This is a genomic window from Priestia sp. SIMBA_032, from assembly GCF_046535215.1.
Classification (GTDB): Bacteria; Bacillota; Bacilli; order Bacillales; family Bacillaceae_H; genus Priestia; species Priestia aryabhattai.
In genome coordinates, this window is sequence record NZ_JAWRXD010000022.1 from 1 (window position 1) to 55,891 (window position 55,891).

The 55,891-nt window shown below is 39.8% G+C and carries 71 protein-coding genes, 1 rRNA gene and 2 other annotated features (1 of these 74 cut by a window edge); of the genes, 71 read left to right on the forward strand and 1 reads right to left on the reverse strand.

Features of this window, described 5'->3' with window-relative positions:
* The 71 genes from rrf to SB717_RS28985 all read left to right on the forward strand — a co-directional run.
* A 5S ribosomal RNA gene (gene rrf / locus SB717_RS40300) occupies positions 1-76 on the forward strand; the annotation flags it as partial.
* A gap of 235 nt (positions 77-311) precedes the next feature.
* Positions 312-773: a CtsR family transcriptional regulator gene (locus SB717_RS28640; RefSeq protein ID WP_013054895.1), complete on the forward strand. Its 462-nt coding sequence runs from the start codon at positions 312-314 to the stop codon at positions 771-773.
* 41 nt (positions 774-814) lie between these two features.
* Positions 815-1,357, forward strand: a complete 543-nt coding sequence (gene mcsA / locus SB717_RS28645) for a protein-arginine kinase activator protein McsA (RefSeq protein ID WP_074683728.1) — start codon at positions 815-817, stop codon at positions 1,355-1,357.
* A 3-nt stretch (positions 1,358-1,360) separates the two neighbouring features.
* Positions 1,361-2,434, forward strand: coding sequence for a protein-arginine kinase McsB (gene mcsB, locus SB717_RS28650; protein WP_410906032.1), 1,074 nt, complete (start codon positions 1,361-1,363; stop codon positions 2,432-2,434).
* Between the two features lie 20 nt (positions 2,435-2,454).
* Entirely contained in the window at positions 2,455-4,896 is a 2,442-nt protein-coding gene (clpC, locus tag SB717_RS28655; protein ID WP_014462041.1) for an ATP-dependent protease ATP-binding subunit ClpC, read from the forward strand.
* Between the two features lie 123 nt (positions 4,897-5,019).
* The gene (gene radA, locus SB717_RS28660) at positions 5,020-6,396 is read left to right on the forward strand and encodes a DNA repair protein RadA (RefSeq protein ID WP_013054899.1); all 1,377 of its coding nucleotides are present in this window, start codon (positions 5,020-5,022) and stop codon (positions 6,394-6,396) included.
* Positions 6,397-6,399: 3 nt separating this feature from the next.
* On the forward strand, positions 6,400-7,479 hold the full coding sequence (disA, locus tag SB717_RS28665; protein WP_410906034.1) for a DNA integrity scanning diadenylate cyclase DisA: 1,080 nt from the start codon (positions 6,400-6,402) through the stop codon (positions 7,477-7,479).
* A 147-nt stretch (positions 7,480-7,626) separates the two neighbouring features.
* Positions 7,627-8,724 (forward strand): PIN/TRAM domain-containing protein, encoded by a 1,098-nt coding sequence (locus SB717_RS28670; protein WP_014462040.1) that lies wholly within the window; start codon positions 7,627-7,629, stop codon positions 8,722-8,724.
* A gap of 25 nt (positions 8,725-8,749) precedes the next feature.
* Positions 8,750-9,451, forward strand: a complete 702-nt coding sequence (gene ispD, locus SB717_RS28675) for a 2-C-methyl-D-erythritol 4-phosphate cytidylyltransferase (RefSeq protein WP_410906036.1) — start codon at positions 8,750-8,752, stop codon at positions 9,449-9,451.
* Complete coding sequence (gene ispF / locus SB717_RS28680) at positions 9,448-9,927, forward strand: 2-C-methyl-D-erythritol 2,4-cyclodiphosphate synthase (RefSeq protein ID WP_013054903.1); 480 nt, start codon at positions 9,448-9,450, stop codon at positions 9,925-9,927. Before ispD ends, ispF begins: the two co-directional genes overlap by 4 nt.
* Before the next feature lie 105 nt (positions 9,928-10,032).
* Positions 10,033-11,490: a glutamate--tRNA ligase gene (gene gltX, locus SB717_RS28685; RefSeq protein ID WP_410906038.1), complete on the forward strand. Its 1,458-nt coding sequence runs from the start codon at positions 10,033-10,035 to the stop codon at positions 11,488-11,490.
* A gap of 39 nt (positions 11,491-11,529) precedes the next feature.
* Positions 11,530-11,753: a binding site (T-box leader), on the forward strand.
* Between the two features lie 72 nt (positions 11,754-11,825).
* Positions 11,826-12,482 (forward strand): serine O-acetyltransferase, encoded by a 657-nt coding sequence (cysE, locus tag SB717_RS28690; RefSeq protein WP_013054905.1) that lies wholly within the window; start codon positions 11,826-11,828, stop codon positions 12,480-12,482.
* Entirely contained in the window at positions 12,472-13,869 is a 1,398-nt protein-coding gene (gene cysS, locus SB717_RS28695; protein WP_025753194.1) for a cysteine--tRNA ligase, read from the forward strand. Before cysE ends, cysS begins: the two co-directional genes overlap by 11 nt.
* 7 nt (positions 13,870-13,876) lie before the next feature.
* Positions 13,877-14,302 (forward strand): Mini-ribonuclease 3, encoded by a 426-nt coding sequence (locus SB717_RS28700; protein WP_013054907.1) that lies wholly within the window; start codon positions 13,877-13,879, stop codon positions 14,300-14,302.
* Positions 14,292-15,035, forward strand: coding sequence for a 23S rRNA (guanosine(2251)-2'-O)-methyltransferase RlmB (gene rlmB / locus SB717_RS28705; protein WP_014462034.1), 744 nt, complete (start codon positions 14,292-14,294; stop codon positions 15,033-15,035). Before SB717_RS28700 ends, rlmB begins: the two co-directional genes overlap by 11 nt.
* A gap of 2 nt (positions 15,036-15,037) precedes the next feature.
* On the forward strand, positions 15,038-15,547 hold the full coding sequence (locus SB717_RS28710) for an NYN domain-containing protein (RefSeq protein WP_013081364.1): 510 nt from the start codon (positions 15,038-15,040) through the stop codon (positions 15,545-15,547).
* 68 nt (positions 15,548-15,615) lie between these two features.
* On the forward strand, positions 15,616-16,266 hold the full coding sequence (gene sigH / locus SB717_RS28715) for an RNA polymerase sporulation sigma factor SigH (RefSeq protein WP_013054910.1): 651 nt from the start codon (positions 15,616-15,618) through the stop codon (positions 16,264-16,266).
* Between the two features lie 81 nt (positions 16,267-16,347).
* Entirely contained in the window at positions 16,348-16,497 is a 150-nt protein-coding gene (rpmG, locus tag SB717_RS28720; RefSeq protein WP_013081365.1) for a 50S ribosomal protein L33, read from the forward strand.
* Between the two features lie 53 nt (positions 16,498-16,550).
* Entirely contained in the window at positions 16,551-16,730 is a 180-nt protein-coding gene (secE, locus tag SB717_RS28725; RefSeq protein ID WP_013054912.1) for a preprotein translocase subunit SecE, read from the forward strand.
* Positions 16,731-16,925: 195 nt separating this feature from the next.
* The gene (nusG, locus tag SB717_RS28730) at positions 16,926-17,459 is read left to right on the forward strand and encodes a transcription termination/antitermination protein NusG (protein WP_014462032.1); all 534 of its coding nucleotides are present in this window, start codon (positions 16,926-16,928) and stop codon (positions 17,457-17,459) included.
* Positions 17,460-17,624: 165 nt separating this feature from the next.
* Positions 17,625-18,050: a 50S ribosomal protein L11 gene (rplK, locus tag SB717_RS28735; RefSeq protein ID WP_013054914.1), complete on the forward strand. Its 426-nt coding sequence runs from the start codon at positions 17,625-17,627 to the stop codon at positions 18,048-18,050.
* Positions 18,051-18,160: 110 nt separating this feature from the next.
* Positions 18,161-18,856 carry a 50S ribosomal protein L1 gene (gene rplA / locus SB717_RS28740; protein WP_013054915.1) on the forward strand — a complete coding sequence of 232 codons (696 nt, stop codon included), beginning with the start codon at positions 18,161-18,163 and terminating at the stop codon, positions 18,854-18,856.
* A gap of 65 nt (positions 18,857-18,921) precedes the next feature.
* Positions 18,922-19,065 (forward strand) — a sequence feature (ribosomal protein L10 leader region).
* 40 nt (positions 19,066-19,105) lie between these two features.
* Complete coding sequence (gene rplJ, locus SB717_RS28745; protein ID WP_013054916.1) at positions 19,106-19,606, forward strand: 50S ribosomal protein L10; 501 nt, start codon at positions 19,106-19,108, stop codon at positions 19,604-19,606.
* A gap of 44 nt (positions 19,607-19,650) precedes the next feature.
* A complete protein-coding gene (rplL, locus tag SB717_RS28750) occupies positions 19,651-20,013 on the forward strand; it encodes a 50S ribosomal protein L7/L12 (RefSeq protein WP_013054917.1) in 363 nt (120 codons plus the stop codon).
* 112 nt (positions 20,014-20,125) lie between these two features.
* Entirely contained in the window at positions 20,126-20,728 is a 603-nt protein-coding gene (locus SB717_RS28755; RefSeq protein ID WP_098621322.1) for a class I SAM-dependent methyltransferase, read from the forward strand.
* A 245-nt stretch (positions 20,729-20,973) separates the two neighbouring features.
* Positions 20,974-24,537 carry a DNA-directed RNA polymerase subunit beta gene (gene rpoB / locus SB717_RS28760; protein ID WP_028412662.1) on the forward strand — a complete coding sequence of 1,188 codons (3,564 nt, stop codon included), beginning with the start codon at positions 20,974-20,976 and terminating at the stop codon, positions 24,535-24,537.
* Positions 24,538-24,599: 62 nt separating this feature from the next.
* Entirely contained in the window at positions 24,600-28,193 is a 3,594-nt protein-coding gene (gene rpoC / locus SB717_RS28765; protein ID WP_013081369.1) for a DNA-directed RNA polymerase subunit beta', read from the forward strand.
* Positions 28,194-28,324: 131 nt separating this feature from the next.
* Positions 28,325-28,573, forward strand: a complete 249-nt coding sequence (locus tag SB717_RS28770; RefSeq protein ID WP_013054921.1) for a 50S ribosomal protein L7ae-like protein — start codon at positions 28,325-28,327, stop codon at positions 28,571-28,573.
* 99 nt (positions 28,574-28,672) lie between these two features.
* Positions 28,673-29,095, forward strand: a complete 423-nt coding sequence (rpsL, locus tag SB717_RS28775) for a 30S ribosomal protein S12 (protein ID WP_013054922.1) — start codon at positions 28,673-28,675, stop codon at positions 29,093-29,095.
* A gap of 50 nt (positions 29,096-29,145) precedes the next feature.
* A complete protein-coding gene (gene rpsG, locus SB717_RS28780; RefSeq protein WP_013054923.1) occupies positions 29,146-29,616 on the forward strand; it encodes a 30S ribosomal protein S7 in 471 nt (156 codons plus the stop codon).
* A 57-nt stretch (positions 29,617-29,673) separates the two neighbouring features.
* Positions 29,674-31,752: an elongation factor G gene (gene fusA, locus SB717_RS28785; protein ID WP_071277657.1), complete on the forward strand. Its 2,079-nt coding sequence runs from the start codon at positions 29,674-29,676 to the stop codon at positions 31,750-31,752.
* Positions 31,753-31,868: 116 nt separating this feature from the next.
* Entirely contained in the window at positions 31,869-33,059 is a 1,191-nt protein-coding gene (gene tuf, locus SB717_RS28790; RefSeq protein WP_013081371.1) for an elongation factor Tu, read from the forward strand.
* Positions 33,060-33,374: 315 nt separating this feature from the next.
* Entirely contained in the window at positions 33,375-33,683 is a 309-nt protein-coding gene (gene rpsJ / locus SB717_RS28795; protein WP_013054926.1) for a 30S ribosomal protein S10, read from the forward strand.
* Positions 33,684-33,724: 41 nt separating this feature from the next.
* A complete protein-coding gene (gene rplC / locus SB717_RS28800) occupies positions 33,725-34,354 on the forward strand; it encodes a 50S ribosomal protein L3 (protein ID WP_013054927.1) in 630 nt (209 codons plus the stop codon).
* Between the two features lie 28 nt (positions 34,355-34,382).
* Complete coding sequence (rplD, locus tag SB717_RS28805) at positions 34,383-35,006, forward strand: 50S ribosomal protein L4 (RefSeq protein ID WP_013081372.1); 624 nt, start codon at positions 34,383-34,385, stop codon at positions 35,004-35,006.
* Positions 35,006-35,293: a 50S ribosomal protein L23 gene (gene rplW, locus SB717_RS28810; protein ID WP_013054929.1), complete on the forward strand. Its 288-nt coding sequence runs from the start codon at positions 35,006-35,008 to the stop codon at positions 35,291-35,293. Before rplD ends, rplW begins: the two co-directional genes overlap by 1 nt.
* 27 nt (positions 35,294-35,320) lie before the next feature.
* Positions 35,321-36,151 (forward strand): 50S ribosomal protein L2, encoded by an 831-nt coding sequence (gene rplB / locus SB717_RS28815; protein ID WP_013081374.1) that lies wholly within the window; start codon positions 35,321-35,323, stop codon positions 36,149-36,151.
* Positions 36,152-36,208: 57 nt separating this feature from the next.
* Positions 36,209-36,487, forward strand: coding sequence for a 30S ribosomal protein S19 (gene rpsS, locus SB717_RS28820; RefSeq protein ID WP_013054931.1), 279 nt, complete (start codon positions 36,209-36,211; stop codon positions 36,485-36,487).
* Positions 36,488-36,506: 19 nt separating this feature from the next.
* Positions 36,507-36,848 carry a 50S ribosomal protein L22 gene (rplV, locus tag SB717_RS28825; protein ID WP_013054932.1) on the forward strand — a complete coding sequence of 114 codons (342 nt, stop codon included), beginning with the start codon at positions 36,507-36,509 and terminating at the stop codon, positions 36,846-36,848.
* A gap of 3 nt (positions 36,849-36,851) precedes the next feature.
* On the forward strand, positions 36,852-37,508 hold the full coding sequence (rpsC, locus tag SB717_RS28830; RefSeq protein ID WP_013054933.1) for a 30S ribosomal protein S3: 657 nt from the start codon (positions 36,852-36,854) through the stop codon (positions 37,506-37,508).
* 2 nt (positions 37,509-37,510) lie between these two features.
* Entirely contained in the window at positions 37,511-37,945 is a 435-nt protein-coding gene (gene rplP, locus SB717_RS28835) for a 50S ribosomal protein L16 (protein WP_013054934.1), read from the forward strand.
* Positions 37,935-38,135: a 50S ribosomal protein L29 gene (gene rpmC / locus SB717_RS28840; protein ID WP_013054935.1), complete on the forward strand. Its 201-nt coding sequence runs from the start codon at positions 37,935-37,937 to the stop codon at positions 38,133-38,135. Before rplP ends, rpmC begins: the two co-directional genes overlap by 11 nt.
* Before the next feature lie 25 nt (positions 38,136-38,160).
* Positions 38,161-38,424, forward strand: coding sequence for a 30S ribosomal protein S17 (rpsQ, locus tag SB717_RS28845; protein WP_013054936.1), 264 nt, complete (start codon positions 38,161-38,163; stop codon positions 38,422-38,424).
* Between the two features lie 51 nt (positions 38,425-38,475).
* Entirely contained in the window at positions 38,476-38,844 is a 369-nt protein-coding gene (gene rplN / locus SB717_RS28850) for a 50S ribosomal protein L14 (protein WP_013054937.1), read from the forward strand.
* A 49-nt stretch (positions 38,845-38,893) separates the two neighbouring features.
* Entirely contained in the window at positions 38,894-39,205 is a 312-nt protein-coding gene (gene rplX / locus SB717_RS28855) for a 50S ribosomal protein L24 (protein WP_013054938.1), read from the forward strand.
* A gap of 31 nt (positions 39,206-39,236) precedes the next feature.
* A complete protein-coding gene (gene rplE / locus SB717_RS28860) occupies positions 39,237-39,776 on the forward strand; it encodes a 50S ribosomal protein L5 (RefSeq protein ID WP_013054939.1) in 540 nt (179 codons plus the stop codon).
* Positions 39,777-39,809: 33 nt separating this feature from the next.
* The gene (locus SB717_RS28865) at positions 39,810-39,995 is read left to right on the forward strand and encodes a type Z 30S ribosomal protein S14 (RefSeq protein WP_013054940.1); all 186 of its coding nucleotides are present in this window, start codon (positions 39,810-39,812) and stop codon (positions 39,993-39,995) included.
* 30 nt (positions 39,996-40,025) lie between these two features.
* Positions 40,026-40,424 (forward strand): 30S ribosomal protein S8, encoded by a 399-nt coding sequence (gene rpsH, locus SB717_RS28870; RefSeq protein WP_013054941.1) that lies wholly within the window; start codon positions 40,026-40,028, stop codon positions 40,422-40,424.
* A 30-nt stretch (positions 40,425-40,454) separates the two neighbouring features.
* Entirely contained in the window at positions 40,455-40,994 is a 540-nt protein-coding gene (gene rplF / locus SB717_RS28875) for a 50S ribosomal protein L6 (RefSeq protein WP_013054942.1), read from the forward strand.
* A 32-nt stretch (positions 40,995-41,026) separates the two neighbouring features.
* Positions 41,027-41,389, forward strand: coding sequence for a 50S ribosomal protein L18 (gene rplR / locus SB717_RS28880; RefSeq protein WP_013054943.1), 363 nt, complete (start codon positions 41,027-41,029; stop codon positions 41,387-41,389).
* A 20-nt stretch (positions 41,390-41,409) separates the two neighbouring features.
* Positions 41,410-41,910 carry a 30S ribosomal protein S5 gene (gene rpsE / locus SB717_RS28885; RefSeq protein WP_013054944.1) on the forward strand — a complete coding sequence of 167 codons (501 nt, stop codon included), beginning with the start codon at positions 41,410-41,412 and terminating at the stop codon, positions 41,908-41,910.
* Between the two features lie 14 nt (positions 41,911-41,924).
* Positions 41,925-42,107, forward strand: a complete 183-nt coding sequence (gene rpmD, locus SB717_RS28890) for a 50S ribosomal protein L30 (protein ID WP_013054945.1) — start codon at positions 41,925-41,927, stop codon at positions 42,105-42,107.
* A 33-nt stretch (positions 42,108-42,140) separates the two neighbouring features.
* On the forward strand, positions 42,141-42,581 hold the full coding sequence (rplO, locus tag SB717_RS28895; protein ID WP_013054946.1) for a 50S ribosomal protein L15: 441 nt from the start codon (positions 42,141-42,143) through the stop codon (positions 42,579-42,581).
* Positions 42,581-43,873 carry a preprotein translocase subunit SecY gene (secY, locus tag SB717_RS28900; RefSeq protein ID WP_013054947.1) on the forward strand — a complete coding sequence of 431 codons (1,293 nt, stop codon included), beginning with the start codon at positions 42,581-42,583 and terminating at the stop codon, positions 43,871-43,873. The genes rplO and secY overlap by 1 nt, the downstream gene beginning before the upstream one ends.
* Positions 43,874-43,939: 66 nt before the next feature.
* Entirely contained in the window at positions 43,940-44,593 is a 654-nt protein-coding gene (locus SB717_RS28905) for an adenylate kinase (RefSeq protein WP_013054948.1), read from the forward strand.
* Entirely contained in the window at positions 44,590-45,336 is a 747-nt protein-coding gene (gene map / locus SB717_RS28910) for a type I methionyl aminopeptidase (protein ID WP_074683737.1), read from the forward strand. The genes SB717_RS28905 and map overlap by 4 nt, the downstream gene beginning before the upstream one ends.
* Positions 45,337-45,571: 235 nt before the next feature.
* Positions 45,572-45,790 carry a translation initiation factor IF-1 gene (gene infA, locus SB717_RS28915; protein WP_010285101.1) on the forward strand — a complete coding sequence of 73 codons (219 nt, stop codon included), beginning with the start codon at positions 45,572-45,574 and terminating at the stop codon, positions 45,788-45,790.
* 37 nt (positions 45,791-45,827) lie between these two features.
* The gene (gene rpmJ / locus SB717_RS28920; RefSeq protein ID WP_003156543.1) at positions 45,828-45,941 is read left to right on the forward strand and encodes a 50S ribosomal protein L36; all 114 of its coding nucleotides are present in this window, start codon (positions 45,828-45,830) and stop codon (positions 45,939-45,941) included.
* 24 nt (positions 45,942-45,965) lie between these two features.
* The gene (gene rpsM / locus SB717_RS28925; RefSeq protein ID WP_013054950.1) at positions 45,966-46,331 is read left to right on the forward strand and encodes a 30S ribosomal protein S13; all 366 of its coding nucleotides are present in this window, start codon (positions 45,966-45,968) and stop codon (positions 46,329-46,331) included.
* 23 nt (positions 46,332-46,354) lie between these two features.
* Complete coding sequence (rpsK, locus tag SB717_RS28930) at positions 46,355-46,744, forward strand: 30S ribosomal protein S11 (protein WP_013054951.1); 390 nt, start codon at positions 46,355-46,357, stop codon at positions 46,742-46,744.
* Positions 46,745-46,924: 180 nt separating this feature from the next.
* On the forward strand, positions 46,925-47,869 hold the full coding sequence (locus tag SB717_RS28935; protein WP_013054952.1) for a DNA-directed RNA polymerase subunit alpha: 945 nt from the start codon (positions 46,925-46,927) through the stop codon (positions 47,867-47,869).
* Positions 47,870-47,913: 44 nt separating this feature from the next.
* Positions 47,914-48,276, forward strand: a complete 363-nt coding sequence (gene rplQ, locus SB717_RS28940; RefSeq protein ID WP_013054953.1) for a 50S ribosomal protein L17 — start codon at positions 47,914-47,916, stop codon at positions 48,274-48,276.
* A 138-nt stretch (positions 48,277-48,414) separates the two neighbouring features.
* Positions 48,415-49,254, forward strand: a complete 840-nt coding sequence (locus SB717_RS28945; RefSeq protein WP_074684380.1) for an energy-coupling factor ABC transporter ATP-binding protein — start codon at positions 48,415-48,417, stop codon at positions 49,252-49,254.
* A complete protein-coding gene (locus tag SB717_RS28950; protein ID WP_074684379.1) occupies positions 49,230-50,099 on the forward strand; it encodes an energy-coupling factor ABC transporter ATP-binding protein in 870 nt (289 codons plus the stop codon). Before SB717_RS28945 ends, SB717_RS28950 begins: the two co-directional genes overlap by 25 nt.
* Positions 50,096-50,893, forward strand: coding sequence for an energy-coupling factor transporter transmembrane component T family protein (locus SB717_RS28955; protein WP_098621326.1), 798 nt, complete (start codon positions 50,096-50,098; stop codon positions 50,891-50,893). The genes SB717_RS28950 and SB717_RS28955 overlap by 4 nt, the downstream gene beginning before the upstream one ends.
* A gap of 18 nt (positions 50,894-50,911) precedes the next feature.
* A complete protein-coding gene (truA, locus tag SB717_RS28960; protein WP_410906051.1) occupies positions 50,912-51,652 on the forward strand; it encodes a tRNA pseudouridine(38-40) synthase TruA in 741 nt (246 codons plus the stop codon).
* A 156-nt stretch (positions 51,653-51,808) separates the two neighbouring features.
* Positions 51,809-52,246 (forward strand): 50S ribosomal protein L13, encoded by a 438-nt coding sequence (gene rplM, locus SB717_RS28965; protein ID WP_013054958.1) that lies wholly within the window; start codon positions 51,809-51,811, stop codon positions 52,244-52,246.
* A 22-nt stretch (positions 52,247-52,268) separates the two neighbouring features.
* Positions 52,269-52,661: a 30S ribosomal protein S9 gene (rpsI, locus tag SB717_RS28970; RefSeq protein ID WP_013054959.1), complete on the forward strand. Its 393-nt coding sequence runs from the start codon at positions 52,269-52,271 to the stop codon at positions 52,659-52,661.
* A gap of 111 nt (positions 52,662-52,772) precedes the next feature.
* Positions 52,773-53,195 carry a DUF2521 family protein gene (locus SB717_RS28975; protein WP_013054960.1) on the forward strand — a complete coding sequence of 141 codons (423 nt, stop codon included), beginning with the start codon at positions 52,773-52,775 and terminating at the stop codon, positions 53,193-53,195.
* A gap of 70 nt (positions 53,196-53,265) precedes the next feature.
* Positions 53,266-53,973 (forward strand): N-acetylmuramoyl-L-alanine amidase CwlD, encoded by a 708-nt coding sequence (gene cwlD / locus SB717_RS28980; RefSeq protein ID WP_410906053.1) that lies wholly within the window; start codon positions 53,266-53,268, stop codon positions 53,971-53,973.
* A gap of 86 nt (positions 53,974-54,059) precedes the next feature.
* Positions 54,060-55,133: an Mrp/NBP35 family ATP-binding protein gene (locus SB717_RS28985; RefSeq protein ID WP_074684376.1), complete on the forward strand. Its 1,074-nt coding sequence runs from the start codon at positions 54,060-54,062 to the stop codon at positions 55,131-55,133.
* 38 nt (positions 55,134-55,171) lie between these two features.
* Here the strand turns inward: SB717_RS28985 and SB717_RS28990 are convergent, their stop codons facing one another.
* Positions 55,172-55,891, reverse strand: partial view of a LysR family transcriptional regulator gene (locus tag SB717_RS28990; RefSeq protein WP_410906055.1) — the 3' portion only. Its footprint extends 189 nt past the window's final position; 720 of the gene's 909 nt are visible here — the last part of the coding sequence; its start codon lies off the right edge, out of view; its stop codon occupies positions 55,172-55,174.

The window sequence follows — 55,891 nt, forward strand, 5'->3', positions numbered from 1 at the left end:
CGAACACGGAAGTTAAGCTCTTTAGCGCCAATGGTAGTTGGGACTTTGTCCCTGTGAGAGTAGGACGTTGCCAGGCACCTGAAAAAGGACTAGCTATTTTAGCTAGTCCTTTTTTGTTTACAATTTATTTGTTTTATGAAAAAGTATAGTAAGAACAATAAAATTCACAATTTGCAGGTTTTGAAATAAATTTTAGTGGCAACGATAAAAGTAAAGAATAAACTTTAATAGTACATAGTTGAAAATTTTTTCATTTCCTTTTATATTTAAATTAAGGTCAAATATAGTCAAAGTCAGAAGGAGGGGGCAGCGTGCCAAATATCTCTGACATTATCGAACAGTATTTAAAACAAGTACTTGAATTAAGTGAAAGAGAAATTGTTGAAATAAGGCGCAGTGAGATTGCTGATAAATTTCAATGCGTTCCGTCGCAAATTAATTACGTTATCAATACCCGTTTTACAGTTGAAAGAGGTTATCTTGTAGAAAGTAAGCGAGGCGGCGGCGGCTTTATTCGTATTGCAAAAGTAAAAATGCATGATGCAGCGGATTTGTTTCAGCAAGTAATTGAGATGATTCAAAATGAAATTTCACAAGTAAGTGCTGAAAATGTCATTATTAGGTTAGTTGAAGAAAAAGTCATCACAGAACGAGAAGCAAAAATCATGTTGAGCGTTATCAATCGTTCAGTTATTAATATTGAACTTCCTTATCGTGATGAGCTAAGAGCTAATCTTTTAAAAGCAATGCTTAATTCATTACGCTACCGATAAGCTCATGATCTATTTTATTTAGAACAGGGAGTGATGACAGGATGATTTGTCAGCAGTGTGAAACGAGACCTGCAACTCTTCACTTCACAAAAATTATTAATGGTGAAAAGACGGAGATGCATGTATGTGAACAATGCGCTTCAGAAAATGGAGATGCATTTTCTTTTTCAAATCAGCAAGGTTTTTCAATCAATAACTTACTAGCTGGCCTACTTAACCTAGACCCAGCAGTAGCTGAAAATTATAAGCAACAAAGTCAGGAGGTTCTTTCTTGTCCTACTTGTGGCATGACATATCAAAAATTTGCTAAAATCGGCAGGTTTGGATGTGCAGATTGCTACAAAACATTTGAGCGACCTCTTATTCCTTTCTTGAAGAGGCTGCATGGAGGTAATTATCTGCATCATGGAAAAATACCAGCAAGAATTGCAAGTAATCTTCATTTAAAAAAGGAATTACAGGCATTAAGATTGAACTTAAAAGAGTATATCGAAAAAGAGGAGTTTGAGAAAGCAGCTGAACTCCGAGATCACATTCGATTACTAGAAAAGAAGATGAACGAATCGAGAGAGGAGGAAGCGTAATTCATGTCCCAGGATTTGTTCTTTTCCCAGCCTGTTAGCTCTTGGATGCGTCAAGAAGCTTCGAATTCAGATATTGTTCTAAGCAGTCGAATCAGGCTGGCTCGAAATTTAACTCATTATCTTTTTCCAACTCTCTTTTCTAAAGAACAAGCAGTTGAAGTGGTTCGAGTATTCGAGCAAGTTTTTCAAAAAAGCGAAAACACCAATCAGTGGAATTTGCATTTACTAAAGATGAACGAATTACAGCCTCTTCAAAAGCAAGTGTTGGTTGAAAAGCACCTTATCAGTCCTAACTTGGCTGAAGGAGATAACAACGGAGCTTGTTTTTTATCAGAAAAAGAAGATTTGAGTATTATGGTTAATGAAGAAGATCATTTACGCATACAATGTTTATTTCCAGGCCTTCAATTATCTGAAGCTTTAAGCACAGCGAATAAAGTAGATAATTGGATTGAGAAATACGTAGATTATGCGTTTGATGAAAATAGAGGGTATTTAACCAGCTGTCCCACAAATGTGGGTACTGGGCTACGTGCATCTGTGATGATGCATCTGCCGGCTTTAGTGATGACCCGTCAAATTCATCGTATTATTCCCGCTATTAACCAGCTGGGCTTAGTGGTGAGAGGAATTTATGGAGAAGGTAGCGAAGCTTTAGGGAATATCTTTCAAATTTCTAATCAGATAACCTTAGGGAAATCTGAAGAAGATATTGTGGCAGATTTAAATAGTGTCGTACAGCAGTTAATTACACAAGAGCACTCTGCAAGAGACGCGCTGTTTAAAACATCTCATGTAGAGTTAGAAGATCGAGTTTATCGTTCATATGGAGTATTGGCCAATAGCCGTATTATTGAGTCAAAAGAAGCTTCACAATGTTTATCAGATGTTCGATTAGGAATCGATTTAGGGTATATAAAAGGACTGAGTCAAAATATATTGAATGAACTTATCATTATGACGCAGCCAGGCTTTTTACAAAAGTATTCGGGAGGGCCCCTAAAGCCTCAAGAACGTGACATTAAAAGAGCCACCTTAATTCGAGAACGTCTCACTATAAATAAAAACATAAATTAAACGTGGAGGGTGACGATTATATGATGTTTGGTAGATTTACAGAGCGCGCACAAAAAGTATTAGCTTTAGCACAGGAAGAAGCACTACGCCTAGGTCACAACAACATTGGAACGGAGCACATTTTATTAGGTATCGTTCGTGAAGGTGAAGGAATTGCAGCAAAAGCTCTTTCTGCTCTAGGCCTAAGCACTGAAAAAATTCAAAAAGAAGTGGAAGCATTAATTGGCAGAGGCCAAGAATTAACGCAGACCATTCATTATACACCTCGAGCGAAAAAAGTAATTGAACTTTCAATGGATGAAGCCCGAAAGCTTGGTCATTCTTATGTAGGAACAGAACATATCTTACTAGGCTTAATTCGTGAAGGTGAAGGCGTTGCAGCACGCGTTTTAAATAATCTAGGTGTCAGCCTAAATAAGGCTCGTCAGCAAGTACTTCATTTATTAGGTAGCAATGAAGCTGCTTCAAGCCATCAAGGCGGAGGCTCTTCAAATGCCAATACACCTACCCTAGACAGCTTAGCACGCGATTTAACAGTGGTAGCGCGCGAAGGAAGTCTAGATCCTGTTATCGGACGTGGGAAAGAAATTCAGCGTGTTATTGAAGTGTTAAGCCGACGTACAAAAAACAATCCTGTATTAATTGGGGAGCCGGGTGTCGGTAAAACGGCAATCGCTGAAGGTTTGGCTCAGCAAATCGTCAACAATGAAGTTCCAGAAATTTTACGTGACAAACGCGTTATGACTTTGGATATGGGAACAGTCGTTGCTGGTACAAAATACCGCGGAGAATTTGAAGACCGCCTGAAGAAAGTAATGGATGAAATTCGTCAAGCAGGTAATATTATTCTCTTTATCGATGAGTTACACACATTAATTGGCGCAGGTGGCGCAGAAGGTGCGATCGATGCCTCTAATATTTTAAAACCGTCTCTTGCTCGTGGAGAACTTCAGTGTATCGGTGCTACGACTTTAGATGAGTACAGAAAATACATTGAAAAAGATGCAGCGTTAGAGCGTCGCTTCCAGCCGATTCAAGTGGATGAACCAACGTTGGAAGAGTCTATTCAAATCTTAAAAGGGCTTCGTGACCGTTATGAAGCGCATCACCGAGTATCTATTTCTGATGAGGCAATCGAGCAAGCGGTGAAACTATCAGATCGCTACATTTCAGATCGTTTCTTACCGGATAAAGCAATCGATTTAATTGATGAAGCTGGTTCAAAAGTGCGTTTACGTTCATTTACAACGCCGCCAAATTTAAAGGAATTAGAGCAAAAATTAGAATCAGTACGCAATGAAAAAGATGCGTCTGTTCAAAGTCAAGAGTTTGAAAAAGCAGCATCTTTACGCGATACAGAACAACGCCTACGCGAAGAATTAGAAGACACAAAGAAAATTTGGAAAGAGCAGCAAGGTAAAGAAAACTCAGCTGTAACCGTAGAAGATATTGCGATGGTGGTATCTAGCTGGACGGGTGTACCGGTCTCTAAACTGGCACAGGAAGAGACAGAAAGACTGCTGAACATGGAAGAGATTCTTCACTCTCGTGTAATCGGCCAAGAAGAAGCGGTAAAAGCCGTTGCAAAAGCTGTGCGCCGTGCTAGAGCAGGCTTGAAAGATCCAAAACGTCCAATTGGTTCATTCATTTTCTTAGGACCAACAGGGGTTGGTAAAACAGAGCTTGCACGCGCATTAGCGGAGTCAATCTTCGGCGATGAAGATGCAATGATTCGTATCGATATGTCTGAGTACATGGAGAAACATTCTACTTCACGCTTAGTAGGTTCACCTCCAGGATATGTTGGATACGAAGAAGGCGGCCAGTTAACGGAAAAAGTAAGAAGAAAACCTTACTCAGTTGTTCTTTTAGACGAAATTGAAAAAGCACATCCGGATGTATTTAATATTTTATTACAAGTGTTAGAAGATGGACGCTTAACAGATTCAAAAGGCCGTACAGTTGATTTCCGTAATACGATTTTAATTATGACATCAAACGTAGGTGCGGATACATTAAAACGAAGCAAGCACTTAGGGTTCACAGTAGAAGCAGAAGGGCAAGACTACAAAGATATGAAAGGAAAAGTAATGGCGGAAATGAAGCGCGCATTCCGTCCGGAGTTCCTAAACCGTATCGATGAAATTATCGTCTTCCATTCATTAGAGAAACCTCACTTAGCTGAAATCGTTAAATTAATGGCGGATCAGTTAACAAAACGCTTAAAAGAGCAAGAAATTGATCTTGAATTAACAAAAGAAGCAATTGATAAGATTGCAGAGGAAGGTTTTGACCCAGAATACGGTGCTCGTCCACTTCGTAGAGCAATTCAAAAACATATTGAAGACCGTTTATCTGAAGAGCTGCTAAAAGGGGTTGTTCAAAAAGGTCAGAAAGTGACGCTAGATGTAGACAAAGGAGAATTTGTTGTTAAATCCTCCGCTCCAAGCAGCATCAGCTAAATTTACTCAAACCAAGACGAGGCATACGAAAAAACACGTATGCCTCCCTTTTTATTTTAGCTTAGGAAATAGTGTACAATAGAGATAGAAATCGATTGAATGAACGGAGAGATTGATAACATAATGGCGAAACGAAAAACAAAATTTGCATGTCAGCATTGCGGATATGAATCAGCAAAATGGATGGGGAAATGTCCCGGATGCGGAAGCTGGAATTCGATGGTAGAAGAAATGGAAGAAACGAAATCATCACGCCGAGGAGCTTTTTCCGGAGCTACTGCTTCTAAAGTTCAAAAACCTCAGTCAATTACAGCGATTGAATCTACAACAGAACCACGAATTTTCACACCTTCTGCAGAGTTAAATCGTGTATTAGGAGGAGGTATTGTCAGAGGGTCACTCGTTTTAATAGGGGGAGATCCGGGTATCGGAAAGTCTACTTTACTTTTGCAAACCTCCGCGCAGTTAGCAATGAAACAAAATAAAGTACTATATATTTCGGGAGAGGAATCAACGAAACAAACGAAGTTAAGAGCGGACAGGCTAGGTGTAAAAGCTGAAGAACTTTATGTTCACGCAGAAACAAACTTAGAATTAATACTAGAGGCCATCTCAAGCATGCAGCCTGATTTTGTGGTTATTGATTCAATTCAAACCATTTACCATGCTGATGTGACATCAGCGCCAGGAAGCGTCTCACAGGTGCGAGAGTGTACGGCTGAACTAATGCGTGTTGCTAAAACGAATGGAATTGCCATCTTTATTGTGGGTCATGTAACGAAAGAAGGGGCCATTGCAGGTCCAAGACTTCTTGAACATATGGTGGATACGGTTCTTTACTTTGAAGGAGAGCGTCATCATACTTATCGTATATTAAGAGCGGTTAAGAACCGATTTGGATCTACAAATGAAATGGGCATTTTTGAAATGAAAGAAAGCGGGCTAGAAGAAGTATTGAATCCATCTGAAATCTTTCTAGAAGAACGGTCTCAGGGAGCAGCAGGGTCGGTTGTTGTCGCTTCGATGGAGGGGACAAGACCCGTATTAGTAGAGCTGCAGGCGCTAATCAGTCCAACGAGCTTTGGAAACCCTAGAAGAATGGCGACAGGAGTAGATCATAATCGCGTTTCGCTTATCATGGCTGTCTTAGAAAAGCGTGTAGGAATGCTGCTGCAGAATCAAGATGCTTATTTAAAAGTAGCAGGTGGAGTGAAATTAGATGAACCAGCAATCGATTTAGCTGTAGCCGTTAGCATTGCTTCAAGCTTCAGAGATGCTGCTTCTAGCGCTACAGATGTTATTGTAGGAGAGGTAGGATTAACAGGTGAAGTACGCCGAGTGTCTAGAATTGAACAGCGCGTTCAAGAAGCGGTAAAATTAGGGTTCCAACGAATTATTATCCCGGAGAAAAATTTAGGAGGATGGAAAGTCCCAGATGGTATTGATGTGATTGGGGTATCAACAGTAGCGGAGGCTCTGCAATATACATTAGGAGGATAAGCAGTGGAAGGAGAAAAAACAACAGTTAGTCAAAAACAAATATCAGAAATTCTGCAGTTTGTAGCACCAGGAACCCCTATTCGTGACGGTATCGATAACGTCTTGCGGGCAAAGACGGGCGGCTTAATTGTTATGGGCTACAATGAACAAGTCAAAAAGATGGTAGATGGAGGATTTTCGATTAATTGTGCGTTTACACCTGCGCATTTATACGAGTTAGCCAAAATGGATGGAGCGCTTATTTTAAACGACAGCGGAAGCAAGATATTATTTGCTAATGCTCAGCTCATGCCAGATCCCTCTACTCCTTCTTCACAGACAGGAATGCGTCACCGTACAGCCGAGCGCGTAGCTAAGCAGTCAGGTGTATTGGTGATAGCCATTTCACAAAGACGAAATGTGATTACGCTTTACAAAGGGTCTCTGCAGTATGTATTGAAAGACATTAGCGTTATTTTAGCAAAAGCCAATCAAGCGCTTGGAACCCTTGAAAAGTACAAGGCGGTATTAGACGAATCGATTACAAGTCTCAGTGCATTAGAGTTTGAAGAGCAAGTAACTCATACAGATGTGCTGCAGTCGCTTCATCGTATAGAAATGGTTCTGCGTATTAAAAATGAAATTTTGAGCTATATTAGCGAGTTAGGAACAGAAGGAAGACTAATCCGTCTCCAAATGAATGAACTGCTTTCTCACTTAGAGGAAGAAGCAACTTTATTAATCAAAGATTATATGTATGACCTCAGCTTTGACCCTTACCGAGTAATTGAACGCATGCAGCAGCCGTCAAATAATGTTCTTCTCGATGACCAAACGCTCCTTCGCTTAATGGGATATCCTATGTATACAAGCTTTGAAGACAGCGTTATTCCTAGAGGGTATCGAATGCTTCATAAAATTCCAAGACTTCCATCGATTATTATTGAAAATCTCATTGATGAATTAGGGGATTTAAAAACGATAGCAGATGCGTCAGTAGAAGAATTGGATGAGGTAGAAGGCATCGGTGAAATTCGAGCACGGAAAATTAGAGAAGGCCTAAAAAGACTAAAAGAGCAGCATCTTACAAACCGTCAGCTATAGGATATTAATTGACATTAAATGTTTGATTCATTAAGATATTGTGAAAATACAAAAAAAGTGACAGTTTGTTTACAAATTCTGTTTTTTGGTTAAATAACAGGTTTCAATCACTGTAAACTGTTTATAATGATAAAGGGAGGTGAAGGCGTGTTAAAACGTTTTGTACAGTTATTTTTTATTATTACAGGTGGTACATTGGGCGTCTTTTTTATACCTGAACTTATTCAATTATTAAATCTGCAAGATGTAGCATTTCTAGAAAAACCTTACGTCGATGCAATACTGGGAGCTATTTTGTTTTTCCTTGTCACGTTTTGGATTGTTGATTATATAGTTGAATTAATTCGCCGAGTGGAAGAGGCGTTACTGAAGGCGCCTGTAACGGATGTACTTTTTGGTAGCTTAGGATTGATTTTAGGGCTTATTGTAGCCTACTTGGTCGGAGCTTTTTTAGGAAGAATTCAACTTCAAGTAGTAAGTACCATTTTACCAATCTTTCTAAGTATTCTTTTAGGTTACTTAGGGTTTCAAGTCGGCTTTAAAAAACGTGATGAGCTTGTGAACGTGTTTTCGATGCCATCTCGAATTGGGAAGAAAAAAGGGCAAGAAGAAGAAGCAGATAATGAAGAATCACTAAAGTCTCTTAAAATTTTAGATACAAGCGTTATTATTGACGGCCGTATCGCAGATATTTGTCAAACAGGATTTTTAGACGGAACGATTGTTATTCCGCGCTTTGTGCTTGAGGAACTTCAGCATATTGCTGATTCGTCGGATGTTTTAAAACGAAACAGAGGTAGACGAGGTCTAGATATTCTAAACCGTATTCAAAAGGAACTGGCAATGAAGGTAGAAATTTATGAAGGCGATTTCGAAGACATTCAAGAAGTGGACAGTAAGCTGGTCAAATTGGCAAAGTTGACTTCCGGATTGGTCGTTACAAACGATTTTAATTTAAATAAAGTATGTGAACTTCAAAATGTCGGCGTCTTAAATATTAATGACTTAGCAAATGCGGTCAAGCCAATTGTGCTTCCGGGAGAAGAAATGAACGTGCTGGTTATAAAAGACGGTAAAGAGCATAATCAAGGTATTGCCTATCTTGATGACGGTACAATGATCGTGGTAGAAGAAGGAAGAAATTACATTGGAAAGCAAATTGATGTACTGGTGACGAGCGTACTCCAAACCTCAGCAGGCCGTATGATTTTTGCGAAACCCAAGTTATTAGAAAAAGCACTGTGACGTAACAGGTAAAGGGAGTATACCTATGAAGTATGAAATTATCGTTTTAGCTGCAGGGCAGGGGAAGCGAATGAAAGCGGGGCGGAACAAACAATTTTTAACTATTCAAAACGTTCCGCTTATCATTCATACGCTGCAAAAATTCGAACAAGATCCTTGGTGCAGTGGAATTGTGCTAGTCGTAAACGAAAAAGAAGTGGCGATCTTTGAAGAGTTATTAACCGAATATCCAATTCAAAAGGTTCAATCATTGACAGTTGGAGGCGATGAACGTCAACATAGCGTTTATAACGGCCTTAAAAGTTTAAAGCAGGCTCAGATGGTATTAATTCATGATGGCGCTCGTCCATTTGTTCAACAAAACACAATCCATGAGTTAGTAGAAAAAGCTGCTAGTGATAAGGCTGCTGTGCTGGCTGTTCCAGTAAAAGACACAATTAAGCGTGTGGAACAGGGTACTGTCATTGAAACAGTTGAGCGCTCTAGCTTGTGGGCTATTCAAACGCCGCAGGCTTTTCTTTTTGATGTAGTAATGGATGCACACGAAAAAGCAAAAACAAATGAATACTTAGGCACCGATGATGCAAGCTTAGTAGAAAAAGCGGGGCAAAAAGTATCGATTGTAGAGGGAAATTACGATAATATAAAACTAACAACACCAGAAGATTTGTTATATGCAGAAGCTATATTAACAAAGCTAAACACAGCTAAAGGAGTGAAAAAATGAACATTCGAGTAGGACAAGGTTTCGACGTACATGAATTTGCAGAAGGAAGACCTTTAATCATCGGCGGTTTAGAAATTCCGTATGAAAAAGGATTATTAGGCCATTCAGATGCAGATGTGCTGTTACATACAATCGCAGATGCCTTATTAGGAGCGGCGGCTAAAGGAGATATCGGAAAGCATTTTCCAGATACAGACCCTGAATTTAAAGATGCTGATTCAGCAAAGCTTCTTCAACATGTATGGAAACTATTAAAAGATGAAGGCTATGAATTAAGCAATGTAGATTGCACGATTATTGCGCAAAAACCTAAAATGGCTCCTTACATTGAACCAATGAGAGAGCGTATTGCGCAGCTGTTAGAAGCAAGCATTTCTCAAATTAACGTCAAGGCAACAACAACAGAAAAGTTAGGTTTTACGGGACGCGAAGAAGGAATTGCTGCCCAAGCAGCCGTTTTAGTTTATCAAAAATAAAAACAGTTGACTTTGACAGATACCTATTTGGTGATAAAATTAGAACATGTCTAAAACATATAAATACATACTATAAGTAATATTAAATTGGAGGTCATCTTAGTTATGTCAAGCGAAGTAAGAGTTCGTTATGCCCCGAGTCCAACTGGACATCTTCATATAGGGAATGCAAGAACAGCACTATTTAATTATTTATTTGCACGAAATCAAAACGGTAAATTTATTATCCGTATTGAAGATACAGATCAAAAGCGTAATATCGAAGGCGGAGAAGAAAGTCAGCTGCGCTATTTAAAATGGTTAGGTATTGAATGGGATGAGAGTATCGACGTAGGCGGCGAGTACGGTCCTTATCGCCAGTCTGAACGTACGGAAATCTATCAAAAATATACGGAAGAACTTCTTGAAAAAGGATTAGCTTATCACTGTTACTGTACGTCAGAGGAGCTTGAAAAAGAGCGTGAAGAACAGCAGGCGAACAGTCAAATGCCTCGCTACTCAGGTAAATGCCGCAACTTAACAGCTGAACAGCGTGCTGAACTAGAAGCAGAAGGTCGTGAGCCAAGCATTCGCTTCCGTGTTCCTAGCAACACAGAAATTAAGTGGAATGATATAGTTAAAGATGAAGTATCATTTGAGTCTGAAGGCATTGGTGATTTCGTTATTGTGAAAAAAGACGGTACACCAACATATAACTACGCTGTAGCCATTGATGATTATCTAATGAAGATGACACATGTTCTACGTGGAGATGATCATATTTCCAATACACCGAAGCAAATTCTTGTGTATGAAGCTTTAGGCTGGAGGCCTCCTGTATTTGGTCATATGACGTTAATCGTAAATGAAAATCGTCGCAAGCTAAGTAAACGTGATGAGTCAATCATTCAGTTTATTGAGCAATATAAAGAATTAGGCTACTTGCCAGAAGCACTGTTTAATTTTATTACAATGCTTGGCTGGTCACCTGTGGGAGAAGAAGAAATCTTCTCTAAAGAACAGTTTATTGAAATTTTTGATCCAGCTCGTTTATCAAAATCTCCAGCACTATTTGATACAAGCAAATTACGTTGGATGAACAACCAATACATGAAACAATTGGATTTAGACGAGGTAGTAGCTTTATCAGTTCCTCACTTAGTGAAAGCTGGAAAAGTTGAAGAAACGCGCGATGCAGAAACAGAACAATGGGTACGTGACTTAATCGCTCTATACCAAGAACAAATGAGCTTTGGCGCTGAGATTGTTGAATTGACTGAAATGTTCTTTAAGAAAGAAATTGATTACAGTGAAGAAGCAAAAGCAGTACTTGCTGAAGAGCAAGTACCGGAAGTGTTAAAAGCATTTGCTGAAGAGATTTCTTCCTTAGAAGAATTCAGCGCTGATGAAATTAAGGCAGCAACAAAGGCTGTACAAAAAGCAACAGGTCAAAAAGGTAAAAAACTATTTATGCCAATTCGTGTAGCAACAACAGGGGAAACACACGGCCCTGAGCTTCCAAAAGCTATTTCTCTTTTAGGGAAAGAAACAGTTTTAGCTCGTCTAGAAAGCATTTATAGTTAACAAATTTCTATTTTGCCCATATGATAAAATAATCAAATATGGATATCGTTGAGAAGGAAGAGTAGGCAAGTTCATTGCATATCAGAGAGGGTTATCACCGGCTGAAAGTAACCTATGACAAAACTTGTTGAAGTGCGCCTTTGAGTCTTTTGTTGAATGCTACTAAGTAAGTAGGCAAAAGCGGGTACTTTCACGTTATGAGAGAAGAGTTGGGATTGTTTGTTGATCCAAACAGAGTGGAACCGCGTATATACGTCTCTGTGTCATTTGACATAGAGGCGTTTTTTAATACAATCAATGAGTAGATAGAGGAATAGCGGAATTGGGGTGAGATGATGCTAAAGTTGTTAAAGGAAGACATTGAAGCCATATTTGAACAAGATCCTGCAGCAAGAAGTTATATTGAAGTGATATTAACCTATTCGGGGTTGCATGCTATTTGGGCACATAGATTAGCTCACGGGCTTTTTAAAAGAAAGTGGTTTTTTCTGGCGCGTGTAATCTCACAAATTAGCCGATTCTTCACAGGGATTGAAATCCATCCGGGTGCGAAAATTGGCCGCCGCTTTTTTATTGACCACGGAATGGGAATTGTTATTGGGGAAACGTGCGAAATTGGAGATAATGTAACAGTATATCAAGGAGTAACACTCGGAGGAACAGGGAAAGAAAAAGGAAAGCGTCACCCGACGATTGAAGACAATGTCTTAATTGCAACAGGTGCTAAAGTGCTAGGGTCGATTACGATTCATGCGCACTCCAAAATTGGAGCAGGCTCAGTTGTGTTAAATGACGTCCCAGAAAACTCAACGGTTGTTGGTATCCCTGGCCGAGTCGTCATTCAAAATGGCGTCCGGATTCCAAAAGATTTGAATCATCAAGATTTGCCAGATCCAGATGCAGAGCGTTTCAAACAGCTAGAGAAAGAAATTTTACACCTGCAAAATCAATTAAAGGAATTAAAAGAAGGGAAGATTCACCATGGCAATTAAGCTATATAACACGTTAACACGTCAAAAAGAGACGTTTGTACCGCTGGAAGAAAACAAAGTCAAAATGTACGTGTGCGGACCGACCGTGTATAACTATATTCATATTGGAAATGCGCGTCCTGCGATCGTATTTGATACGGTGCGCCGCTATTTAGAATTTAGAGGCTACGACGTGGAGTATGTCTCAAACTTCACAGATGTGGATGATAAATTAATTAAGGCAGCAAAAGAGTTAGGAGAAGATGTTCCAACGATCGCAAACCGCTTTATCGATGCCTACTTTGAAGATACGTCAGCTCTTGGATGCAAGCATGCCGATGTGCATCCACGCGTAACTGAAAATATGGATATCATTATTGAGTTCATTGATGAACTAGTGAAAAAAGGCTATGCGTATGAGTCAGAGGGAGATGTATACTATCGTACGCGTAAGTTTGAAGGGTATGGAAAATTATCACATCAATCCATTGATGAATTGCAATCTGGTGCTCGTATCGAAGTTGGAGAAAAGAAAGAAGACCCATTAGACTTTACTCTTTGGAAAGCAACCAAAGATGGAGAGATTGCATGGGATAGCCCTTGGGGTCAAGGAAGACCGGGCTGGCATATCGAGTGCTCAGCGATGGCACGCAAGTATTTAGGTGATACAATTGATATCCACGCAGGCGGTCAGGATTTAGCTTTCCCTCATCACGAAAATGAAATTGCCCAATCAGAAGCGCTCACTGGGAAATCGTTTGCGAAATACTGGCTTCATAACGGATATATCAATATTGATAATGAAAAGATGTCTAAATCACTAGGGAATTTCGTGTTAGTTCATGACATTATTAAAAAGCATGATCCTTCCCTACTTCGATTCTTTATTTTATCTGTTCACTATCGTCACCCAATTAACTATAACGAAGAAATTTTAGAGAATACGCGCAAAGGGTTTGAGCGTCTGCAAACAGCTTACGGCAACTTAACTCACCGTCTAGAAGCAGCAACAAATCTTCAAGAAGATGCTTCAGAATGGTTCGAAAAGCTAAAAGAGCTTCGCGAAACCTTTGTTGAAGAGATGGATGATGACTTTAATACGGCAAATGCCATTTCTGTTCTGTTCGAGCTAGCAAAGCAAGCTAACTTGTATTTATTAGAACAAACAACGTCTACAGATGTAATTGAAGCCTTTATTAAAGAGTTTAAAGAATTAGGTGCTGCAATAGGTATTACGTTTGGAGAAGCTGAACTTCTAGACGAAGAAATTGATCAATTGATCCAAGATCGTATTCAAGCTCGTAAAGATCGTAATTTCCAATTAGCAGATCAAATTCGAGATGAATTAAAGGCTAAAAATATTATTTTAGAAGATACGGCACAAGGAACAAGATGGAAAAGAGGATAATAGTGTTATGAGCAGCAGTAAATTAGATGTAAAACAGCTAAATAGCTTAGCTCTTGCTTATATGGGTGATGCGGTGTTTGATTTACATGTTCGCCGCCACCTGCTGGTGTTAGGGACAGTGCGCCCTAACCAGCTTCATAATAAAGCTAAAAAATACGTATCAGCAAAAGCACAAGCGCAAATCGTATATTATTTTAAAAATGAAAACTTTTTTACTGAAGAAGAAGAAGGTGTACTGCGCCGAGGACGCAATGCAAAGTCCGGTACAGTCCCTAAAAACACAGATGTGCAAACGTATCGCTACAGTACGGCATTTGAAGCGGTCGTAGGCTATTTGTATCTTTTAGGTGAAGAAGAAAGAATGATGGAACTTATTACTAAAGCTATCTCTTTCGTCGATGAAGGAGAGGGAGGAATGAATCATGGAACATGAATTTATCATTGGACGTAATCCGGTCCTAGAAGCCCTAAAGTCTGGGCGTGACATTAACAAACTATGGATTGCCGAAGGATCGCAAGGCGGTTCTATGGGGCAAATCACGCAGTTAGCAAAACGTAATGGTGTATTGGTGCAGTTTGTGCCGAAAAAGAAAATTGAGCAAATGGTTGACGGTATTCATCAAGGAGTAGCTGCACAAGTTGCTGCTTATCAGTATGCAGAGTTAGATGATTTATTTAACTTAGCGGAAAAACGTAATGAAAGTCCGTTTTTTCTTCTGTTAGATGAACTTGAAGATCCCCATAATTTAGGTTCTATTATGCGAACAGCCGATGCCGTTGGCGCACACGGTATTATTATTCCAAAGCGCCGTTCAGTTGGATTAACGGCCACTGTAGCAAAGGCGTCTACAGGAGCGATTGAACATATTCCTGTAGCAAGGGTAACAAACCTATCAAGGACGATTGATGAATTAAAAGATCGAGGCGTATGGATTGTTGGAACGGATGCGAAAGAAAGTGACGATTACCGCAACTTAGATGGAGGTATGCCGCTTACGTTAGTGATTGGAAGCGAAGGAAAAGGCATGAGTCGTTTGATTCGTGAAAAATGCGACTTCCTTGTACAGCTTCCAATGGTTGGGCATGTTACATCGTTAAATGCATCTGTAGCAGCTAGTCTTCTCATGTATGAGGTTTACCGAAAACGCCATCCTCTAGGTGAATAAGAATGGATATTCTACTGGTGGATGGTTATAACATGATAGGTGCGTGGCCCGACCTAAGAAAGCTTAGAGATAATGATTTAGCGGGTGCTCGAGACCTGTTAATTGAAAAGATGGCAGAGTATCAAGCATATATGGGGTATCGTGTCATTATTGTCTTCGATGCTCATATGGTCGAAGGAATTGAAAAGAAGGCAAAAAATCATAAGGTTGACGTTGTATTTACAAGAGAAAATGAAACAGCGGATGAGTACATTGAAAAGCTGGCTCAAGAGCTAAACAATGTAAAGACACAGATTCATGTTGCTACATCTGATTTTACGGAGCAGTGGGCAATCTTTGGACAAGGTGCGCTTAGAATTTCTGCTCGAGAATTGTACAACGAAATTGAGCAAATTGAGAAACATATTAATCTTGATGTGAAGTCTATTCAAAATCAAAAGCCAGCGGCACGCATTCAACTTTCCAATCAAGTAGCCGAAATTTTCGAAAAATGGCGTCGGGGACAGCGGTGAGGTTATTGACGGTACGGAATTAGCTACTGTATAATATTTCTATCTACTGTGCGGTCGGGGGGATCGATATGGGCGATAATTATGGGAGAAAACTGCATGCTCATTTCGAACAACAAGAGGATGAAACAGTTGTCGATCTTGTGCATAAAGGCGATATTGACGCATTAGAGTATTTGATTCATAAATACAAAAACTTTGTGCGAGCAAAGGCGCGGTCGTATTTTTTAATTGGGGCAGACCGTGAAGATATTGTACAAGAAGGTATGATAGGGTTATACAAGGCAATTAGAGATTTTAGAGAAGATAAGCTAACTTCGTTTAAAGCTTTTGCTGAACTTTGCATTACCAGGCAAATTATTACCGCTATTAAAACCGCAACAAGGCAAAAACATATTCCATTAAACTCTTATGTATCATTGGACAAGCCAATATATGATGAAGAGTCCGACCGAACCTTAATGGACGTTATTTCGGGGACAAAAGTAGCAAATCCAGAAGAGTTGCTCATTAATCGAGAGAAGTTTGATGATATTGAATTAAAGATGGCTGAACTGTTAAGTGATCTTGAGCGAAAAGTTCTCGTTCTTTATTTAGATGGTCAATCTTATCAAGAGATTTCAGAAGAGTTAAACCGCCACGTCAAATCCATCGATAATGCACTTCAGCGTGTGAAGAGGAAATTAGAGCGCTACCTCGAAATTCGTGAAATCACAATGTAGCCTTCTATCCTCATATTGACATGCTAAGAAAGTCTGTGATACTTTTTTATAGACATTATCACTCTATAGGTGGTTGACATTATGCGTAAAAAAGTTGTACTTGCGTGTGTGCAATGCGCTAGTCGTAACTATACGACTATGAAAAACACACAGCAAAACGAAGAGCGTTTAGAAATGAAGAAGTTTTGCAAAACGTGTAACGCACATACGATTCATCGTGAAACAAAGTAGATCAATAATCTGCACAGACTAATACCCCTTTTAATTTATTGGAGGTTACAAACATGAACCGTGTAGGAAATTTCTTGCGTGATGTTGGGCGTGAGATGAAGAAGGTAAGTTGGCCTAAAAAAAATGAGCTAACTCGTTATACAATTACTGTTATTTCTACAGTTGTATTTATGACACTCTTTTTTGTAGTAGTTGATTACGGAATTTCGTCACTTATTCGTTTAATCCCTTGAATAAATTGACTTAAATCATGGTATAATAAAGCTAAATTATGTTTTTTTCAGAAAAGCCCGGAGACGGGTTTTTTAATTTGCTTTAAGAATGATTGTGCTAGGAGTCAACTATTTTCCTAGTGCGTTGTCTGTGCAATAGATTAGGACATCTTATTTTATAGTGAGCTGGGAGGGAAGGACGTATAGTCCTCAGAAATGGAGAAAAATTGGTATGTAGTCCATACTTATTCTGGATATGAAAATAAAGTAAAAACAAATTTAGAAAAGCGCGTAGAAACAATGGGTATGCAAGATAAAATTTTCCGCGTTGTTGTTCCTGAAGAAGAAGAAAGAGAAATTAAGAATAACAAAGAAAAGATTACAAAGAAAAAAGTATTTCCAGGGTACGTGTTAGTTGAAATCATTATGACGGATGATTCGTGGTATGTAGTTCGTAATACACCTGGCGTTACGGGCTTTGTAGGTTCAGCAGGTTCTGGATCAAAGCCAACTGCTCTTCTACCAGAAGAAGTAGAAATGATCTTAAAACAAATGGGCATGGACGAGCAGCATGCTGACTTTGACTTTGAACTAAAAGAAACAGTATTGGTTCAAGAAGGTCCGTTTGCAAACTTCGAAGGTACCATTGAAGAAATCGATACAGATAAACGTAAAGTTAAGGTTCATGTCGATATGTTCGGAAGACAAACGCCAGTAGAGCTAGACTTTACACAAATTGAAAAAATATAATCTGTAAGACCTTGCAATTCATGAAGTTTAATGTTAATATTTCATAAGTCAGTATGTCTCAAAACTAGAGACTAAAACAACTATTTCTTTATTTTATATATAAAGAACATTGAGTGGGAGGGCATCGCCCTATTACCACATCACGGACTTAAGGAGGTGTGTCTCGTGGCTAAAAAAGTAATTAAACTTGTTAAGTTACAAATTCCTGCAGGTAAAGCAAATCCAGCGCCACCAGTTGGTCCTGCATTAGGTCAAGCCGGTGTTAACATCATGGGTTTCTGTAAGGAGTTTAACGCTCGCACAGCTGATCAAGCTGGTCTTATCATTCCTGTTGAAATCACGGTATTTGAAGACCGTTCATTTACATTTATTACGAAAACTCCACCTGCTGCTGTACTACTTAAGAAAGCGGCTGGTATTGAGTCTGGTTCTGGTGAACCAAACCGTAATAAAGTTGCAACAGTCAAGCGTGACAAAGTGCGTGAGATTGCTGAAACTAAAATGCCTGACTTAAACGCTGCTAGCGTTGAATCTGCAATGCGCATGGTAGAAGGTACAGCGCGCAGTATGGGAATCGTAGTTGAAGACTAATTCCATTTGATTGGGTGTTAGAAGGTTGCGAGAAATGGAAGTTTTCCTATGCTCGCAACCTTTATTAGTGGGAGGTTATTCCGTTAAAACCACATAAGGAGGAAACAAAAATGGCTAAAAAAGGTAAAAAGTACGTTGAAGCTGCTAAGCTTGTAGATCGTACACAAACTTATTCAGTACAAGAAGCGATTGAATTAGTAAAGAAAACAAACACAACTAAATTTGATGCAACTGTAGAAGTAGCATTCCGTTTAGGAGTTGACCCTAAGAAAGCTGACCAACAAATTCGTGGTGCAGTAGTACTACCAAACGGTACAGGTAAAACTCAACGTGTATTAGTATTCGCTAAAGGCGAAAAAGCTAAAGAAGCTGAAGCTGCAGGCGCTGACTACGTTGGCGATGCTGACTACATCAACAAAATTCAACAAGGTTGGTTCGAGTTCGATGTAATCGTAGCTACTCCAGATATGATGGGTGAAGTTGGTAAACTTGGTCGTGTATTAGGACCTAAAGGTTTAATGCCAAACCCTAAAACTGGTACAGTAACATTTGACGTTCAAAAAGCAGTTAACGAAATCAAAGCTGGTAAAGTAGAATACCGTGTTGATAAAGCTGGTAACATCCACGTACCAATCGGTAAAGTATCTTTCGAAGAGAGCAAGTTAGTTGAAAACTTCACTACAATCTTCGAAACTATGGTAAAAGCTAAGCCGGCAGCAGCAAAAGGCACATACATGAAGAACGTAGCCGTTACTTCAACAATGGGCCCTGGTATCAAAGTTGATACTGCTTCATTCTCTGCTTAATAAATTTGGAAATAAATCGGTGTTGACTTTTTGAAAGTCCCTGATTATAATAGATAATGTTGTTAAAAAGAATAACATTTGTACCGTAGACAGTAGGTGCTGCAAAGCTTAATTTCCTACCGAGGTGTGTGAGATAAATTAGTGAAACGTTATGGTTCGCTTACTACACCTCCATGTCTTTATTGTCATGGAGGTTTTTTATTGCACCTTGTCTGAGTGTACGGAAGGAAATCTACAGGAGGTGTAAAGATGAGCAACGTAATTGAACAAAAGAAACAAGTCGTAGACGAAATTGCTGAAAAACTTCAAGCGAGTAACTCAATAGTTGTCGTTGACTACCGTGGTTTGAATGTTGCTGAAGTTACTGAACTTCGTAAGCAATTACGTGAAGCAGGCATTGAGTTCAAAGTCTACAAAAACACTTTAACTCGCCGTGCTGTAGAAAAACTTGAACTAACAGATCTTAATGATGCGTTAGTAGGTCCAAATGCAATCGCATTTGGTGGAGAAGATGTTGTTGCTCCAGCTAAAATTCTAAACAACTTCGCTAAAGAACACGAAGCGTTAGAAATCAAAGCTGGTGTAATTGAAGGTAATGTTGCATCTGTTGAAGAAATTAAAGCACTTGCAGAACTACCATCTCGCGAAGGCTTACTTTCTATGTTGCTTAGCGTGCTTCAAGCTCCAATTCGCAACCTTGCTCTTGCTACAAAAGCTGTGGCAGATCAAAAAGAAGAACAAGGTGCATAATCTAGTCTGTTATATATAACACAATCACAAGGAGGAAATTAACAATGACTCAAGAACAAATCATTGAAGCAGTTAAAAATATGACTGTTTTAGAACTTAACGATTTAGTAAAAGCAATCGAAGAAGAATTTGGCGTAACTGCTGCTGCTCCTGTAGCTGTAGCTGGCGGTGCTGCTGGTGAAGCTGCTGCTGAGAAAACTGAATTTGACCTAGTACTTGAAAGTGCTGGCGGACAAAAAATCAAAGTTATCAAAGTAGTACGTGAAATCACTGGTCTTGGCTTAAAAGAAGCTAAAGAAATCGTTGATAACGCTCCAAAAGCTCTTAAAGAAGGTATTTCTAAAGAAGAAGCTGAAGAAGCAAAAGCTAAACTTGAAGAAGTTGGCGCTTCTGTAGAAGTTAAGTAATTATTGCTTAACAACTGATATAAAAAAGCTCGCTTGTACAAGCGAGCTTTTTTGCTTCTGTCATCCTTTTCATTTATAGTAAAGAAGAACATATTGATTAGGAGGTTCTATTTTGACAGAACATTATTTTTCTAATACACCATCGTCTGCAAGTAATGAAGAGCGCTTTTCATTTGAATTGAGAGGAACCTCTTTTTCATTTACGAGTGACCGCGGTGTTTTTTCAAAAAAAGAGATCGATTTTGGATCGCGCCTGTTAATTGAAACGTTTCAAATGCCCGAGAGTTCCGGCCCGCTTCTGGATGTTGGATGCGGATATGGCCCAATTGGGTTGGCCCTTGCAAAAGAGGATAGCCAAAGAAACGTTCATATGGTCGATGTTAATGAACGTGCATTAGCACTAGCTCAAAAAAATGCTGGAATTAATTCAGTATCAAACGTTTCAATTTATCAAAGCTCTTGCTATGAAAATGTGAAGGAGACGAATTTTGCAGCTATTCTTAGTAATCCGCCGATCCGTGCGGGTAAAAAAGTTGTTCATGAAATTCTAGAAAATTCATTAGATCACCTCGCTGACCAAGGAGAACTTTGGATTGTGATTCAGAAAAAGCAAGGAGCGCCATCTGCCCTTGCGAAATTAGAATCTCTATTTAATGAAGTAGAAGTAGTAGAAAAGAAAAAAGGGTATTATATCATATGTGCTAAAAAATGTTGACTAATATTTTTTAGTATGTTAGCATTATAAAATGCCAATATATAAATATTCCATATAAGCTCGGGTTATACATAAAATAAAAGGTATAATTTTGAATTATATGGGAAAAACTAATAAAATCAATAGTACGTTTTTATGAAATTGTGGTTTTCTATTTAAAGAGACCATTTTTCTTTTGTTCAATAATAAACATATGGTTTATTATATATTTTGAATAATAACGCTTGATTTGAGGGGTGAATCAGTTGACAGGTCAACTAGTTCAGTATGGACGCCACCGCCAACGCAGAAGTTATGCTCGTATTAGTGAAGTTTTAGAGTTACCGAACTTAATCGAGATTCAAACGGCTTCATACCAATGGTTTTTAGATGAAGGTTTACGAGAAATGTTCCAAGATATTTCTCCAATTGATGATTTTACAGGTAACTTATCACTAGAATTTATTGATTACAGCTTAGGTGAGCCAAAGTATTCAGTAGGAGAGTCTAAAGAACGTGATGTAACTTATGCAGCACCTCTTCGTGTTAAGGTGCGGTTAATTAATAAAGAAACAGGTGAAGTAAAAGACCAAGATGTGTTCATGGGAGATTTCCCATTGATGACCGAAACAGGTACCTTTGTAATTAATGGTGCTGAGCGTGTTATCGTATCACAGTTGGTTCGTTCACCAAGTGTTTACTATAGTGGAAAGCTTGATAAAAACGGTAAAAAAGGATATACAGCAACTGTTATCCCTAACCGTGGTGCATGGCTAGAATATGAAACTGATGCAAAAGATGTAGTATACGTGCGTATTGATCGTACTCGTAAACTGCCAGTAACAGTGCTGTTACGCGCGCTAGGTTTCGGTTCTGACCAAGAGATTATCGATTTAATCGGTGATAATGAATACATCCGTAATACGCTTGAAAAAGATAATACGGAAACAACGGAAAAAGCGCTATTAGAAATCTATGAGCGTTTACGTCCGGGTGAACCACCGACAGTTGAGAATGCGAAGTCTCTATTAGTATCTCGCTTCTTTGATCCAAAACGATATGACTTAGCGAACGTAGGTCGCTATAAAATTAATAAAAAGCTTCATATCAAACATCGCTTATTTAATCAAAAGCTAGCTGAAACATTAGTTGATCCTGAAACAGGTGAAATTATTGCAGAAAAAGGCGCAATGATTGATCGCCGTCTGCTAGATCGCTTGATTCCGATGCTTGAGGGTGGAGTAAACTTTAAAACTTATAGTCCGGTTGGTGGAGTAGTAGAAGACGATGTTACATTACAATCTATTAAGATTTACGCGCCAAATGATCCAGAAGGTGAAAAAGTCATCACTGTATCAGGTAACGCATATGTAACAGAAGAAGTTAAAAATATCACACCTGCTGATATTTTAGCATCAATCAGTTACTTCTTTAACTTGCTTCATCAAGTAGGAGACACAGATGATATCGACCACTTAGGTAACCGTCGTCTGCGTTCTGTAGGTGAATTGTTACAAAACCAATTCCGTATCGGTTTATCTCGTATGGAACGTGTTGTTCGTGAAAGAATGTCAATTCAAGACACGAATACAATCACACCTCAACAATTAATTAATATTCGTCCAGTTATTGCGGCGATTAAAGAGTTCTTTGGAAGTTCTCAATTATCACAGTTCATGGATCAAACGAATCCATTAGGCGAATTGACGCACAAACGTCGTCTTTCAGCTCTAGGACCTGGTGGTTTAACGCGTGAGCGCGCTGGTTTCGAAGTGCGTGACGTTCACTACTCCCACTATGGCCGTATGTGTCCGATTGAAACGCCAGAGGGTCCAAATATCGGGTTAATCAACTCACTTTCTTCTTATGCAAAAGTAAACAAATTCGGTTTCATCGAAACACCTTACCGTCGTATCGATCCTGAAACAGGTAAAGTGACAGAGCGAATTGACTACTTAACAGCTGATGAAGAAGATAACTATGTTGTAGCCCAAGCGAACGCTCGTCTAGGTGATGATGGTTCATTCTTAGATGAAAATGTCGTTGCACGTTTCCGTGGAGAAAACACGGTTATCCGTCGCGATCGTTTAGACTATATGGATGTATCACCAAAACAAGTTGTATCTGCCGCTACAGCATGTATCCCATTCTTAGAGAACGATGACTCTAACCGTGCATTAATGGGTGCGAACATGCAACGTCAAGCAGTACCTTTATTAAATCCTGAAGCACCAATCGTAGGTACAGGTATGGAATATGTATCTGGTAAAGACTCTGGTGCAGCCGTGATTTGTAAATACCCTGGCGTTGTAGAGCGCGTAGAAGCAAAACAAATTTTTGTTCGCCGTTATGAAGAAGTAGACGGACAAAAAGTTAAAGGTAACTTAGATCAATACAAATTATTAAAATTTGTTCGTTCTAACCAAGGTACTTGTTACAACCAGCGTCCAATTGTTTCAGTTGGCGACGAAGTAGTAAAAGGTGAAATCTTAGCCGATGGTCCTTCAATGGAAAAAGGTGAGCTTGCTTTAGGACGAAACGTAATGGTTGGTTTCATGACATGGGATGGTTACAACTATGAGGATGCCATCATCATGAGTGAACGCCTTGTGAAAGACGATGTATATACGTCTGTTCATATTGAAGAATATGAATCTGAGTCTCGTGATACGAAACTTGGACCTGAAGAAATTACGCGTGACATTCCAAACGTAGGTGAAGATGCGCTTCGCAACTTAGATGAGCGTGGAATCATCCGCATTGGTGCAGAAGTAAAAGATGGAGATCTTTTAGTTGGTAAAGTAACGCCAAAAGGTGTAACAGAACTAACAGCTGAAGAACGTCTTCTACACGCTATTTTCGGTGAAAAAGCGCGTGAAGTTCGTGATACTTCTCTTCGTGTACCACACGGCGGCGGTGGAATTATTCTTGATGTTAAAGTCTTCAACCGTGAAGATGGCGACGAATTACCACCAGGTGTAAACCAATTAGTCCGTGTATATATTGTTCAGAAGCGTAAAATTTCTGAAGGTGACAAAATGGCCGGTCGTCACGGTAACAAAGGTGTAATTTCACGTATTTTACCGGAAGAAGATATGCCTTACCTACCAGACGGTACGCCAATTGACATCATGTTAAACCCATTAGGGGTACCATCTCGTATGAACATCGGTCAGGTGCTAGAGCTTCATTTAGGTATGGCTGCTCGTAAGCTTGGCATTCACGTTGCGTCTCCAGTATTTGATGGTGCGCGTGAGGAAGATGTTTGGGCAACAATCGAAGAAGCTGGCATGTCTCGTGATGCTAAAACAGTTCTATATGATGGTCGAACAGGTGAACCATTCGATAACCGTGTATCAGTAGGAATCATGTACATGATCAAACTTGCTCACATGGTAGACGATAAACTTCACGCTCGTTCTACTGGACCATACTCACTTGTTACACAACAACCACTTGGTGGTAAAGCGCAGTTCGGTGGACAGCGTTTTGGTGAGATGGAGGTATGGGCACTTGAAGCATACGGTGCTGCTTACACATTACAAGAGATCTTAACAGTGAAATCAGACGACGTAGTAGGTCGTGTGAAAACATACGAAGCAATTGTTAAAGGTGAAAACATTCCAGAACCTGGCATACCTGAATCGTTCAAAGTATTAATTAAAGAACTACAAAGTTTAGGTATGGATGTGAAGATGCTTTCTGCTGACGAGCAAGAAATTGATATCATGGACTCAGAAGAGGACCATGAGCAACCAACAGAATCAATTATTGCAGATAACGAAGAAAGCCTTTCTGAAGGACAAAAAGATCCTGTCACAAAAGAGTAAGGAATTACTTTCATATAAACGTTAAGGGAAAAAACCTGTAGATTAAAAGGGAGGTAGGCTCCTTGCTAGATGTAAATAACTTTGAGTATATGAAAATCGGTCTAGCTTCGCCAGATAAAATTCGTTCTTGGTCGTACGGTGAGGTAAAAAAACCTGAAACGATCAACTATCGTACGTTAAAACCTGAAAAAGACGGCTTATTCTGTGAGCGTATTTTTGGTCCACAAAAGGACTGGGAATGTCACTGCGGAAAATATAAGCGCGTTCGTTATAAAGGTGTTGTATGTGATCGTTGTGGCGTAGAAGTTACGCGCGCAAAAGTTCGTCGTGAACGCATGGGTCACATCGAACTAGCTGCACCTGTTTCACATATTTGGTACTTCAAAGGTATTCCTAGCCGCATGGGACTTGTCTTAGACATGTCCCCTCGTGCGCTAGAGGAAATCATTTATTTTGCTTCTTATGTAGTAACGGATGCTGGTGATACACCACTTGAAAAGAAACAGCTCTTATCAGAGAAAGAATACCGTGCGTATCGTGAGAAGTACGGACAAACTTTCCATGCAGCAATGGGTGCTGAAGCTGTTAAAAAATTATTGCATGACATCGATCTTGATAAAGAAGTAGATGCTTTAAAAGAAGAATTGAAAACTGCTCAAGGTCAACGTCGTACACGTGCTATTAAACGTTTAGAAGTACTAGAGGCTTTCCGTCATTCTGGTAACGAACCTTCTTGGATGATTTTAGACGTTCTACCGGTTATTCCGCCAGAACTTCGTCCAATGGTTCAATTAGATGGTGGACGCTTTGCTACGTCTGATCTAAATGATTTATATCGCCGTGTAATTAACCGTAACAACCGCTTAAAGCGTTTATTAGACCTTGGAGCTCCTAGCATTATCGTTCAAAACGAAAAGCGTATGCTTCAAGAAGCTGTAGATGCATTAATCGATAATGGTCGTCGCGGCCGTCCGGTAACAGGACCAGGTAACCGTCCATTAAAATCTCTTTCTCACATGTTAAAAGGTAAGCAAGGTCGCTTCCGTCAAAACTTATTAGGTAAACGTGTTGACTACTCTGGCCGTTCGGTAATTGTTGTAGGTCCGAACTTAAAGATGTATCAATGTGGTCTTCCAAAAGAAATGGCGTTAGAACTTTTTAAACCTTTCGTAATGAAAGAGCTTGTTGAACGCGGTTTAGCTCATAACATCAAGAGTGCAAAACGTAAAATTGAACGTGTGCAACCTGAAGTATGGGACGTATTAGAATCGGTTATTAAAGAGCATCCAGTTCTTTTAAACCGTGCACCAACGCTACACAGACTAGGTATTCAAGCATTTGAACCTACGCTTGTAGAAGGTCGCGCTATTCGTCTTCATCCGCTTGTATGTACAGCATATAACGCTGACTTTGACGGTGACCAAATGGCGGTTCACGTTCCATTATCTGCGGAAGCACAAGCAGAAGCACGTATCTTAATGCTTGCTGCTCAAAATATCTTGAACCCTAAAGATGGTAAACCAGTTGTTACACCTTCACAGGATATGGTATTAGGTAACTACTACTTAACGCTTGAGCGTGAAGAGGCAGTTGGAGAAGGTATGGTGTTCAAGGATACAAATGAAGCACTATTAGCGTACCAAAACGGTTATGTGCATCTTCATACACGTGTAGGTGTGTACGCAGGTTCTTTAAACAACGAAACGTTTACAGAAGCACAAAATCAACAGTTGCTTGTTACAACGGTTGGTAAATTAGTTTTCAACGAAATTTTACCAAAATCGTTCCCATACATTAACGAACCAACAAGAGAAAACTTAGAAGTGAAAACTCCTGAGAAGTACTTTGTTGAAAAAGGTGCAGATGTGAAGGAATTCATCAAGAATCAACCGGCTATCGCACCGTTTAAGAAAAAAATCTTAGGTAATATTATCGCTGAAGTATTTAAACGTTTCAAAATTACTGAGACTTCTAAAATGCTTGACCGTATGAAAGACCTAGGTTTCAAATATTCTACTAAAGCTGGTATTACAGTTGGTGTAGCTGATATCGTGGTTTTAGGAGAAAAAGAAGTTATCTTAACAGAAGCGCAAGCTAAAGTAGATAACGTACTAAAACAATTCCGTCGCGGTTTAATTACTGAAGATGAGCGTTATGAGCGTGTTATTTCTGTATGGAGCAGCGCGAAAGACGTTATCCAAGGTAAATTAATGGCGTCATTAGACAAACGCAACCCAATCTTCATGATGAGTGATTCTGGTGCCCGTGGTAACGCATCTAACTTCACTCAGCTTGCAGGTATGCGTGGACTAATGGCCAACCCGTCTGGTCGTATCATTGAGTTACCAATCAAATCTAGTTTCCGTGAAGGTTTAACAGTATTAGAGTACTTTATCTCTACCCATGGTGCACGTAAAGGTCTTGCCGATACGGCTCTTAAAACAGCTGACTCAGGTTACCTTACTCGTCGTCTGGTTGACGTGGCACAAGACGTTATCGTACGTGATGACGACTGTGGTACAGACCGCGGTATTCTGGCTGTTGCAATCAAAGAAGGAACAGAAGAAATTGAGAAACTTGATGAGCGTCTAATTGGACGTTATGCAAGAAAAACACTACTTCACCCAGGAACAAACGAAGTGTTAGTGAAAGAAAACGAACTAATTACAGAAGACCTAGCTGAAACAATTGTGGATGCTGGTGTTGAAGAAGTATGGATTCGTTCTGCATTCACATGTAACACTCGCCACGGTGTGTGTAAAAAATGTTACGGTCGTAACCTTGCAACTGGTTCAGAAGTTGAAGTGGGTGAGGCAGTTGGTATCATCGCTGCTCAATCTATCGGTGAGCCAGGTACACAGTTAACGATGCGTACATTCCATACAGGTGGGGTTGCTGGAGACGATATCACGCAAGGTTTACCGCGTATCCAAGAGATCTTCGAAGCGCGTAACCCTAAAGGTCAAGCCGTTATTTCTGAAATTGAAGGTACAATTGCCGGCATTTCTGAAGGACGCGATCGTCAGCACGAAATTACTGTTCAAGGAGAGATTGAAACTCGTTCTTACACAGCTCCGTACAGTGCACGCCTAAAAGTTATTGAAGGACAGCGCATTGCACGTGGTCAAGAATTAACGGAAGGTTCAATTGATCCTAAAGAATTACTAAAAGTAAAAGACATCACGGCTGTACAAGAGTACTTGCTTCGTGAGGTGCAAAAAGTATACCGTATGCAAGGGGTAGAAATTGGAGATAAGCACGTAGAGGTAATGGTTCGCCAAATGCTTCGTAAAGTGCGCGTAATGGATTCTGGAGATACAGATGTATTACCAGGTTCATTACTTGATATTCACCAATTCACTGATGCTAATGAAAAAGTATTACTTGAAGGCAATCGTCCAGCGACAGGCCGTCCTGTATTACTTGGTATTACAAAAGCATCTCTTGAAACTGATTCCTTCTTATCTGCTGCATCATTCCAAGAAACAACTCGTGTTCTTACAGATGCTGCAATCAAAGGAAAACGTGATGAGTTGCTTGGACTTAAAGAGAATGTTATCATTGGTAAGCTAGTTCCGGCTGGTACAGGTATGACGAGATATCGTAATGCTGAACCAATCAAAAACCAAGCTGAAGAAACGGTAACAATCGACTAATTATAAAATCATTACTCTAGAATGGATGTTTTTTTAAAAAACTACAAAACGTTAGTTGACATCCATTCTAGGGAATGATACTATATCAAAGGTGCTCCTATAAACTACCTGTTACTTTGGAGGATATGATAATGTCTTATGAAAAAGTATTACAGGCTGATCATATTATTGTAGGAACAAAGCAGACGGTGAAAGCATTAAAAAAAGGTACAGTAAAGGAAGTCATCATTGCTGAAGACGCTGATTTTTATGTCACATCCATTGTGGCAAAAACGGCACAGCAAGAAAACGTTCCGTATACGTATGTCCCTTCTATGCGAAAGCTTGGTCAAGCTTGTAGGATAGAAGTTAACGCTGCAACTGTTGCAATTATTAGTTAACACGTTTTTGAACTTTTAGTTTCAAAGACTTTGTTTTTTGCTAAAAAATGAACCACCTGGATGTGTGGTCTTACAAAAGGCGAAAGGAGGAAAAATTAAATGCCTACTATTAACCAATTAATCCGTAATGGTCGTGTGAGTAAAGGTAAAAAATCTGACTCACCTGCTTTAAACAGAGGTTACAACAGCTTCAAGAAAGCTCAAACTAACCAATCTTCTCCACAAAAACGTGGTGTATGTACACGTGTGGGTACTATGACACCGAAGAAACCGAACTCGGCTCTTCGTAAATATGCTCGTGTACGTTTAACAAACGGTATCGAGGTAACAGCTTATATCCCAGGTATTGGTCACAACTTACAAGAACACAGCGTGGTACTTATCCGCGGTGGACGTGTAAAAGATTTACCAGGGGTACGTTACCATATCGTACGTGGTGCACTTGATACTGCTGGTGTGGATGGCCGTATGCAAGGTCGTTCTAAATATGGTACTAAGCGACCAAAAGCAGCTAAAAAATAATAGCTTAACAATTAATAGATAAACTTTTAAAAGTGAAAGGAGGAAGTAGAATGCCACGTAAGGGACCTGTTGCAAAAAGAGACGTATTACCAGATCCGATTTACAATTCTAAGCTTGTATCTCGCTTAATCAACAAAATGATGCTTGATGGAAAGCGCGGTAAGTCACAAGCTATTCTTTATAGAGCATTCGATTTAGTACAAGAGCGCAGTGGTAAAGAAGCTATGGAAGTATTCGACCAAGCTCTTAAAAACATCATGCCTGTACTAGAAGTTAGAGCACGCCGTGTAGGGGGTTCTAACTACCAAGTTCCTGTAGAAGTACGTCCAGAGCGTCGTACTACTTTAGGTCTTCGTTGGTTAGTAAACTATGCTCGTCTTCGTGGAGAAAAAACGATGGAAGAGCGTTTAGCTAACGAAATCCTTGATGCAGCTAACAACACTGGTGCTGCAGTTAAGAAACGTGAAGATACTCACAAAATGGCAGAAGCTAACAAAGCATTTGCTCATTACCGTTGGTAATCTTTTAACGAAACTTTTTAAAAAACAAATTATAATATGGAAGGAGAAATACCTAAGATGGCAAGAGAGTTCTCCTTAGAAAACACTCGTAATATTGGGATCATGGCTCACATTGATGCTGGTAAAACAACAACAACTGAGCGTGTTCTTTATTATACTGGCCGTATCCATAAAATTGGTGAAACTCATGAAGGAGCTTCACAAATGGACTGGATGGAGCAAGAGCAAGAACGTGGTATCACTATCACGTCTGCTGCGACAACTGCTTCTTGGAAAGGTCACCGCGTTAACATCATCGATACTCCTGGACACGTAGACTTCACTGTTGAAGTTGAGCGTTCATTACGTGTACTTGATGGCGCTGTGGCAGTTCTTGATGCTCAATCTGGTGTTGAGCCTCAAACAGAAACAGTATGGCGTCAAGCGACTACGTACGGTGTTCCCCGTGTCGTATTCGTTAACAAAATGGACAAAATTGGTGCTGACTTCTTGTACTCTGTAAAAACGATCCACGATCGTTTAGGTGCAAATGCTCACCCAATTCAGTTGCCAATCGGTGCTGAAGATGACTTCGAAGCAATCATTGACCTTGTGGAAATGAAAGCATACTTCTACGAAGATGACTTAGGTACTCGTTCAGAATCTCGTGAAATTCCTGAGGAATACAAAGAGCAAGCTGAAGAATACCGTGCAAGCCTAGTAGAAGCTGTTGCAGAACTTGACGAAGAATTAATGATGAAGTACTTAGACGAAGGCGAGCTTACAGTTGAAGAACTAAAAGCTGGTATCCGTAAAGGTACTTGTGACGTTGAATTCTACCCAGTTATCTGTGGTTCAGCATTCAAAAACAAAGGTGTACAATTAATGCTAGATGCGGTAATTGACTACCTACCATCTCCAGTTGATGTACCATCAATCCAAGGTATCGTACCTGACACAGAAGAAGAAGTTACGCGTGAGTCTAGCGACAACGCTCCTTTCTCAGCATTAGCGTTCAAAGTTATGACGGACCCTTATGTTGGTAAATTAACATTCTTCCGTGTGTACTCTGGTGTACTAAGCTCTGGTTCATACATCAAAAACTCTACAAAAGGTAAGCGTGAGCGTGTAGGTCGTATCCTACAAATGCATGCTAACTCTCGTGAAGAGATTTCTGAAGTATACGCTGGAGATATCGCGGCAGCTGTAGGATTAAAAGATACTTCTACTGGTGATACTCTATGTGACGAAAAGAGTCTTGTAATTCTTGAGTCTATGGAATTCCCAGAGCCAGTTATCTCTTTATCTGTTGAGCCAAAATCAAAAGCTGACCAAGATAAAATGACTACAGCTCTTCAAAAGTTACAAGAAGAAGATCCAACTTTCCGTGCGGAAACTAATACAGAGACTGGTCAAATCATCATCTCTGGTATGGGTGAGCTTCACCTTGATATCATCGTTGACCGTATGCGTCGCGAATTCAAAGTAGAAGCAAACGTTGGTGCTCCTCAAGTAGCTTACCGTGAAACTTTCCGCGCTGGTGCGAAAGTTGAAGGTAAATTCGCTCGTCAATCTGGTGGTCGTGGACAATTCGGTCACGTTTGGATTGAGTTCGAACCTAACGAAGAAGGAAAAGGCTTTGAATTTGAGAACAAAATCGTTGGTGGTGTAGTTCCACGTGAATACATCCCTGCAGTTCAAGCTGGTCTTGAAGATGCATTACAAAACGGTGTTCTTGCTGGTTATCCATTAATCGATATCAAAGCTGCTTTAGTTGATGGATCTTACCATGACGTTGACTCAAGTGAGATGGCGTTTAAAATTGCCGCTTCTATGGCTCTTAAAAACGCAGTATCAAAATGTAACCCAGCTATCCTTGAACCAATGATGAAGGTAGAAGTTGTTATCCCTGACGAATACTTAGGAGATATCATGGGTGACGTTACGTCTCGTCGTGGACGTGTAGAAGGTATGGAAGCACGCGGTAACGCTCAAGTTGTACGTGCATTCGTTCCACTTTCTGAAATGTTTGGTTATGCAACTGCATTACGTTCAAACACTCAAGGTCGCGGAACATATTCTATGCACTTCGATCACTACGAAGAAGTTCCTAAATCAATTTCAGAAGAAATTATTAAAAAAAATAAAGGTGAATAATTGATTTTCACTCTTTATTGAAGTATAACTACTTATGTACGCTGTGAAAGTGGAGTTTATTCCCTTTCACGGCCTCATAAAACATAAACTACATGAATTTTAAGGAGGATTTTCGAATGGCTAAGGAAAAATTCGACCGTTCAAAAACACATGCCAATATCGGTACAATTGGTCACGTTGACCATGGTAAAACAACTTTAACAGCTGCTATCACTACTGTTCTTGCTAAGAAAAGTGGTAAAGGTGCAGCAATGGCTTACGACATGATCGACGCTGCTCCAGAAGAGCGCGAGCGTGGAATCACAATCTCAACTGCACACGTTGAGTATGAAACTGACACTCGTCACTATGCACACGTTGACTGCCCAGGACATGCTGACTATGTTAAAAACATGATCACTGGTGCTGCTCAAATGGATGGCGGTATCTTAGTAGTATCTGCTGCTGATGGTCCAATGCCACAAACTCGTGAGCACATCCTTCTTTCTCGTCAAGTAGGTGTACCTTACCTAGTTGTATTCTTAAACAAATGTGACATGGTAGACGACGAAGAGCTACTTGAATTAGTAGAAATGGAAGTACGTGACCTTCTTTCTGAATACGACTTCCCTGGTGACGATGTACCAGTAATCAAAGGTTCTGCTCTTAAAGCTCTTGAAGGCGAAGCTGATTGGGAAGCTAAAATCATCGAGCTTATGGACGCTGTTGATGAGTACATCCCAACTCCAGAACGTGACACTGAAAAACCATTCATGATGCCAGTTGAGGACGTATTCTCAATCACTGGTCGTGGTACAGTTGCTACAGGTCGTGTAGAGCGTGGACAAGTTAAAGTTGGTGACGTTATCGACATCATTGGTTTAACTGAAGAGCCAAAATCTACTACTGTAACAGGTGTAGAAATGTTCCGTAAGCTTCTTGACTATGCTGAAGCTGGCGACAACATCGGTGCTTTACTTCGTGGTGTAGCACGTGAAGAAATCCAACGTGGACAAGTATTAGCTAAACCAGGCTCAATCACTCCACACACTAAATTTACTGCTGAAGTATACGTTCTTTCTAAAGACGAAGGTGGACGTCACACTCCATTCTTCACAAACTACCGTCCACAGTTCTACTTCCGTACAACTGATGTAACTGGTATTTGTAACTTACCTGAAGGCGTAGAAATGGTAATGCCTGGCGACAACATCGAAATGACTGTTGAACTTATCGCTCCAATCGCGATTGAAGAAGGTACTAAATTCTCAATCCGTGAAGGTGGACGTACAGTAGGCGCTGGCGTTGTAGCTAAAATCAGCGAGTAATTTCTCGTTTCAGTAAAGGGAGTAGGGTAACCTACTCCTTTTTTATTTGGTGATAAAAGGTAAAGATAGTTTTTACTATTACACTTGCAAAATGATCTCCTTTTATATATAATGAAAAAAGTGTGCGACACATAAAAAAGTTTTTTAACTTTATTGTTGCAATATGAACCCATTTTTAGTATAATAAAAATGTTGGTCTTTGACTGCGATGATGCGGAAGGTTGCCGACACACCCGGCCGCTTTGCCATGGCGAGTGTGGGGAAATTTCCGCGGAGAATGTCTATTGTAAAATAGGCGAAAAAGGAGGGAAAATAATGGCAAAAGAAAAAATTCGCATTCGTTTAAAAGCATATGATCACAGAATTCTTGATCAATCTGCTGAGAAAATCGTAGAAACTGCAAAACGTTCTGGTGCGGCTGTATCTGGTCCGATTCCATTACCGACTGAAAAATCAATTTATACAATTCTACGTGCAGTACACAAATATAAAGATTCTCGTGAGCAGTTCGAAATGCGCACGCATAAACGCTTAATTGATATCGTGAATCCAACACCACAAACTGTTGATTCATTAATGCGTTTAGACTTACCATCTGGTGTAGATATCGAAATTAAACTTTAATTTAAAATAAAGAATGAAAAGATACTTAGGAGGTGTGACTAATGGCCAAAGGAATCTTAGGAAGAAAGATCGGTATGACTCAAGTATTTGCTGAAAATGGTGACTTGATCCCAGTAACAGTAATTGAAGCTTCTGCTAACGTAGTTCTTCAAGTTAAAAACGCTGAGACAGACGGTTACGAAGCAATCCAATTAGGTTTCGAAGATATCCGTGAAAAACTATCTAACAAACCTGCAAAAGGACATGCTACTAAAGCTAATACTGCTCCTAAGCGCTTCATCCGTGAGTTACGCGGTGTGGACGCTTCAGCATATGAAGTTGGTCAAGAAGTCAAGGTTGATATTTTCGCAGAAGGCGATGTAATTGATGTAACAGGAATCTCAAAAGGTAAAGGTTTCCAAGGTGCTATTAAACGCCACGGACAATCTCGCGGACCTATGTCTCATGGTTCTCGCTACCACCGTCGCCCAGGTTCAATGGGTCCTGTAGCTCCAAACCGCGTATTCAAAGGTAAATTATTACCAGGACGCATGGGTGGAGAGCGCATCACTGTGCAAAACTTATCAATCGTTAAAGTTGACGCAGAACGCAATCTTTTATTAGTAAAAGGTAACGTGCCAGGAGCTAGAAAATCTCTAGTTACTGTTAAATCTGCAGTTAAATCTAAATAATAATTCTTCGAGAAAGGAGGAATAACCAATGCCAAAAGTAGCATTGTTTAACCAAAACGGTGAAAACGTTGGAGAGATCGAACTTCAAGATGCCGTTTTCGGTATCGAACCAAACAACAAAGTACTTTTCGACGCGATCGTAATGCAACGCGCATCTCAACGTCAAGGTACTTCTAAAGTTAAAAATCGTTCTGAAGTAAGAGGCGGTGGCCGTAAGCCATGGCGTCAAAAAGGTACTGGTCGTGCTCGTCAAGGATCTATCCGTTCTCCACAATGGCGTGGTGGTGGCGTAGTATTTGGTCCAGTTCCAAGAAGCTATAGCTACAAATTACCTAAAAAAGTTCGTCGTTTAGCAATTAAGTCTGCATTATCAACTAAAGCTCAAGATAACAGCATCGTTGTTCTTGAAGCTCTTTCTTTTGACGCTCCAAAAACAAAAGAAATGGTAGCAGTTCTTAAAAACCTAACAGTAGAACGCAAAGCATTAGTAGTAACTGCTGATCTTAACGAAAATGTTGCACTTTCAGCACGTAATATTCCTGGTGTAACAGTTGTTGCAGCTAATGGTTTAAGCGTATTAGACGTTATGAACCATGATAAGCTTGTAATCACTAAAGACGCAGTTGAAAAAGTAGAGGAGGTGCTTGCATAATGAAAGATCCTCGTGATATTATTAAGCGCCCCGTAATTACAGAACGTTCAACAGACTTAATGGCTGAGAAAAAATATACGTTTGATGTTGATGTAAGAGCTAATAAAACTGAGGTTAAAGATGCTATCGAAAAAATCTTTGACGTAAAAGTTGAAAAAGTAAACATCATGAACTACAAAGGTAAATTCAAGCGTGTAGGTCGCTACAGTGGTCTTACTAACCGTCGTCGTAAAGCGGTAGTAACACTAACTCAAGAGAGCAACGAAATCGAATTCTTCGAAGCTTAAGATTACTAGAGAAGGAGGGAAATTGAGATGGCGATTAAAAAGTATAAACCAACCTCAAATGGTCGTCGTGGTATGTCAGTTTCTGATTTCGCTGAAATTACTACTGACAAACCAGAAAAATCGTTACTTGCACCTGTCAAGAGAAAAGGTGGTCGTAACAACCAAGGTAAATTGACTGTTCGTCACCAAGGTGGTGGGCACAAGCGTCAATACCGTATCATCGATTTTAAACGCGATAAAGATGGAATACCTGGACGCGTTGCTACAATCGAATATGATCCAAACCGTTCAGCTAACATCGCATTAATTCATTATGCTGATGGTGAAAAACGTTACATCCTTGCTCCTAAAAACCTAAAAGTAGGTTTAGAAGTTATGTCAGGTCCTGAAGCTGACATTAAAGTAGGTAACGCGCTTCCTTTAGCTAACATCCCTGTTGGTACAGTAGTACACAACATCGAATTGAAACCTGGTAAAGGTGGACAATTAGTTCGTTCTGCAGGTACATCTGCTCAAGTACTTGGTAAAGAAGGTAAATACGTATTAGTACGTTTAACTTCTGGTGAAGTACGCATGATCCTTGCAACTTGTCGTGCAACTGTAGGTCAAGTTGGTAACGAACAACACGAGTTAATCAACATCGGTAAAGCCGGTCGTTCTCGTTGGTTAGGTATCCGTCCAACTGTACGTGGTTCTGTAATGAACCCTAACGATCACCCACACGGTGGTGGTGAAGGACGTTCTCCAATCGGACGTAAGTCTCCAATGAGTCCATGGGGTAAACCAACACTTGGTTACAAAACTCGTAAGAAGAAAAACAAATCCGATAAATTTATCGTTCGTCGTCGTAAAAAATAACGGGATTGAGCTACGGTTCAAACGAACCGTAGGACAATCACGAAGGGAGGTTCATTTATGGGTCGCAGCTTAAAGAAAGGACCTTTTGTAGATGACCATTTAATCAACAAAATTGAGAAGTTAAACGAAACTGACAGCAAGCAAGTAGTAAAAACTTGGTCTCGTCGTTCAACTATCTTCCCTCAGTTCATTGGTCATACAATTGCTGTATATGACGGTCGTAAACATGTACCAGTTTATGTTACTGAAGACATGGTAGGTCACAAACTTGGTGAATTCGCACCATCTCGTACTTACAAAGGTCACGCAAGTGATGATAAGAAAACAAGACGCTAATATGAGAGGAGGCTTTTAAATGCAAGCTAAAGCTGTCGCGAGAACAGTACGTATTGCTCCTCGTAAAGTTCGTTTAGTTGTAGATTTAATTCGAGGTAAGCAAGTGGGTGAAGCGCTAGCAGTGCTACTTCACACGCCAAAGGCTGCTTCTCCAGTCGTTGAGAAAGTATTAAAATCTGCTATTGCCAATGCAGAACACAATTATGAAATGGACGCTAACAATTTAGTTATTACTGACGCTTTTGTTAACGAAGGTCCAACTTTAAAACGTTTCCGTCCACGCGCTATGGGACGTGCAAGCCAAATCAACAAGCGCACAAGCCACATCACAATCGTGGTATCAGAAAAGAAGGAGGGATAATTCATGGGTCAAAAGGTAAATCCGGTCGGTCTTCGCGTCGGTGTCATCCGTGATTGGGAATCAAGATGGTTCGCTGGCAAAGACTACGCTGACTTATTACATGAAGACTTAAAAGTACGTGAATATATCGCTAAACGTTTAAACGATGCAGCTGTTTCTAAAGTTGAAATCGAACGCGCTGCTAACCGCTTAAACGTAACGATCCACACTGCAAAACCTGGTATGGTAATTGGTAAAGGTGGTACTGAAGTAGAATCACTTCGTAAAGCTCTTAACCAATTAACAGGCAAGCGTGTACACATTAACATCCTTGAAATTAAACGAGCTGATTTAGATGCTAAACTAGTAGCTGAAAACATCGCTCGCCAACTTGAGAACCGTGTATCATTCCGTCGTGCTCAAAAGCAAGCTATCCAACGTAGTATGCGTGCTGGCGCACAAGGTATCAAAACAATGGTATCTGGTCGTTTAGGCGGAGCTGATATTGCTCGTTCTGAATATTACAGTGAAGGTACAGTTCCACTTCATACACTTCGCGCTGATATTGACTATGCTCACGCTGAAGCAGATACTACTTATGGTAAACTTGGTGTGAAAGTATGGATCTATCGTGGAGAGGTTCTTCCTACTAAAAAGAAAACTGAGGAAGGAGGAAAATAATTATGTTATTACCAAAACGCGTTAAATATCGTCGCGAACATCGCGGAAAAATGCGTGGACGCGCTAAAGGTGGTACGGAAGTACATTTCGGTGAATTCGGTTTACAAGCTACTGAAGCTTCTTGGATTACAAACCGTCAAATTGAAGCTGCTCGTATCGCAATGACTCGTTACATGAAACGTGGCGGTAAAGTATGGATTAAAATTTTCCCTTCTAAACCTTATACTGCTAAGCCTCTAGAAGTCCGAATGGGTTCTGGTAAAGGTGCTCCTGAAGGTTGGGTAGCAGTTGTTAAACCTGGAAAAGTAATGTTTGAAATTTCAGGTGTATCTGAAGAGGTTGCACGTGAGGCTTTACGTTTAGCTGCACACAAGCTACCTGTAAAATGTAAGTTTGTAAAACGTGAAGAAATTGGTGGTGATTCTAATGAAAGCTAATGAAATTCGTGACCTTACCACTGCTGAAATTGAACAAAAAGTTAAGGCTTTAAAAGAAGAGTTGTTTAACCTTCGTTTCCAATTAGCGACTGGACAATTAGAGAATACTACTCGTATTCGCGAAGTGCGCAAATCGATCGCTCGTATGAAAACTGTAGTTCGTGAAAGAGAGATTGCTGCTAATAAATAATTAAGTCTGAGAGGAGGCTTTCAGAATGAGTGAACGCAACCAACGTAAAGTTTACACTGGCCGCGTAGTTTCTGACAAAATGGATAAGACTGTTACTGTTCTTGTTGAAACTTACAAAAAGCATTCGCTTTATGGCAAGCGTGTAAAATACTCAAAGAAATTCAAAGCTCACGATGAAAACAATACAGCTCAACTAGGCGATATCGTGAAGATCATGGAAACTCGTCCGTTATCAGCTACTAAACGTTTCCGTCTAGTAGAAGTTGTAGAAAAAGCTGTTATCATCTAATAGTTAAGATAGATCGGATAAGAATGATTCATCCGAAGGGAGGTTTCGTACATGATTCAACAAGAATCTCGTTTAAAAGTTGCAGACAACTCTGGTGCACGTGAGGTACTTACTATTAAAGTACTTGGTGGTTCAGGTCGCAAGACAGCAAACATTGGTGATGTTATCGTTTGTACGGTGAAACAAGCAACACCAGGAGGCGTTGTTAAAAAAGGTGACGTTGTTAAAGCTGTTGTTGTACGTACAAAAAGTGGTGTTCGCCGTACTGACGGTTCTTACATCCGTTTCGACGAAAATGCTTGCGTAATCATCCGTGACGACAAAGGACCACGTGGTACTCGTATCTTCGGACCAGTTGCTCGTGAATTACGTGATAACAACTTCATGAAGATCGTATCATTAGCTCCAGAAGTTATCTAATTGATATATAGAACAAATACAAAATGCCTTTTAAGGAGGTGCGAATAGGATGCATGTTAAAAAGGGCGACAAAGTAGTGGTTATCTCTGGTAAAGACAAAGGTAAGCAAGGTGAAGTACTTGCAGCTTTCCCAAAGAAAGACCGTGTACTTGTTGAAGGCGTGAACGTTGTTAAAAAACACTCTAAACCTTCTCAAGTAAATCCACAAGGTGGAATCGTTAGCCAAGAGGCACCTATCCACGTATCAAACGTAATGCCGTTGGATCCTAAATCTGGTGAGCCAACTCGTGTTGGGTACCAAGTTATCGATGGCAAAAAGGTACGTGTAGCAAAAAAATCTGGTGAAACTTTAGATAAATAATTAATGAAATGTGAAGGGAGGTTTAGTTCACATGAACCGTCTTAAAGAGAAATTTACAAAAGAGATTACTCCTGCTCTAGTTAGCAAGTTTAATTATGAATCTGTAATGCAAGTGCCAAAAATCGACAAGATCGTAATCAACATGGGTATCGGTGATGCTGTTTCTAACTCAAAAGCTTTAGATAACGCTGTTGAAGAACTAGCTGAAATCACTGGTCAAAAACCTGTTGTAACTCGTGCGAAAAAATCTATCGCTGGTTTCCGTCTTCGTGAAGGTATGCCAATCGGTGCGAAAGTTACTTTACGCGGCGAGCGTATGTACGAATTCTTCGATAAACTAGTATCAGTATCACTTCCACGTGTGCGTGATTTCCGTGGTGTATCTAAAAAAGCATTTGATGGTCGTGGAAACTACACGTTAGGTGTTAAAGAACAATTGATCTTCCCAGAGATCGATTATGATAAAGTAACTAAAGTTCGTGGTATGGATATCGTTATTGTTACAACAGCAAACACTGATGAAGAAGCTCGTGAGCTTTTAACTCAGTTCGGTATGCCATTCCAGAAGTAATAACTGCCAACGTTAAGCAGAGGAGGCGAAAATGTGGCTAAAAAATCAATGATTGCGAAGCAAAAACGCCAGCAAAAATTCCAAGTACAAGAGTATACACGTTGCGAACGTTGTGGACGTCCACACTCAGTACTACGTAAATTCAAGCTTTGCCGTATTTGTTTCCGTGAGCTTGCTTATAAAGGTCAAATTCCTGGTGTTAAAAAAGCTAGTTGGTAAAACCCAAGTTTGGGAAGGAGGTAAATTAATATGGTAATGACTGATCCTATTGCAGATTTACTAACTCGTATCCGCAATGCGAACATGGTTCGTCATGAGAAAATTGAAGTTCCTGCTTCTAACATTAAGAAGCAAATTGCAGAAATCCTTAAGCGTGAGGGTTTCGTACGTGATGTAGAATACATCGAAGACAACAAACAAGGTATTATCCGTATCTTCTTAAAATACGGTTCAAATAACGAACGTGTAATTACAGGCTTAAAACGTATCAGTAAACCTGGTCTACGTGTTTATGCAAAAACTAACGAAGTACCACGTGTACTTAACGGTTTAGGTATCGCAATCGTTTCTACTTCTCAAGGTGTTTTAACTGACAAAGAAGCTCGTCAAAAGCAAACTGGTGGAGAAGTATTAGCGTACGTTTGGTAATAAGTTTTAAATGTGAATGGAGGTGTAACTATGTCACGTGTTGGTAAAAAGCCTTTAGAACTTCCAGCAGGTGTTACAGTTACGAACGAGAGCAACACTGTAACTGTAAAAGGACCAAAGGGTGAATTAACTCGTACATTCCACCCTGAAATCGAAATTAAAGTTGAAGACAACGTACTAGTTGTTAATCGTCCTAGCGACAATAAAGAGCACCGCGCTCTTCACGGAACTACTCGTAGCCTTTTAGGTAACATGGTTGAAGGTGTTACTAAAGGATTCGAACGTGGTTTAGAATTAGTCGGTGTAGGTTACCGTGCACAAAAATCTGGTAGCAAATTAGTATTGAGCGTTGGATACTCTCACCCAGTTGAGATTACTCCTGAAACAGGAATCGAAATCGAAGTTCCTTCTCAAACTAAGATCGTTATTAAAGGTATTGATAAAGAACGCGTAGGTGCATTAGCTGCAAATATTCGTGACGTTCGTCCACCAGAGCCTTACAAAGGTAAAGGTATTCGTTACGAAGGCGAATATGTACGTCGTAAAGAAGGTAAAACTGCTAAGAAGTAATGCCGGTTAGGTAAAAGAAAGGAGTGCCCGAAATGATCACGAAGCTTGATAAAAACAAAGTTCGTAAAAAAAGACATGCTCGTGTTCGTGCGAAGTTATCTGGAACTGCAACTCGTCCGCGTTTAAACGTGTTCCGTTCTAATCAACATATTTACGCACAAGTTATCGACGATTTAAATTCAGTAACAATCGCAAGTGCTTCAACGTTAGATAAAGACCTGACTTTAGAAAGCACTGGTAACACTGAAGCTGCTATCAAAGTTGGCGAATTAGTCGCTAAACGCGCAGTAGAAAAAGGTGTAAACGAAGTAGTATTCGACCGTGGCGGTTATTTATATCATGGCCGTGTTAAAGCATTAGCTGACGCTGCTCGTGAAGCTGGATTACAATTCTAATTGTAAAAGGAGGGAAAATCATGCGTCGTATTGATCCAAATAAATTAGAGCTTGAAGAACGTGTTGTTACCGTTAACCGCGTAGCTAAAGTTGTGAAAGGTGGACGTCGTTTCCGCTTCGCTGCATTAGTTGTAGTTGGTGACAAAAACGGTCACGTTGGATTTGGTACTGGTAAAGCACAAGAGGTACCAGATGCAATCCGTAAAGCAATTGAAGATGCGAAGAAAAACTTAATTACTGTACCTATGGTTGGTACAACTATTCCACACGAAATCCTTGGACAATTTGGTGCAGGTCAAATTTTCTTAAAACCTGCTTCTGAAGGTACAGGAGTTATCGCTGGTGGCCCAGTTCGTGCGGTACTAGAATTGGGTGGAGTAAGTGATATTCTATCTAAATCTTTAGGTTCAAACACTCCAATCAACATGGTACGTGCAACTCTTAACGGTTTAGCTAACCTAAAACGTGCTGAAGATGTTGCAAAACTACGTGGCAAGACTGTAGAAGAACTGTTAGGATAAGGGAGGGATATAGAATGGCAAACAAACTAGCAATTACCCTTACTCGTAGCGTAATTGGTCGTCCAGAAGATCAACGTGTAACTGTTCGTACACTTGGCCTACGTAAGTTAAATCAAACTGTCGTTCAAGACGATAATCCTGCAATTCGCGGAATGATTAACAAAGTAGCTCACCTTGTTACAGTAAAAGAGCAATAAGTATAAATTGTCACTCTAAGGAGGTGCTCCGGAATGAAACTTCATGAATTGAAACCAGCTGAAGGTTCACGTAAAGTACGTAACCGTGTAGGTCGTGGTACTGGTTCAGGTAACGGAAAGACTTCAGGTAAAGGTCACAAAGGGCAAAACGCTCGCTCTGGCGGTGGCGTAAGACCTGGCTTCGAAGGTGGTCAAACTCCTTTATTCCGTCGTCTTCCAAAACGTGGGTTCACTAATATCAATCGCAAAGAATACGCGATCGTTAATTTAGAAGCTCTTAACCGTTTTGAAGATGGAACTGAAGTAACACCAGAATTATTAATCGAAACTGGTTTAGTAAGCAAAGCAAAAGCTGGCGTTAAAGTACTAGGAAACGGTACATTAAACTCTAAGCTAACTGTTAAAGCTGCTAAATTCTCTTCAACTGCTAAAGAAGCTATCGAAGCTGCTGGCGGTACAGTTGAGGTGATCTAATGTTTCAAACAATCTCCAATTTAATGCGCGTGCGTGAAATAAGACAAAAAATCTTTTTCACTTTGTTAATGTTAATTGTCTTCCGAATTGGTACATTTATTCCTGTACCAAGTGTTAATACGGATGTACTAAAATTGCAAGATGGGTTAAATGTATTCGGAGTTCTGAATACATTTGGCGGCGGCGCGTTAAAAAACTTCTCCATTCTTGCTATGGGCATTATGCCTTATATTACAGCATCCATCATCGTCCAATTATTGCAGATGGATGTTGTACCTAAGTTTACAGAATGGTCAAAGCAGGGAGATGTTGGGCGCCGTAAATTAGCTCAAGTAACTCGTTATGGAACAATTGTGCTTGGATTTATCCAGGCTTTAGGTATGTCTATAGGATTCAACAATATTTCGGGCGGACAATTGATCGCTAATCCAGGAATTTCTACGTATCTTCTAATTGCTACAGTGTTAACGGCAGGTACTGCCTTCTTAATGTGGTTAGGAGAACAGATTACTGCAAAAGGCGTAGGTAATGGTATTTCTATCATTATCTTTGCTGGGATTGCGGCTGGTATTCCGACAACATTAAATCAAATTTATGCACAGCAATTTGAAGACGTTGGGGATCAATTATTCATTCGTATCGTAACGGTAGTTTTAATTGCGATTGCAGTTTTAGCTATTATTGTTGGGGTTATTTACTTCCAACAAGCGCTACGAAAAATTCCTATTCAATATGCAAAGGGTTCAGCTGGTCGTAATCCTGTTGGAGGTCAATCCACTCATTTACCGTTAAAAGTAAATGCTGCTGGGGTTATTCCTGTTATCTTTGCAGTTTCATTTATTATCACACCACCAACAATTGCATCATTTTTCGGTCCAAATGATGTAACAACGTGGATTCAGAATACATTTGACTATACTAAGCCAATTGGTATGATAGTGTATGTAGCGTTAATCATTGCTTTTTGTTACTTCTATACATTTGTTCAAGTTAACCCTGAACAAGTAGCAGAGAACTTGAAAAAGCAAGGTGGCTACATCCCAGGCATTCGTCCTGGTAAAAGCACACAAGCTTATTTAACGAAAGTGTTATATCGTCTGACATTAATCGGTTCGATATTCCTTGCGTTAATTGCTGTGTTGCCGGTTCTGTTCATCAAAATTGCAAACCTACCATCATCTGCTCAGATCGGCGGTACTAGTTTGTTAATTGTTGTCGGTGTAGCTCTTGAGACAATGAAACAGCTTGAGAGTCAATTAGTGAAACGCCATTATAAGGGATTTATTAAGTAAAGCTGTTTAGTGGGGGGCAGGTTGCTTTCCCATTAAACGGATAAGATACTGAGGGGGAAGCAAGAAATGAATTTAGTGTTAATGGGCCTTCCTGGTGCTGGGAAAGGTACTCAAGCAGAAAAAATCGTTGAGCATTACGATATCCCTCATATCTCAACAGGAGATATGTTCCGAGCTGCAATTAAAGAAGGAACGCAACTAGGTTTAAAAGCTAAATCATTTATGGACCAAGGTAACCTTGTTCCTGATGAAGTAACAATTGGAATTGTGCGCGAGCGTTTAAACAAACAAGATTGTGAAAACGGCTTTTTACTTGATGGCTTCCCAAGAACAGTAGCCCAAGCAGAAGCTCTTGAAACAATTACAAAAGAACTAAACAAGCAAATTGATTATGTGATTAATATTGATGTAGATCAAAGCATTTTAATGGAGCGTCTTACTGGACGCCGCATTTGTAAAGATTGCGGAGCTACTTACCACTTAGTATTCAATCCTCCTGCGAAAGAAGGAGTTTGTGACAAATGTGGCGGAGAGCTTTATCAACGTGCAGATGACAATGCTGAGACGGTTTCAACTAGACTTTCAGTTAATGTTAAACAATCTCAACCTCTACTTGATTTCTATCAAGAAAAAGGTTATCTACGCAATATTAATGGTAATCAAGATATTAACATTGTGTTTGAGGATGTTCGTCAATTACTTGCTGGGGTTAAGCAATGATCATTTGCAAGACACCAGAGGAAATTGAGGTCATGCGTGAAGCTGGACGAATCGTGGCTTTAACTCATCAAGAGTTGAAAAAACATATCGTTCCAGGTATTACGACTATAGAATTGGATGCAATTGCTGAAAATTTTATTCGTCAACATGATGCAATTCCGTCTTTTAAAGGGTATAATGGTTTTCGCGGCAGTGTATGTGCTTCTGTGAATGAAGAATTAGTTCATGGTATTCCGGGAGAACGCAAGCTTAATGAAGGAGATATCATCAGTTTAGACATCGGAGCTAAATTCGGTGGCTATCATGGTGACTCAGCTTGGACATATGGAGTAGGAAAGATTTCATTAGAAAATCAAGAGCTGCTTAATGTGACCGAGCAATCTCTCTACAAAGGATTAGCAGAAGCGAAGCCGGGTGAGCGTTTGTCGAATATTTCACATGCTATTCAACAGTACGCAGAATCACGTAACTTTTCGATTGTAAGAGAATATGTTGGCCATGGCGTCGGCAAAGACTTACATGAAGATCCGCAAGTACCTCATTATGGTCCACCGAATAAAGGACCGCGTCTACGTCCAGGCATGGTATTGGCAGTTGAGCCAATGGTGAATGCTGGTATGCGATATGTAAAAACATTAACTGATAACTGGACAGTTGTGACAGTGGATGGTAAAATGTGTGCGCACTTCGAACATACTATTGCAATTACTGAGACGGGATATGAAATTCTGACAGCATTGTAATGTTAAAGGATGTTATCTCTATCCATTCCTCGCTAGATGCACTGGACAGTAAACAGTAATTATCTAAATTCACGATGATCGTTTTTCGTCTGAATTGCTGTTAAAATGGTAAAGATGTATATTAGCGTCAATCATCTTGAATTTAATGATTACGATCTCCGGATGTTCAGAACAGGTTCTTTTTAAGTCGTTTAATGATAGCTTGTTACTGTTTCAAAGAAAGGAGAGCACTTTAATGGCAAAAGACGATGTAATTGAAGTTGAAGGTACAGTTGCTGAGACTTTACCTAACGCTATGTTCAAGGTAGAATTAGAAAATGGTCATACAGTACTTGCTCACGTATCAGGGAAAATTCGCATGCATTTCATTCGAATCTTACCTGGTGATAAAGTAACTGTAGAATTGTCACCATACGATTTAACTCGCGGTAGAATTACGTACCGTTTCAAATAAAACCTATGCACTCCGTACTATCAAGGAGGTATGAAACATGAAAGTCAGACCATCAGTTAAACCAATCTGCGAAAAATGTAAAGTTATCCGTAGAAAAGGTAAAGTAATGGTAATTTGTGAAAACCCTAAGCATAAACAAAAACAAGGTTAATCAATAAGGAGGTGCACTATTCATATGGCACGTATTGCTGGTGTTGATATTCCTCGTGACAAGCGTGTAGTAATTTCATTAACATACATTTTCGGTATTGGTCGTCCAACTGCTGAAAAAGTTCTAGCTGAAGCTGGAGTTTCTGAAGATACTCGCGTTCGTGACTTAACAGAAGAAGAATTAGGTAAAATTCGTGATATTTTAGATAGCTATAAAGTAGAAGGCGATCTTCGTCGTGAAGTTTCTTTAAACATCAAACGTTTAATTGAGATTGGTTCATACCGTGGTATCCGCCACCGTCGTAGTTTACCAGTTCGTGGTCAAAACAGTAAAAACAATGCTCGTACACGTAAAGGCCCACGCCGTACTGTAGCGAACAAGAAGAAATAATTAGTAAGGGAGGTCATTAACAGATGGCACGTAAAACTAATACACGTAAACGTCGCGTGAAAAAGAATATTGAAGCTGGTGTAGCTCATATTCGCTCAACGTTTAACAATACTATTGTAACAATTACAGATGTTCACGGTAATGCGATTGCTTGGTCTAGTGCAGGCGCACTTGGCTTCAGAGGTTCTCGTAAATCTACTCCATTTGCTGCGCAAATGGCTGCTGAAACTGCTGCAAAAGTTTCTATGGATAACGGAATGAAAACTCTTGAAGTTACAGTTAAAGGCCCTGGTGCTGGTCGTGAAGCAGCTATCCGTGCTCTTCAAGCTGCAGGTTTAGAAGTAACAGCTATTAAAGATGTTACTCCTGTACCTCACAACGGATGCCGCCCACCAAAACGTCGTCGTGTATAATTAATATGTATAGATTCTATTTCGTTGTCTATAATGATGATGGTGTAGAATTTATTCATGCAACGAAATGTTTTCCATTTGTTGTGCACATTCGGGAACTGTCTAATAGGGAATTTCGGTTAGGCATTTGAGAAATCAGCCGTCTAGCCGAGGTTTCGACGTTTTGAAGGAGGGTTTATATTGATAGAGATTGAAAAGCCAAAAATCGAAACGGTAGAAATCAGCGATGATAGAAAGTACGGTAAATTCGTCGTCGAACCACTTGAGCGTGGATATGGTACTACTTTGGGTAACTCCTTACGTCGTATCCTATTATCCTCACTCCCTGGTGCAGCTGTAACATCTATTCAAATTGAAGGTGTATTACATGAATTTTCAACAGTTCCTGGAGTTGTTGAAGATGTAACAAACATCATTTTAAACGTTAAAAAGTTAGCGTTAAAGATTTACTCTGATGAAGAGAAAACACTTGAGATCGATGTTAAAGGTCCTGGTACAGTAACGGCTGCTGACATTCAAGCAGACAGCGATATCGAAGTTCTAAATCCAGATCTTCATATTGCAACACTTGAGTCAGATGCTCATTTCCGTATGAGACTTACTGCTCGCACAGGTCGAGGTTATAATCCTGCCGATGCTAACAAGCGTGAAGACCAACCAATTGGTGTACTTCCAATTGACTCAATCTATACGCCTGTTACTCGCGTATCGTATTATGTAGAAAATACTCGTGTTGGTCAAATGACAAATTACGATAAGTTAACGTTGGATGTTTGGACTGACGGTAGCATCGAGCCAGAAAAAGCTGTTGCTTTAGGTGCAAAGATTCTAACGGAACACTTAAATATCTTCGTTAACTTAACAGATGAAGCTCAAAAAGCAGAGATCATGGTAGAAAAAGAAGAAGACCAGAAAGAAAAAGTTCTAGAGATGACGATCGAGGAACTGGATTTATCTGTTCGTTCTTACAACTGCTTAAAACGAGCAGGCATCAATACTGTACAAGAGCTTGCTAATAAAACAGAAGAAGATATGATGAAAGTTCGTAACTTAGGCCGTAAATCTTTAGAAGAAGTTAAAGCTAAACTTGAAGAATTAGGTTTGGGTCTACGTAAGGACGACTGATTATATCTACCTGTTTAACTACTTAACAAAGGAGGGGACCTCACATGTCTTACCGTAAATTAGGTCGTACAAGCGCACAACGCAAGGCGCTTCTTCGTGATTTAACAACTGATTTAATCATCAGTGAACGCATTGAGACAACTGAAGCTCGTGCAAAAGAATTACGTTCAACTGTTGAAAAAATGATTACTTTAGGTAAACGTGGAGATCTACACGCTCGTCGTCAAGCTGCATCTTACATCCGTAATGAAGTAGCTAACGAGGAAGCTGGTCAAAGCGCTTTACAAAAACTATTCAGCGATATCGCTACTCGCTACGAAGATCGCCAAGGCGGTTACACTCGTATCTTAAAAGTTGGACCTCGCCGTGGTGACGGTGCTCCAATGGTTATCATTGAATTAGTTTAATATTTTTAATACAGATAGAAAAGGGCGAGACAGTGTGTAACTAGTCGTTGCCCTTTTTTTATACCTTAAACCGGGTAAATAGCGTAAAAAACCAATGTAGGCAATGCTGCAATAGAAAAAGCTGAGAGGAAGATAGCGTTGAAAGAAATGTCTTTAGAGGTAAAAGATTTATGCTTTCGATACGATCCTGAAGCAGACCTAACATTAGATCACCTTTCTCTCTCTGCTTATAAAGGTGAATGGTTAGCGATAGCTGGACATAATGGATCTGGTAAATCGACGCTGGCACGAATTCTAAACGGCCTTTTGCTACCTGAAAAAGGAACGGTTCGAGTGGGCGATACTCTTTTATCTGAAGAAACAATATGGGATGTGCGTAAGCAGATTGGAATGGTGTTTCAAAACCCAGATAATCAATTTGTTGGCTCAACCGTTCAAGATGATATTGCGTTTGGGCTTGAAAACAACGGGATTCCATTTGAGATTATGGAAAAACGTATACCTGAAGCAATCGAAATGGTCAATATGGGTGCTTTTTTGGATCAAGAGCCTCATCAGCTATCAGGTGGACAAAAACAGCGTGTGGCCATTGCGGGTATAATTGCCGTACAGCCATCTGTCATCATTCTAGATGAAGCAACATCTATGTTAGATCCTATTGGACGAACTGAAGTACTTGAAACTGTTAGAAAATTAAAAGAAGAAAAACAACTGACGGTTATTTCAATTACCCACGATTTAGATGAAGTAGCAATGGCTGACAGAGTCGTTGTGATGAACAAAGGGAAGATCTATGCAACAGGTACTCCACGCGAAGTATTTGCATTAGGTTCCAAGTTAACGGATATTGGACTAGACTTGCCGTTTTCCGTTAAGCTAAGCCATCGTTTTGCTTCCGTAGGAATTCCTTTATCAAAAATTCATTTAACAGATGAGGACTTGGTGGACGAACTATGGACATTATATTCAAAGAAGTAGAGCATCGTTATCAAGTTAATACACCATTTGAACGAATTGCTCTACATGACTTAAATTTAAGCATTCAATCAGGTACATTTTTGGCTGTTATTGGCCATACTGGTTCTGGGAAATCAACAATCATACAACATCTGAATGCTTTATTGAAGCCAACTGCTGGTGAAATTCAAATCGGTGAGCGCACAATTAAAGCCAATCGAAAAGAAAAGAATTTAAAAGCTATTCGTCAGCAAGTAGGCGTGGTGTTTCAATTTCCAGAACATCAGCTTTTTGAAGAAACGGTGGAAAAAGATATAGCTTTTGGACCAATGAATTATGGCGTTTTGGAAGAAGAAGCAAAGCAAAAAGCAAGAGAGCTTATCAAGTTAGTGGGGTTGCCAGAAGACCTTCTCACCAGATCTCCTTTTGATTTGAGTGGTGGACAAATGCGTCGTGTAGCGATAGCAGGTATTCTAGCAATGAATCCTAATGTGCTAATTTTAGATGAGCCAACTGCTGGATTGGATCCTAGAGGCCGTCAAGAAATTATGAATATGATTTATCGTCTTCATAAAGAAAAAGGCTTGACGACGATTCTCGTGACTCACAGCATGGAAGATGCAGCTATGTACGCTGATGAGCTAATTGTGATGAATAAGGGAACAATTGCAATGAAAGGGTCACCTAGAGAAGTGTTTGGTCAGCATACGCAGCTAAAAGAGTATGGATTGGATGTTCCAGAATCGCTTCGCTTTATGCTGAAGCTGCAAGAGAAATTTCAGCTTGAAGCATCGGATACGGTTATTACCTTTTCTGAAGTGGTAGAGAAAGTGCAGCACCTTATGCAGCAAGGTGAACGATTATGATGAACTCAATCATTATTGGTAAGTATGTGCCGGGTCATTCTGTTGTCCATCGAATGGATCCTCGGGCCAAGCTGCTTCTCGTATTTGCGTATGTATTAATTGTGTTTTTAGCAAATAACCCTATCGGCTATGCTTTTTTAGGTGTGTATACCCTTGTGATAGTGGCCATGAGTAAAGTGCCCGTTTCATTTATTTTAAGAGGGTTAAAGCCCGTTCTATTTATTATCATCATCACGTTTCTTTTGCACATTTTTATGACAAAGGAAGGTCCTCTTTTGTTTGAATGGGGATGGTTTTCTGTCTATAAAGGCGGCCTTATTCAAGGTATTTTAATTTCCTTGCGCTTCTTGTTCTTAATTTTAATTACGACGATGCTAACACTAACGACTACGCCCATTGAAGTAACAGATGGAATGGAAAGCTTGCTGAATCCATTTAAAAAGCTCAAGCTTCCTGTCCATGAATTAGCTTTAATGATGTCCATTTCTCTTCGCTTTATTCCTACACTGATGGAAGAGACTGATAAGATTATTAAAGCGCAGACAGCTCGAGGAGTGGACTTTAGCAGCGGCCCCGTTACGGATCGGTTGAAAGCTGTCGTTCCTTTGCTTGTTCCTTTATTTATAGGTTCATTTAAGCGTGCTGAGGAGCTAGCTATTGCCATGGAGGCAAGAGGTTATAAAGGCGGAGAAGGGCGTACAAAGTATCGTCAATTGAAATGGGGAAGCATAGATACGATTATGCTTTTACTTCTGCTGGCAGTAGCTGTTGTTTTAGTAATGATTAGAACGTAAAGATTGTTTGGTGAAAAGATGAAACGTTTAAAATGTATAGTTGCATACGACGGTACACACTTTTCGGGTTATCAAGTTCAGCCCAATAAGCGAACTGTTCAACTGGAGATTGAAGCCGTTTTAGAGAAAATGCACAACAAAAAAGTTCCGATTTACGCCTCTGGACGAACGGACACAAATGTTCATGCACAGGGGCAAGTCATTCATTTTGACACAAACCTAAATATTCCATGTGATAAGTGGAAAAAAGCATTGAATTCAATGCTACCAGATGATATTGTAATGAAGAATGTATGTGAAGTTGATGCACATTTTCACGCCCGGTATGACGTTACTTCAAAAGAGTATCGCTATCATATTTTGCGCGGCGAAGATCGAAATCCTTTCACTCGTTCTTATGCATACCATTACCCTTATCCATTAGACTACTCAAAAATGAAAAAAGCCATCACATATTTACTCGGTACACACGACTTTACAAGCTTTTGTTCTGCGAGGACAGAAGTGGAAGATAAGATTCGTACGATTTACAAGATTGATATGTATGAAGAGAATAGTCAGCTTGTGTTTAGATTCGTTGGAAGTGGCTTTCTGTATAATATGGTTCGTATTCTTGTTGGCACGCTTTTAGAAGTAGGACAAGGCCGTATTGGACCAGATGCTATAAAAGATATTCTAGAAAGCAAATCACGTCCTCGTGCAGGGAAAACTGCGCCTTCGCAAGGACTATATTTATGGCGCGTTTTCTATGACAACTAAACCTGGTGTAACATTTTCTTGACATTAGTAGCTTAAAGATATAATATATCATATGGTATGTATTTTAACCCCACGGTTAGCCCCGGAAATTAATCGTGTTGAAATAGAAGGTTGAAATAATTTTATAATTGATGATGAAAATTAGGAGGGAAACTCATGCGTACAACTTTCATGGCGAAAGCAAACGAAGTAGAGCGTAAATGGTATGTTGTCGATGCTGAAGGTAAAACTTTAGGTCGTTTAGCAAGTGAAGTAGCATCAATCTTACGCGGTAAACATAAACCAACTTTTACACCACATGTTGATACTGGTGATCACGTGATCCTTATCAATGCGTCAAAAATCGAACTAACAGGTAAAAAATTAACTGATAAAATTTATTACCGTCACAGCATGCACCCAGGTGGTTTGAAACAACGTACAGCATTAGAAATGCGTACTAACTACTCTGAGAAAATGCTTGAATTAGGAATCAAAGGCATGCTTCCAAAAGGTAGCCTAGGCCGTCAAATGTTCAAAAAATTACATGTGTATGCTGGTGAAACACATCCACATGAAGCACAAAAACCAGAAGTTTACGAACTTCGCGGATAATTAATAAGAGGAGGTTATTATCTTGGCACAGGTACAATATTACGGAACTGGTCGTCGTAAAAGCTCTGTTGCTCGTGTACGTTTAGTACCAGGTAACGGTCGCGTAACAATCAACGGTCGTGAAATCGAAGAATACATTCCATTTGCTGCACTACGTGAAGTAGTAAAACAACCACTTGCTTTAACTGAAACTGTAGGTAACTATGACGTATTTGTAAACGTTAATGGTGGAGGTTATGCAGGTCAAGCTGGCGCTATTCGTCACGGAATCTCTCGTGCTTTATTAGAAGCAGACCCTGAATACCGTGGAACATTAAAACGTGCTGGTCTATTAACTCGTGACGCTCGTGCGAAAGAACGTAAAAAATACGGTCTTAAAGGCGCTCGTCGTGCACCACAATTCTCAAAACGTTAATTTTATATTACGTTTCAAGCCTTGGTCTTTGGACCAAGGCTTTTTTTATTTGTTGTTTGCGTATGAGACGAAGGCTTGTGCAAACAATATGTAAAAAAGGGAGGCGTTATCGTGAACGAGGTTACATATTTAAAAGAAAAACGTTATGAAAAAGAAATGAAATATGAACGCAAAGTCCTAAGGGAACTATCGTTTGATTTGCTTCAAGAGAGGCTGCGCCGTTATTTTCATCCCATGTTTCAGTGGAATATGCTAGGAGACGAACATGTGGAGGAGTACTGTCTTGATATTGCCATCGAATCTTTTTTATTAGGTGCCCGGGTAAGTAAACGTGGTAAAGGCTACGAAGACTTTCAGAAGCACAGTAAGCAAGAAGAGTCTCTTTTAATTGATACATTGTACGGAGCCGTCAGCATGTCTGTAACAGATCTGTATCAAGATGGTCTGTATTATTTGTGTCAAGGATATGTGCAAGACTGGTGGAAAGAAGGTTATCGTACCGCAGAAAAAAGACGTCGGTTACGTTTGCATTAAAAAGTACTCATAATTCCCGTTCTTGTCCCATATAGAAATAAATAGGTGAGGCAAGAAGGGAAGGGATAAAATGTCTAAAGTAAAAATAATGAGCACAATTATAGCGTTTCTCGTTCTTTTTGTCATTGTACAATATCAGATAGATCATAGAACATCATCCGGTTCGCTTTCACTTCCTCTTAGCGGGAAAGTTATTGTACTAGATCCTGGACACGGCGGTGTTGATGGAGGAGCGGTAGGAGACAATGAAGTGCTTGAAAAAGAAATAACTCTTAAAATTTCGTTAATGCTTCGGGACTATCTGCAAGAGCAAGGGGCACTTGTTATTATGACGAGAGAAAAAGACGAAGACCTAGCGGCCAAAGATACAAGAGGATACAGTCGGAGAAAAGTAGAAGACTTAAAAAATCGCTTAACGATGATTAATAAATCCAATGCCGATTTGTACTTAAGTATTCACCTGAATGCTATTCCATCCTCTGCGTGGAGAGGGGCTCAAACTTTCTATTACGGATCCCTAAAAGAAAACGAGCAAGTGGCCAAACTCATTCAACAAGAGCTAAGAAATAACCTAGACAATACGACCCGTGAAGCAAAAGCTATTCAAACTCTTTACCTTCTTAAGCATTCTAAGCCACCCGGTGCTTTGGTTGAAGTAGGATTCTTATCAAATCCTACAGAACGTAAAATGCTTCAATCGAAACGCTATCAAAAAAAGTTAGCTGAATCCATTTATGAAGGAGTCAGCCGGTATTTTACTGGAGAAAAGCCTAAATAAAAAGCATAGCATCCTTCTATTCAGAAAAATCTAATATGTATGATATACTTGATAGTATAAATAGATTTTAACATGGTGGTGGGAGTATGCTAACGGAAAAGCAAGTAAAAGAAGTAGTAGGGGAAATTACAGATCCATTTTTAAATAAAAAACTATCAGAAACAGATGCGATTAAAGAAATAACAATCAAAGCTGAAAAACAGCATATAAGCCTGAAGATTGCTGTTGCAAAAACAGGTACTAGTGAACAGCTGAGCCTTCAAGGCACAATTGTAGAAGAATTAAAAAAAGCAGGTGTACAGTCGGTTGGACTGCGATTTGTTGAGTTTACGCCTGAGGAACTTCAGCAGTACCGCGCTGAGCAGCCGAATACTGGCAACTTACTAACTAGTCCGAATGCACCTGAATTTATTGCTATTGCCAGCGGTAAAGGAGGCGTTGGTAAATCAACAGTCTCTGTTAACTTGGCCGTTTCTCTAGCTCGTTTAGGAAAGAAAGTTGGTTTAATTGATGCTGACATTTATGGATTCAGCGTCCCAGATATGATGGGAATCACACAGCGTCCTGTAGTAGAAGGTGAAAAGATTATTCCAGTTGACCGTTTCGGAGTAAAAGTTATTTCCATGGGCTTCTTTGTAGAAGATAATTCACCTGTTATCTGGCGAGGACCTATGCTTGGAAAAATGTTGACGAGCTTTTTTACAGAAGTTGAATGGGGAGAATTAGATTATCTTTTACTAGACTTACCTCCTGGAACAGGTGATGTCGCATTAGACGTTCACTCCATGCTTCCGGCTTGTAAAGAAGTGATTATTACAACACCACATCCTACAGCGGCATTTGTTGCAGCTAGAGCGGGTGCTATGGCTTTGAAAACCAATCATGAGGTAATTGGAGTTGTAGAAAATATGGCCTACTTTGAAAGCCAGCTAACAGGTGAAAAAGAGTATGTATTTGGTAAAGGCGGGGGTCCAAAACTTGCTGAGGAACTTCAGACAGAGCTGTTAGGACAGCTTCCGTTAAGTCAGCCTGACTGGAATGAAGAAGATTTTGCACCTTCCATTTACGATGAATCGCATCGTTTAGGTAAAATATATGGAGAGATTGCAAGCAAGATTGCATTTATTTGCGAAAATGAAAAAGCAGCAACAGGAAAATAACAAAAAGCACGCGCTGTTCGAGCGCGTGCTTTTTGTTATTATACAGAGAGTTCAATCTGCGCCTTTTTTAAATCAAATGCAAGGTTTTGTTTTAAGAGAGCTAAAAATGTTTTTCCAGCTGTACTCACGGTGTGAGACTGGTGCTTTAAAATGCCGATTGCAGGCCCCTCATGCAAGTCATGAATCGTTTTAACCACCACTTGATCTGGCGGAAGAGTTGCGCTTATTTGTGGAACAACGGCTATTCCTAAGTTTTCTTTTACAAAATGCTGAAGTGTGCTAATAGTGCCTAACTGGACTTTAGCAGGCAGCTGCCCTGTTCGTTCAAAGATTAGCTGCTCAATTTTCTTTTGAACGGAAGATTGCCCAGCTGTAATCAGCGTTTCGTTTATTAAATCTTTGGCAAAGATTGTTTTTCTTTTTGTTAGAGCATGATTGAATGGTAATAGCAGCACAAGTTTTTCCGTTAGCAATGCCTCAAATTCTATATCTCTGAACGATTCTGAGACAGTGCCAATCGCGAAATCAATTTCTTGATTGCGTATATGTTGATGAAGGTGCTTTTCGTCTGCAACGAGTAAGCTAATTTCTGTGTTGGGATATCTTTTTTTAAATAATGAGAGAATGGAAGGCAGTCGACTGCTTGCTGTAGGCTCTGCAGCACCTATACGGATAGTGCCGGCTTGGCCTGTTGAATAATCCTTTAAGGTGTTATTTAAATATTCATATTCTCTTAGTAAAATATTTGCCCGCTCATA

What these genes read in the sequence shown, in the direction of transcription:
- mcsA (WP_074683728.1), top strand. Translation starts at nt 815, where the DNA reads ATGATTTGTCAGCAGTGTGAAACGAGACCTGCAACTCTTCACTTCACA.
- mcsB (WP_410906032.1), top strand. Translation starts at nt 1,361, where the DNA reads ATGTCCCAGGATTTGTTCTTTTCCCAGCCTGTTAGCTCTTGGATGCGT.
- clpC (WP_014462041.1), top strand. Translation starts at nt 2,455, where the DNA reads ATGATGTTTGGTAGATTTACAGAGCGCGCACAAAAAGTATTAGCTTTA.
- radA (WP_013054899.1), top strand. Translation starts at nt 5,020, where the DNA reads ATGGCGAAACGAAAAACAAAATTTGCATGTCAGCATTGCGGATATGAA.
- ispD (WP_410906036.1), top strand. Translation starts at nt 8,750, where the DNA reads ATGAAGTATGAAATTATCGTTTTAGCTGCAGGGCAGGGGAAGCGAATG.
- ispF (WP_013054903.1), top strand. Translation starts at nt 9,448, where the DNA reads ATGAACATTCGAGTAGGACAAGGTTTCGACGTACATGAATTTGCAGAA.
- gltX (WP_410906038.1), top strand. Translation starts at nt 10,033, where the DNA reads ATGTCAAGCGAAGTAAGAGTTCGTTATGCCCCGAGTCCAACTGGACAT.
- cysE (WP_013054905.1), top strand. Translation starts at nt 11,826, where the DNA reads ATGCTAAAGTTGTTAAAGGAAGACATTGAAGCCATATTTGAACAAGAT.
- cysS (WP_025753194.1), top strand. Translation starts at nt 12,472, where the DNA reads ATGGCAATTAAGCTATATAACACGTTAACACGTCAAAAAGAGACGTTT.
- SB717_RS28700 (WP_013054907.1), top strand. Translation starts at nt 13,877, where the DNA reads ATGAGCAGCAGTAAATTAGATGTAAAACAGCTAAATAGCTTAGCTCTT.
- rlmB (WP_014462034.1), top strand. Translation starts at nt 14,292, where the DNA reads ATGGAACATGAATTTATCATTGGACGTAATCCGGTCCTAGAAGCCCTA.
- SB717_RS28710 (WP_013081364.1), top strand. Translation starts at nt 15,038, where the DNA reads ATGGATATTCTACTGGTGGATGGTTATAACATGATAGGTGCGTGGCCC.
- sigH (WP_013054910.1), top strand. Translation starts at nt 15,616, where the DNA reads ATGGGCGATAATTATGGGAGAAAACTGCATGCTCATTTCGAACAACAA.
- rpmG (WP_013081365.1), top strand. Translation starts at nt 16,348, where the DNA reads ATGCGTAAAAAAGTTGTACTTGCGTGTGTGCAATGCGCTAGTCGTAAC.
- secE (WP_013054912.1), top strand. Translation starts at nt 16,551, where the DNA reads ATGAACCGTGTAGGAAATTTCTTGCGTGATGTTGGGCGTGAGATGAAG.
- nusG (WP_014462032.1), top strand. Translation starts at nt 16,926, where the DNA reads ATGGAGAAAAATTGGTATGTAGTCCATACTTATTCTGGATATGAAAAT.
- rplA (WP_013054915.1), top strand. Translation starts at nt 18,161, where the DNA reads ATGGCTAAAAAAGGTAAAAAGTACGTTGAAGCTGCTAAGCTTGTAGAT.
- rplJ (WP_013054916.1), top strand. Translation starts at nt 19,106, where the DNA reads ATGAGCAACGTAATTGAACAAAAGAAACAAGTCGTAGACGAAATTGCT.
- rplL (WP_013054917.1), top strand. Translation starts at nt 19,651, where the DNA reads ATGACTCAAGAACAAATCATTGAAGCAGTTAAAAATATGACTGTTTTA.
- SB717_RS28770 (WP_013054921.1), top strand. Translation starts at nt 28,325, where the DNA reads ATGTCTTATGAAAAAGTATTACAGGCTGATCATATTATTGTAGGAACA.
- rpsL (WP_013054922.1), top strand. Translation starts at nt 28,673, where the DNA reads ATGCCTACTATTAACCAATTAATCCGTAATGGTCGTGTGAGTAAAGGT.
- rpsG (WP_013054923.1), top strand. Translation starts at nt 29,146, where the DNA reads ATGCCACGTAAGGGACCTGTTGCAAAAAGAGACGTATTACCAGATCCG.
- fusA (WP_071277657.1), top strand. Translation starts at nt 29,674, where the DNA reads ATGGCAAGAGAGTTCTCCTTAGAAAACACTCGTAATATTGGGATCATG.
- tuf (WP_013081371.1), top strand. Translation starts at nt 31,869, where the DNA reads ATGGCTAAGGAAAAATTCGACCGTTCAAAAACACATGCCAATATCGGT.
- rpsJ (WP_013054926.1), top strand. Translation starts at nt 33,375, where the DNA reads ATGGCAAAAGAAAAAATTCGCATTCGTTTAAAAGCATATGATCACAGA.
- rplC (WP_013054927.1), top strand. Translation starts at nt 33,725, where the DNA reads ATGGCCAAAGGAATCTTAGGAAGAAAGATCGGTATGACTCAAGTATTT.
- rplD (WP_013081372.1), top strand. Translation starts at nt 34,383, where the DNA reads ATGCCAAAAGTAGCATTGTTTAACCAAAACGGTGAAAACGTTGGAGAG.
- rplW (WP_013054929.1), top strand. Translation starts at nt 35,006, where the DNA reads ATGAAAGATCCTCGTGATATTATTAAGCGCCCCGTAATTACAGAACGT.
- rplB (WP_013081374.1), top strand. Translation starts at nt 35,321, where the DNA reads ATGGCGATTAAAAAGTATAAACCAACCTCAAATGGTCGTCGTGGTATG.
- rpsS (WP_013054931.1), top strand. Translation starts at nt 36,209, where the DNA reads ATGGGTCGCAGCTTAAAGAAAGGACCTTTTGTAGATGACCATTTAATC.
- rplV (WP_013054932.1), top strand. Translation starts at nt 36,507, where the DNA reads ATGCAAGCTAAAGCTGTCGCGAGAACAGTACGTATTGCTCCTCGTAAA.
- rpsC (WP_013054933.1), top strand. Translation starts at nt 36,852, where the DNA reads ATGGGTCAAAAGGTAAATCCGGTCGGTCTTCGCGTCGGTGTCATCCGT.
- rplP (WP_013054934.1), top strand. Translation starts at nt 37,511, where the DNA reads ATGTTATTACCAAAACGCGTTAAATATCGTCGCGAACATCGCGGAAAA.
- rpmC (WP_013054935.1), top strand. Translation starts at nt 37,935, where the DNA reads ATGAAAGCTAATGAAATTCGTGACCTTACCACTGCTGAAATTGAACAA.
- rpsQ (WP_013054936.1), top strand. Translation starts at nt 38,161, where the DNA reads ATGAGTGAACGCAACCAACGTAAAGTTTACACTGGCCGCGTAGTTTCT.
- rplN (WP_013054937.1), top strand. Translation starts at nt 38,476, where the DNA reads ATGATTCAACAAGAATCTCGTTTAAAAGTTGCAGACAACTCTGGTGCA.
- rplX (WP_013054938.1), top strand. Translation starts at nt 38,894, where the DNA reads ATGCATGTTAAAAAGGGCGACAAAGTAGTGGTTATCTCTGGTAAAGAC.
- rplE (WP_013054939.1), top strand. Translation starts at nt 39,237, where the DNA reads ATGAACCGTCTTAAAGAGAAATTTACAAAAGAGATTACTCCTGCTCTA.
- rpsH (WP_013054941.1), top strand. Translation starts at nt 40,026, where the DNA reads ATGGTAATGACTGATCCTATTGCAGATTTACTAACTCGTATCCGCAAT.
- rplF (WP_013054942.1), top strand. Translation starts at nt 40,455, where the DNA reads ATGTCACGTGTTGGTAAAAAGCCTTTAGAACTTCCAGCAGGTGTTACA.
- rplR (WP_013054943.1), top strand. Translation starts at nt 41,027, where the DNA reads ATGATCACGAAGCTTGATAAAAACAAAGTTCGTAAAAAAAGACATGCT.
- rpsE (WP_013054944.1), top strand. Translation starts at nt 41,410, where the DNA reads ATGCGTCGTATTGATCCAAATAAATTAGAGCTTGAAGAACGTGTTGTT.
- rpmD (WP_013054945.1), top strand. Translation starts at nt 41,925, where the DNA reads ATGGCAAACAAACTAGCAATTACCCTTACTCGTAGCGTAATTGGTCGT.
- rplO (WP_013054946.1), top strand. Translation starts at nt 42,141, where the DNA reads ATGAAACTTCATGAATTGAAACCAGCTGAAGGTTCACGTAAAGTACGT.
- secY (WP_013054947.1), top strand. Translation starts at nt 42,581, where the DNA reads ATGTTTCAAACAATCTCCAATTTAATGCGCGTGCGTGAAATAAGACAA.
- SB717_RS28905 (WP_013054948.1), top strand. Translation starts at nt 43,940, where the DNA reads ATGAATTTAGTGTTAATGGGCCTTCCTGGTGCTGGGAAAGGTACTCAA.
- map (WP_074683737.1), top strand. Translation starts at nt 44,590, where the DNA reads ATGATCATTTGCAAGACACCAGAGGAAATTGAGGTCATGCGTGAAGCT.
- infA (WP_010285101.1), top strand. Translation starts at nt 45,572, where the DNA reads ATGGCAAAAGACGATGTAATTGAAGTTGAAGGTACAGTTGCTGAGACT.
- rpmJ (WP_003156543.1), top strand. Translation starts at nt 45,828, where the DNA reads ATGAAAGTCAGACCATCAGTTAAACCAATCTGCGAAAAATGTAAAGTT.
- rpsM (WP_013054950.1), top strand. Translation starts at nt 45,966, where the DNA reads ATGGCACGTATTGCTGGTGTTGATATTCCTCGTGACAAGCGTGTAGTA.
- rpsK (WP_013054951.1), top strand. Translation starts at nt 46,355, where the DNA reads ATGGCACGTAAAACTAATACACGTAAACGTCGCGTGAAAAAGAATATT.
- rplQ (WP_013054953.1), top strand. Translation starts at nt 47,914, where the DNA reads ATGTCTTACCGTAAATTAGGTCGTACAAGCGCACAACGCAAGGCGCTT.
- SB717_RS28950 (WP_074684379.1), top strand. Translation starts at nt 49,230, where the DNA reads ATGGACATTATATTCAAAGAAGTAGAGCATCGTTATCAAGTTAATACA.
- SB717_RS28955 (WP_098621326.1), top strand. Translation starts at nt 50,096, where the DNA reads ATGATGAACTCAATCATTATTGGTAAGTATGTGCCGGGTCATTCTGTT.
- truA (WP_410906051.1), top strand. Translation starts at nt 50,912, where the DNA reads ATGAAACGTTTAAAATGTATAGTTGCATACGACGGTACACACTTTTCG.
- rplM (WP_013054958.1), top strand. Translation starts at nt 51,809, where the DNA reads ATGCGTACAACTTTCATGGCGAAAGCAAACGAAGTAGAGCGTAAATGG.
- cwlD (WP_410906053.1), top strand. Translation starts at nt 53,266, where the DNA reads ATGTCTAAAGTAAAAATAATGAGCACAATTATAGCGTTTCTCGTTCTT.
- SB717_RS28985 (WP_074684376.1), top strand. Translation starts at nt 54,060, where the DNA reads ATGCTAACGGAAAAGCAAGTAAAAGAAGTAGTAGGGGAAATTACAGAT.